The organism is Massilia pinisoli, from assembly GCF_024753285.1.
Classification (GTDB): Bacteria; Pseudomonadota; Gammaproteobacteria; order Burkholderiales; family Burkholderiaceae_D; genus Telluria; species Telluria pinisoli.
This window is the reverse complement of the sequence record NZ_JANUGW010000009.1, coordinates 171,974-229,644: the sequence shown is the minus strand read 5'-3', so window position 1 is coordinate 229,644 and position 57,671 is coordinate 171,974. Positions and strand designations below refer to the sequence as shown.

Genomic DNA, 57,671 nt, shown 5'->3' with positions numbered 1-57,671 from the left:
GCATACTGTCGGCATTTCCGAACAGATCACCATTGCGATGCTTTTTCGTCATTCTTCCTGGGTCTGCCTGCTGGCCGGCATCCTGTCCTTTCCGGCCGCGCGTGCGGACGACGACACCATCAACCCCGACCGGCCGAATGTCGCGAATTCGAGCCAGGTGGTCGGCCCGTACCGCGTGCAGCTCGAACTCGGCGTCGAATGGGACCGCCAGCGCGACGCCGACCTACACGTGCGCACGCTGACGACGCCCGCGCTGCTGCGTGTGGGCCTGTCCGACGCGTTGGAGCTGCGCCTGGAAACGGCTGGCCGCACGATCGCGCATGCGAGCGACCCGGCGACGGGCATCCACACGGTGAGCGCAGGCTGGGCCGACAGCGCGGCCGGTATCAAATGGCATCTGGGCGACCAGGACGGCATGCGGCCGTCGTGGGGCGTGATCGCGGAAGCGGCGCTGCCGACGGGGAGCAGCACGCTGCGCGGCACGGGCTTCCGGCCGTCGCTGAACGTGCCGCTCGAATGGGATCTCGGCCATGACTGGTCGCTGGGCGTGATGCCGGGCGTGGGTCGCGACGGCGACGACAACGGCGCGCGCTACACGTACGGCGTGTTCGCCGCGTCGTTGGGCAAGGCGTTCAGCGAGCGCCTGCACGGCTTCGCGGAACTGGCCGCGCCGCAGATCGCGCGCGCGGCGCACGGGGGCTCGCAGACGGTGGTCGACGCGGGCGTCTCGTGGCTCGTGAGCCGCGATTGCCAGCTCGATGCGATGGTCGTGCATGGCTTGAACCGGAACACGCCGGACTTGAGTCTCGCGTTCGGCATCTCTGTGCGGCGATGAGGAAAAACGTCGCCCCCGCCGAGGCAGGGGCGACGAGGCCGGATCAACCGGTGTTGCGCAGGCCGGCGGCGACGCCGTTGATCGACAGGTGGATGCCGCGGTGCACGCGCTCGTCGACCTTCTGCTCGGCCGACAGCGCGCGGTGGCGCTGGATCAGCTCGACCTGCAGGTGGTTCAGCGGGTCGAGGTACGCGAAGCGGTTCTGGATCGAGCGCGCCAGCAGCGGATTGTTCACGAGGCGTTCTTCCGTGCCCGTGACGAGTGCGAGGCACTGCAGCGTCTCCGCATACTCGGCCGCGATGCGCTTGAAGATGCGTTCGCGCAGTTCGGCGTCCGGCACGAGTTCCGCGTAGCGCGACGCGATGGCGAGGTCGGACTTTGCCAGCACCATGTCCATGTTCGATAGGAGTGTCGCGAAGAACGGCCAGTGCTGCGCCATCTCGCGCAGCAGCGCCAGGCGTTGCTCTCCGTCGCCATCGGCCAGCCAGCCGGAGACGGCCGCGCCGAATCCGAACCAGCCCGGCAGCAGCAGCCGGCACTGGCCCCACGAAAAGCCCCAGGGAATCGCGCGTAGGTCTTCGATGCGGCGCGTCGACTTGCGCGACGCGGGACGCGAACCGAGGTTCAGTTCCGCGATCTCGGCGATCGGCGTGGCCGCGAAGAAGTAGTCGGTGAAGCCCGGCGTTTCGTACACGAGGTTGCGGTACGCCTTGTACGCGCGCTGCGACAGTTCCGCCATCACGGGTTCGAAGCGGGACAGGCGCTCGATCTGTTCGCGGTCGGCGCCATGCGGCATCAGGCCCGCTTCCAACGTGGCGGCGACGAGCAGCTCGAGGTTGCGACGGCCGATTTCCGGATTGCTGAACTTCGACGAGATGATCTCGCCCTGTTCCGTCAGGCGGATCTGGCCGTTGACGGTGCCGGGTGGCTGCGCGAGGATCGCGTCGTAGCTCGGGCCGCCGCCGCGGCCCACGGTGCCGCCGCGGCCGTGGAACAGCCGGAGCTTGACGTTCGCATCCGCGAACACTTTGACGAGCTTCAGCTCGGCCTGGTACAGCTCCCAGTTCGACGTGAGGAAGCCGCCGTCCTTGTTCGAGTCCGAATAGCCGAGCATGACTTCCTGCAGGCGGCCCTGGTGCTCGATCACGTCGGCGACGACGGGCAGCGCCATCCACTCGCCCATGATCTCGCTCGCGCGCTGCAAGTCGGGGATCGTCTCGAACAGCGGGATGACCATCACGTCGCTCTTCTTCTCGCTGGGGCGGTACAAGCCCGTTTCCTTTTGCAGCAGCAGGACTTCGAGCAGGTCGGATACCGTCTCCGTGTGCGAGATGATGTAGTTGCGGATCGCGCGGCGGCCGTAGCGCTTGCGGATCTCGCGCGCCGTGCGCAGGATCTGCAGCTCGGCATTCGTCGTGTCCGAATAGCTTTCGTACGGTGTGTACAGCAGGCGCGGCTGGGCCAGTTCGTCCAGCAGCAGTTTGACTTTCGCGTCTTCGTCGAGTGCCGCATAGTCGGCCTGCACGCCCGCGCGCGCGAACAGCTCGGCCAGCACTTTCTCGTGCACGTCGGAGCTCTGGCGCATGTCGAGCGAGGCGAGGTGGAAGCCGAAGATGCGGGCGGCGCGCACGAGGCCGTTCAAACGCGGCACGGCGAGGATGGCGCCGTGGTTCTCGTTCAGCGAATCGACGAGCACCTGCAGCTCGGCGCGAAACTCCGCCGCGTCGCGGTAGGCGTCCGCATGACCCACTTCCTTGCGCAGGATGTTCGTCGCGCCCAGCTCGCGCGCCGTCGACGCGAGGCGGGCGTAGATGCCGATCAGCGCGCGGCGGTACGGTTCGTCGCTGCGGTGCGGCGAGTGGTCGGGCGAGGCGTCCGCCAGCGCCAGCAGCGCGGGGCTCGCGGGCACGAGCAACGTGGACGGCGACAACTCGGCGCCCAGCGCGTGCACTTCGTCGAGGTAGAAATCGAAGATCGTCGTGGAGTGGCGGACGAGCGCGCGCTGCATCGTCGCGGCGTTGACGTTCGGGTTGCCGTCGCGGTCGCCGCCGATCCAGCTACCCATCTGCATGTAGGCGGCGTCGTCGAGGCCGGCGGCCGCCGCGCCGTACTGCGCCGCGATCTCTTCCTCGACGTCGTCGTACACTGCGGGCAGCTCGCGCAGGAACGTCGTGCGGTAGTACGACAGCGCGTTCTCGATCTCGTCGGCGACCGTCAGTTTTTCATAGCGCAGCATCCGGGTCTGCCACAGCGTGGCGATGCGGGCTTGCAGCAGTTGCAGGTTGTGCGCGCGTTCCTTCGGCGTCAGCGGCAGGTCGCGCTCGGCCAGCAGGCGCGCGATGTCGTGCTCGGCGTCGAGCGTCGACTTGCGCTGGACTTCGGTCGGGTGCGCCGTCAGCACGGGCGCGATCAGCGCCTCGCGCAAGAAGCCCTCGACCGTGTCCTGCGCGACGCCGGCGTCCTTCAGGCGACATAGCGCGTAGGCGACGCTGGACGGCTGCGGCTTCGAGCCCGCGAGCAGGTGGGCGCGGCGGCGGCGGATGTGGTGCTGGTCTTCGGCGATGTTCGCCAGGTGCGAGAAGTAGGAAAACGCGCGCACGACGGAGTTCGTCTCTTCGCGCGACAGTTTCGCGAGCAGGGCCTTCAGTTCGGCATCCGCTTCCTGGTCGTCTTCGCGGCGGAAGCGCACGGCGGTCTGGCGGATCGTCTCGACGAGGTCGAACACGGCTTCGCCTTCCTGGTCGCGCAGCACGTCGCCGAGGAGGCGGCCGAGCAGGCGGATGTCTTCTTTCAGCGGCGCGTCCTTGTCGACAGTGCCGGGCGGTTGGGGGGAGAGTGCAGCAGGATTGTCCATATCGACCATGGTTGAATTGTTGAAACGACAGATACAACGAATCGGTATTGCGAAATGTTCCTGCGCGGCACGGTGGCGGTTGGCCATGGCCTGCGGGTAGGCCCATGCTAGAATTTATGGACTCAGGTATGGGTTTAACCGGCGCTGCCCGATCCGGGCGCAACGACAGTGAAAGAAACCGTTTTGAATTCCAACGACACGACGCAGCACGTTCCCGCGCAACTGATTATCGCATCGCGCGAAAGCCGCCTGGCCATGTGGCAGGCCACGCACGTGCGCGACCGGCTCGCGGCATTATATCCGCAGTGCCAGATCGAGATTCTCGGCATGACGACGCGCGGCGACCAGATCCTCGACAAGACCTTGTCCAAGGTCGGCGGCAAAGGCTTGTTCGTGAAGGAACTCGAGGTGGCGATGGCCGACGGCCGCGCGCACCTGGCCGTCCACTCCCTCAAGGACGTCCCGATGGAGTTGCCGGAAGGCTTTGAACTCGCAGCCATCCTCGAGCGCGAAGACCCGCGCGACGCCTTCGTCTCGAACGACTTCGACACCTTGGCCGCGCTGCCTGCGGGCAGCATCGTCGGCACGAGCAGCCTGCGCCGCCAGGCCCTCATCGCCTCGCGCTATCCGCAGCTCGTGATCAAGCCGCTGCGCGGCAACCTCGACACGCGGCTGTCGAAGCTCGACCGGGGTGACTACGCCGCCATCATCCTCGCCGCCGCCGGCCTCAAGCGCCTCGGTCTCACGCGCCGGATCCGCGCCTACCTGGAACCGGAAGACAGCCTGCCGGCCGCCGGCCAGGGCGCGATGGCGATCGAGATCCTGTCGGGCAATGCCGCAGGCTTCGACGTCCGGGCCATGCTGGCGCCGCTGAACCACATACACACGGCGCAGGCCGTGCAGGCGGAGCGAAAGGTGTCGCAAGTGTTCGGCGCCAGCTGCCAGATTCCGCTCGCGGCGCACGCCACCGTTGACGGCGACACGTTGCACCTGCGCGCGATGGTCGGCACGCCGGACGGCCGCCGCAGCGCCTACGCCGAAGCGAGCGGTCCGGCCGCGCTGCCGGAAGCCGTCGGCGAGCTGGCCGCGCAAAAGCTGGCCGCGCAAGATGCGGAAGGCATCCTTGCCGAGTGCAGGGCGGCAGCCGCCGGCGATGTCTGACACGGTCGTCATTACCCGACCGCGCCAGCAGGCCGAGCCGCTGGCGCGCGCGGTGGCGGCGCTCGGCCGCACGCCGCTGATCCTGCCGCTGCTCGACATCTCCCCACTGCCCGACGAGACGCGGCTGCGCGCCGTGCTCGCCCATGTGCGCGACTATGCGCTCGTCGCGTTCGTGTCGCCGAACGCCGTCGACGCCGCTTTCGCCCACATCGACGCTTGGCCGCCCGAAGTGGCGCTGGCCGTCGTGGGCGAGGGCAGCCGCGCGGCGCTCGCGCGCCACGGCGTGGACGAGCCGCGCTATCGCATCCACGCCCCGCAGGATGCGTCGCGCAGCGATTCCGAACACCTGCTGCAGGCGCTCGACACGGCCGCGCTGCAGGGCCGCAAGGTGCTCGTCGTGCGCGGCGAGACGGGCCGCGAACTGCTGCCGGACGCGTTGCGCGCGGCCGGTATCGACGTCGAGACGGTGGCCGCCTACCGCCGCGCCGTGCCCGGCCTGACGCCGGACCTGGCGGCGTCGCTGCGCACCTTGCTGGCGCGCCCGAACGATTGGATCATCACGAGCTCCGAAGCGTTGCGCGGCCTCGCGGGTCTCGTCGAACAGCTTGATGGCGCAACAAGTGTGGCAAAATTGCAACAGCAGCGCCTGATCGTGCCGCACGCGCGCATCGCGGAAACGGCGGGCGCGCTCGGTTTCACGTTGGTCACCCTCACCGGGTCCGGCGACGAGAGGCTGCTTGCCGCGTTACAATCACGAGCATGAATGAATTGCCCAACAATCCAGAAAAACCAAACGTGGGCGGTCAGGTCGTGCCGCCGGAAAGCTATGTGACGCCGCTGCCGCCCGGGCCGCCGCCCAGCGGCACCGGCCTCGGTGGGCTGCTGCAGAAACCGCAGAACGTGGCCATCCTCGCGCTGGCCGTGCTGCTGGCCCTGCAGACCTGGTCCACGCACGCGCGCTTCAACCGGCTGCGCGAGGACGTCGCGCGCACCCTGCAAAAAGACAACGCCTCGAACGCCGAGACGGCGCAAACCGTGCGCGAAGTGCAGGAAGCCGCGAAGGAGTTGCAAGTGAAGGTCGGCGTGCTGGAAAATCGTCAGACCGAGGCGCAGAGCCAGCAGGCGGCGCTCGAGCAGATGTACCAGGACATCTCGAAGAACCGCGACGAGTGGGCGCTGTCCGAGATCGAACAGGTGCTGTCGACGGCGAGCCAGCAGCTGCAACTGGCCGGCAACGTGCAGGGCGCGCTGATCGCGCTGCAGAACGCGGACCGTTCGCTGTCGCGTTCCGACAAGCCGCAATTCATCACGATCCGCCGCGCCATCGCGCGCGACATCGAAAAGCTGAAGGCGCTGCCGGCCGTCGACCAGCCCGGCATGGCGCTGCGCATCGACAACGTCATTTCGCAGATCGACGACCTGCCGCTGCTGTCCGACGAAAAGCCGGCCGAGCCGATCGCGCCCACCCGCGTGAATGCGTCCGGCGCGAAAGGCGCGGCCAAGGCGGCGCCTGCGGCCGAGCGCACCTTGGGCCAGCGTGTGACGGACACGTGGCGCGACTGGAGCCACGAGATGTGGGACGACATGCGCCAGCTGATCCGCGTGCGCACGGTCGACAATCCGGACGCGCTGATGCTGTCGCCGACGGAATCGTATTTCGTGCGCGAGAACCTCAAGCTGCGGCTGCTGAACGCGCGCCTCGCGCTGCTGTCGCGCAACGAAGGGACGTTCCGCGACGACTTGAGCACGGCGCAGCAGATGCTCGTGAAGTACTTCGACACGAAGGCACGCTCGACGCAGGCGGCGCAGGCATTGCTGCGCCAGGTGCAGGCCAATAACGTCACGATCGACGTGCCCGACCTGTCGGAGAGCCTGAACGCCGTGCGCAATTACAAATCGAAGTCTTAACCAGCGGGACCTGCACCATGCGTTTACTCCTCTGGTTAGTCGCCCTGATGGCCGCCGCCATCGGCATTGCCGTGACCGCGCGTTTCAATCCCGGCAACGTCGTCTTCTTTTACCCGCCGCACCGGATCGACCTGTCGCTGAACCTGTTCGTCGTCCTCGCGTGCCTGCTGTTCCTCGTGCTGTACGGCCTCGCGCGGGCCGTGCGCGCCACCCTCGGCATGCCCGAGCGCGTGGCCGAGTACCGCTACCGCAAGCGCGAGCGCGAAGCGAATCGCGGTCTGCGCGAGGCGCTCAAAGCCCTGTTCGAAGGCCGCTTCGGCCACGCCGAGAAAGCCGCCATGCGCGCCGCCGACCTGCCGGACAACGCGGGCCTCGCCGCGTTGATCGGCGCCCGTGCCGCGCACCGCATGCGCGAGCCCGCACGGCGCGACGCCTGGCTCGCCGGCATCGTGCAAGACCAGTCGCTGAAGACGGCCCGGCTGATGACGGTCACGGAACTGCTCGTCGACGACCACAAGCCGGAAGGCGCGCTGGAAGCCGTCGCGGAACTCAACGCGAGCGGCCAGCGCCACATCCATGCGCTGCAATGGGCCATGAAGGCCAACCAGCAGGCGCGCAACTGGCCCGAGGTGCTGCGCCTCGTGCGCATCCTCGACAAGCGCAACGCGCTGCATCCGGCGCTGTCGGGCCGGCTGCGCGAGATGGCGTACGACGCGATGCTGTCGGAAGGCGGGCATGACGCCGAATCGATCCGCCGCGTATGGAACACGGTGCCAAGCGCCGACCGCGTGAAGCCGTACATCGCGGCGCGCGCGGCGGCGGCGTTCAACGCGCGCGGCCTGCATGACGAAGCCCGCGGCATCGTCGAGGATGCGCTGAAGGCGGAGTGGGACGAGCGCGTCGTGCGCGCGTACCGCGAAGCGGCCGGCGCGGAAGGCTCGCCTGCCTTGCTCGCGCAGATCGAGAATTGCGAAGGCTGGCTGCGCGCCCATCCGAACGATCCGGAACTGGAGCTGACCCTGGGCTCGCTGTGCCTGCGCCAGAAACTGTGGGGCAAGGCGCAGCGCTACCTGGAACAGGCGCTGTCCGACGCGACGGAGCCCGCCATGGTGCGTGACGCCCACCTGAAGCTGGCCCAGTTGCACGAGGCGCTGGGCCAGCGCGAGGACGCCGACAATCACTACCGGCAGTGCGCGCTGGCCACGGTGCTCTGAGGGGCATCACGCACCACGCGCCGGACGGTGGCCGTGTACGATGATCACGGCCATGTGACCCGGCGTGCCGATGTTGTTCTCGACGGGCAGCGGTGCGGCTGCCGGCCGGGCCTGGGCGTCCGGCAGGCGGTCGATGACGAGCGACCCCGCGCTGACGACGGCAAGCGTGGTGATGAAGATGGCTTCCATATGCTTCTGGATGTTCATGTTGTTCCCCTCGATGGTGGTTGAGAATTCGCGGAGCGGCTGCTCACGACGTCAATACAGCAGAAGGCGTGCCAGCCTCGATAAGGGCGTGTTTGGCGGGGTTTGAGGCCGTTTTACGGCTGCCGAGTGGGGCGTGGAGCAACACGAGGCGCGGGACCTGTCGGCGCCGGACCAACACGAGCGCCGTTGCGGCGTCTCTTCCATGCCTTGGCGACCTTGTGCGACGCACAAGGCCAGGGTGATTCGTTATAATCTCTGTTTTATTGTTTCCCCAGCAACCAAGGACAACCCATGAGCCTGAACAACGTCAACGCCGGCCGCGATGTGCCGAACGACTTCAACGTCGTGATCGAAATCCCGATGAACGCCGACCCGATCAAGTACGAAGTGGACAAGGAATCCGGCGCGATCTTCGTCGACCGCTTCATGGGCACCGCGATGCACTACCCGTGCAACTACGGCTACGTGCCGGACACGATCGCCGACGACGGCGACCCGTGCGACGTGCTGGTGATCACGCCGTACGCGCTGATCCCGGGCGTCGTCGTGCGTTGCCGCGCGCTGGGCGTGCTGAAGATGACGGACGAAGCCGGTGGCGATTCGAAGATCCTCGCCGTGCCGGTCGAGAAGATCCTGCCGGTCTACGCGAACCTGCAGAAAGTGGAAGACGTGCCGGAACTGACCTTGCGCCAGATCCAGCACTTCTTCGAGCATTACAAGGACCTGGAAAAGGGCAAGTGGGTCAAGGTCGAAGGCTGGGAAGGCCCGGACGCGGCCAAGGCCGAGATCCTCGCCGGCGTGAAGACGTACAATTCGTCGAAGGCGTAAGACGCCGACGCGGCGTGCGCGCCGCGCGGATGAACAGGGCCGTCACCTGCGGGTGGACGGCCCTTTGTTTTTGGATCAGCCGCGCGCGCGGCGCAGTCGCAGCTTGCCGACGATCCCTATCGGGAAGAAGTAGATCGACAGGATGAACAGCACGCCCAGCCACAGCATCCACCGGTCCGGGTGCAGCGCGGCCGCCAGCAGCGGCACGCCGGACGCCAGCTCGGACGCCTGGCCCATCAGCGTTTTCAGGTAGTTCTGCGCGAGGATGAACAAGGTGGCCCCGACGACGGCGCCGTACATCGTCCCCATGCCGCCGATGACGACGATGAGCAGGATGTCCGTCATGACTTCGAAGTCGAGGCTCGTCTTGGGCCCCACATAGCGCAGCCACAAGGCCATCAGCGCACCCGCCAGCGCCGCCACGACGGCCGCCAGCACGTTCGCCCAGATGCGGTAGACGACCGTGCGGTAGCCCAGCGCCTCGGCGCGGAATTCGTTTTCGCGGATCGCTTGCAGTACGCGGCCGAACGGCGAATTCACCAGGCGCAGCAGGAACAGGAACAGCAGCAGGCAGCCCGCGAACACGATGTAGTACGTGATGAGCCGGCCGTCGACGGCGCGACCGAACACGTCGTGGTCGACGAGGGTAAAGCCCGGGGACAGCAGCTCCGGCACGCTGAACGTGCGTCCGTCCTCGCCGCCGGTAAAGTCCGACAGCTGCGACGCGAGCACGGCGAACGACGACGCGACGGCCAGGGTGATCATCGCGTAGAAGATGGCGCGCACGCGCAGCGCGAACAGCCCGATGACGAAGGCGAGGGCGACGGTCAGCAGCAGCGCGGCCGCGACGCCCCACGCGATCGCGCTCCATGTGGGCTCGTCCACGCTCGCCAGCGCGATGCCGACGCCGTAGGCGCCGATGCCATAGAACATCGTATGCGCGAACGACACGATGCCCGTATAGCCCAGCAGCAGGTCGTACGACGCGACGAGCACGATGTAGACGCAGATCGTCGCGGCCGTGTTCAGCGGCCGGGCGCCGGAAAAGAGGAACGGCGCGGACAAGAGGCCCAGCACGATGGCGATGAGGAGGGCCGTCAGCGCGCGGCTGCGCGGCAAGTCGCCGGAAAGCAGCTTGATCAGCATGTCAGAGGCGTCCTTTCGCATACAGGCCGGCCGGGCGCCACAGCAGCACGGCCACCATCAGCACGATGTTCGACACGAGCGCCACCTTCGGCGCGAGGAATCCGGCGTAGTTCGCGACGAGGGCGATCAAGAGCGAGCCGATGAAGCAGCCGCCGACGGAGCCGAGGCCGCCGATGATGATGACGATGAAGATCAGCACGATGATCTCGCTCCCCATATGCGCCACCAGCGTTTCCTTGTACAGCCCCCACATCACGCCGCCGAGCCCTGCCAGCGCGGATCCGGCTGCGAACACGCCGACGAACACGCGGCGGATGCGGTAGCCCATGGCCTCGACCATCTCGGCGTTTTCCACGCCGGCGCGGATCAACAGGCCGATCTTCGTGCGGTTCAAGGTGAGCAGCATGGCGGCGAACACGACGAGCCCGACGACGACCGCGAGCAGCCGGTATTTCTCGATCGCGGCATCGCCCACGAAGACGGCGCCCCGCAGCGCGGCCGGCAGCGGCACGGCGATCTGTTCCGGGCCCCAGATCACGTTGATCAATTGTTCGGAGACGATCATGCCGGCCACGGTGATGAGGATCTGCTTCAGGTGCTGGCCATACACGGGCTGGATGATGATGCGTTCGAACGCCCAGCCGAGCAGGGCCGTCACGGTCATCGCCAGCAGCACGGCCAGGCCCAGCACGCCGAGGTTGGCGAGCAGCGAATCCATTTCGAGCCAGCCGCGCATCGGCAGCAGCACGAACGTGGCGGTGAACGCGCCGACGGACACGAACGCGCCGTGGCCGAAGTTCAGCACGCTCATCAGGCCGAACACGAGCGTGAGGCCGCTGGCCATGATGAACAGCATCATGCCCATCGCGAGCCCCGCCACGGTCAACGTGACCCATGTGGGCAAGCTCATGAACGGAAGCGCGGCCAGCACGACGGCCGGCACGAGCAGCAGCGGGGTGATGTCGCGCCGCGCGGCCGGCAGCGGCGCGTCGGCCTGGGTGATCGGTAGAGTTGCACTCATGTCGGTTCCGTTCATTGGTGCGAGTCGAGCGACAGGCCCAGCAGGCGTTGCTGCAGGGGCTCGTCGTACGCAAGGTCGTGCATCAGGCCCGCGTGTACGGCACGGCCGTCGTCCATCACGCTGACGGTGTCGCCCAGGCTGCGCACGAAGTTGAAATTCTGTTCGACGAGCAGGATCGTCGTGCTCGTGTCCTTCAAGTCGCGGAACGCGGCCATCAGGCTTTGCACGATGGCTGGTGCCAGGCCCTTCGTCGGCTCGTCGACGAGCAGCAGCTTCTTTGGCTCGACGATCGCGCGCGCGATGGCGACCATCTGTTTCTGGCCGCCCGACAGGTTGCCGGCCGGGTAGTGCCAGAATTTCTTCAGCGCGGGGAAGAAGCCGCAGATCCAGTCCACGCGGGCCGCGTCCAGCGGGCCGCTCTGCGCGGCGAGGAGCAGGTTCTCGCGCACGGTGAGCTCGGAAAACACGGCCATGCTTTCCGGGACGTAGGCGATGCCGGCACGGGCGATGTCGGGTGTGGACATTGTCGTGATGTCGCGGCCGTCGAACGTGATCGTCCCGCGGCTGGCCTTCCACAGCCCCATGATCGTGCGCAGCGTCGTCGTCTTGCCGGCGCCGTTGCGGCCCAGCAGCACGGCCAGGCCGCCGCGCGGCACGACGAGGTCGACGCCCTGCAGGATGTGGTACTGGCCGATGTGCGTGTGGACGCCGGCCAGGGTCAGGATGGGTTCGCTCATGGGCAGCTTCGTCGTCAGGTCGTCACGCGGGTTCGGGGGTGCCAAGATAGGCCTCCTGCACGATTTTCGATTGCATCACCTCGGCTGGCTGCCCGTCCGCCACCAGGGTGCCGTTGTGCAGTACGATGATGCGGTCGGCCAGCGCGCGCACGACGTCCATCTTGTGCTCGACGAGCAGCACGGTCTTGTTGCGCTCCGCCTTCACCTGCTGGATCAGGTCGAGCACGACGGGGACCTCGTCCACGCTCATGCCGGCCGTCGGTTCGTCGAACATCAGGATCTCGGGTTCCAGCGCGAGCAGGATCGCGACTTCGAGCTTGCGCTGATCGCCGTGCGACAGCGTGCCGACGAGGGCGCCGCGCTTAGTCGTCAATGCGACACGTTCCAGGTAGTGCTCGGCGCGCTCGATGACGTCGCGATGGCCGAACCACAGCGACAGCATGCTCATGCCGATGCCGGCGCGGCTCTGCACCGCGAGCCTCACATTTTCCAGCACAGTCAGATGCGGGAACAGATTCGTCAGCTGGAACGCGCGCCCGACGCCCAGCCGCGTGCGGCGCGCGGGACCGAGCCGGGTGACGTCCTGCCCGCGCACGATCACGGTGCCGGACGTCGCCGGCAGCTGGCCCGACACGAGGTTGAAGTACGTCGTCTTGCCGGCCCCGTTCGGACCCACGATCACGGTCAGCGTGCCCGGATAAAACTCGGCCGTCACCGCGTTGACGGCCACGTGGCCGCCGAAGCGGATGGTTAGGTCGCGCGTGGCGAGCGAAGGTGCGGTCATGTCAGCGCTTATTGCGGACCGGCAGAGGCAGCTCGCTGGCCGGGATCTCGCGCACCAGTTCCAGCAAGTCCCACTCGTTCTTCTGGTCCTTCTTGATGCGGAAGTGGTACATCGGCTGCAGCGCCTGGTGGTCTTCCTTGCGGAACGTCATCGTACCTTTCGGCGTCTCGAACGACATGCCTTCCATCGCCGTCACGAGTTGGTCGCCGTTCCCCGACGGGACCTTTTGCAGCGCCGCGACGACGGCCGCCGCGGCCGCCATGCCGCCGGCCGTAAACATGTCGGGCGGGACTTTATAACGCTTCGTGTGCTCGGCCACGAGCCAGTCGTTCATCTTGTTCTTCGGGAAGCCGTAGTAGTAATTGATCGTGCCTTCCGTGCCCGCGTATGCCTTCCACGTCTTCATCACGGGCAGGATGTTGCCGCCCGGCGCGAGCGAGATGCCATAGCGTTCCGGCTTCATGTCGGCGATCTTGTTCATCGGGTTCGGGCCGGCCCACACGATGGCCAGCACGCGCGGTTGCGGCTTGTCCTTCAGGGCGTCGAACAGGCGCTGCGTGGGTGCCGTGAAGTCCGTCGCGGCGGCCGGGGCGTATTCCTCGTGCACGACGGTGGCCTTGCTGCCCGTCGCGGCCAGCGCTTCCTTGCCGGCCTTGATGGCGTCGCGGCCGAACGCGTAGTCCTGCGCGAGGAAGCCGATGCTGCCGCTCTTCAACGTGGATGCGGCCGCCAGTGCATCCTGCATCGAGTTGCGCGCCGTGCGGAAGATGTACTTGTTCCACTTGGCGCCCGTGATCTCGTCGGCGACGGCCGGCTCGACGACCAGCACCTTCTTGTATTCCTTCGCGACGGGCAGCATCGCGAGCGCGGCACCGGACGACGTGGTGCCGACGGCGATGTCGGCCTTGTCGTCGCCATAGGCCTCGGCCAGCAGGGTGCGCGCGAGGTCGGGCTTGCCCTGGTCGTCCTTGACGATCACCTTCAGCTTGCGGCCGTTGATTTCCATCTTGCCGCCCGTGAGGTATTCGAGGCCCAGCATGAAGCCGGTCTCCGTCTCCTTCGCATACGATTCCAGCTGGCCCGTCTTGCCGGCGATGAGGGCCACCTTCAGGTCGGGGGCGGCGAGGGCGGTGCCCGTTGCCGTCAGGGCGAAGGCGGCGAACAGGGCGGCGGGCAGGGATTTCATGTGGTTCATCTCGTCTCCTAGTGGTTCTTTTCAGGGTACTCGTGACAGGAACTGGACGATGGCGTCGAGCGCCGCCGGTTCCGTCAGCATCGGTGCGTGACCCACGTTCGGCACCTCGACATAGGCCATCGCCGGTGCCGCGCGCCGCATCCACGCCGTCTGCCGTTCTTCCATCAGGTCGGACAGCGCGCCGCGCACGAGCAGCAGCGGGCGCTCGCGCGCGAGCTTGCGGAACGCCATCCGCAGCGCCAGCGACGTCGGCCTGAGTTTACCGGTTTGCAGGGCGATCGCGACGTTCGGATCGTAACGGGGCGCGAGCCCGCCCGCCGCGGCCGGAGCGAAGGCACGGCGGGCCCACTTGTCCCACTCGGCCGCGTCGTTGTCGGGGAACGCGCAGGCGTTGATGTGGCGGATACACGCGGCGGCCGCTTCCCACGAGTGTACGGTGGCCGCGCGGCCCGCGTAGCCGGCGATGCGCCCGAGGCCTTTTTCCGAGAGCACGGGGCCGATGTCGTTCAGCACGGCGGCGGCGACGAGGTCGATGCGCCGCGCCGCCAGGGTCATCGTGATCAGCCCGCCCATCGATGTGCCGATGAAGACGGCGCGCCCGATGCCGAGGTCCCACGCGAGGCGGGCGATGTCGGCCGCGTAGACGCCGGGTGCGTAGTTGTCGGGATTCGGATCGCGCTGCGACTCGCCCCGGCCACGCACGTCGACGGCGAGCACGCGGCGGCCGAGGGCGGCGATGCGCGGCGCAAGCTCGTCGAAGTCGGCCGCGTTGCGCGTGAGCCCGTGGATGCAGATCACGGGCAGGCGCGCCGGACCGCCCGCGCCCGCGTAGTCGCGCGCGTGCAGCGACAAGCCATCGTCACTGCTGAAGGTGATGTCGGTGTAGGTGGACATGTGACCGTTAATGGGTTGAGCGGCACCCGGTGGAGAGCCCCGTCCGGGACTCTCCTCGCGGCCGGACGGACGATCAGAACTTCACGTCCAGCGTCGCGCGGTAAGTGCGCGGGTCGCCGTAGAACGCGGTGACGGAGTTGAAGAAACCGGAGAAGTTGTAACCGGCCACCTTGTAGCGCTTGTCCGTCAGGTTGCGGCCGTGCAGGCCGACCTGGTACTTGCGGTCGGCGCTCGTCCACACGAGGCCCGCATCCCACAGGCTGAAGCCGCCTTGCGACAGCGCCAGGTTGCCGGGGATGGTGGCGTCGAGGCTGGCGACGCCGGTCGGGCGCGCGATCTCGGTCTGGTACACCTTGCTCTTGTACGCGAGGCTGTTCGTCAGGCTCAGCGTGCCGGCGCGGCCCGCCACGGCGAGCGGCCAGTCGTAGTTCACGGACAGGTTGGCGGCGTTCTTCGGCGTGTTCTGGAACTCCGTGCTGCTCGCGATGTTCACGAGGCTGGCGCCGTTGGCGACGAACCACTCCTTGTACTTGGCGTCGATGTGGCTGTACATGGCGCTCACGCTCAGCGCGTTCGTCAGGTAGGCGATCATTTCCAGCTCGAGGCCGTCGATCTTCGCCTTGCCCGCGTTCGTCAAGGTGCCGGCGAAGCCGTTCACGTTGCCGTTCGCGTCGTAGGTCGGGATCGAGCCGGGGATCTGCACGTTCTTGTAGTCCGTGTAGAACACGGCCGCATTCGTCTGCAGGCGGCCGCCGTTCATCGACGACTTCAGGCCTACCTCGATGGTACTGACTTCTTCCGGCGCGACGCCGCGGCGCTTCGCGAGCGACGCTGCGGAGTTCGGGCCACCCGATGCCGTCAAGTCCATGCGCGGGTCGAACATGCCGCCCTTGAAGCCTTTCGAGAACGTGCTGTACAGATTGTGTTCCGGCGCGAGCTTCCAACCGATGCCGACCTTCGGCGTGAATTTCTTGTCGGTGCGGTCGAGGTCGTCCTTGCCGAGGTCCGTGTTCGGCTTGCCGAACGCGACGGCATTCGGATTGCCCAGCAGCGCCGAGCCGCCCAGGCCGAGATAGGTCTGCTTGAAGATGCGCGCGCGCCGCTGGTCGTCCGTATAACGGCCGCCGAGCGTGACGTTGAAGGTGTCCGTGACGCTGTAGCTGGCGTCGGCGAAGGCGGCCCACGTCCTCGTGTCGATGTCGTCGTAGGTCAGCAGCGACAGGCCGCCGGCCGCGTTGTACAGCACGTCGAACTTGTTGAATGCATTGGCCTTCATGTAGAACACGCCGGCCACGCCCTGCAGCCGCGAGCCCGTGTACGTGAGCTGGAATTCCTGGCTCGTCTGGTGGTCGCTGTAGATGGCGGGGGCCTCGAACAGCGGGGTCTCGAGCGAATCGAAGTCGATCGGGGCATACGATTCCGACTTGCGGTTCGCCGTGATCGACTTGAACGACAAGGTGGGATCGATCGTGTAGTCGAGCAGCAGCGACGTGCCCTGGTTGATCACCTGCTGCTTGTGGCCGACGACCGAGTACAGGTCGGCGCGCGTGTCGTACAGGCCGGGCAGCGGCTGCACGCTGGCCGGCGCCGGGCCGGGCGTCAGGCGGTAGCCCTGGCGCGGCTGCGAGTCGTCGACGGTGCGGTCGTAGGCGAAGCGGATGAACAGGTCGCTGCTCGGCAGCAGTTCCGCGCTGACGCGGCCGGCCCACAGGTCCTTGTTGTAGTTCTGCTGGCCGGTGAGGACGTTGTGGCCGTAGCCATGGCGGTTGAACGTGGCGAGCGTGCCGCCCACGCGCAGGATGTCGGAGACGGGCGTGCTGCCCTTGACGACGAGGTCGCGCTCGTCGTAGTTGCCGAGCGTGGCCTTGGCGTCGAGCATGGGCTTCGGTGCCAGCTTGCGCGTGACGTACTTGACGGCGCCGCCGATCGTGTTGCGGCCGTACAGCGTGCCTTGCGGGCCGCGCAGCACCTCGATGCGCTCGAGGTCGTAGATGTCGGTGAGGGCGCCTTGCGGACGCGCGAGGTAGACGTCGTCGAGGTAGATGCCGACGCCTTGCTCGTAGCCGGCGACGGGGTCTTGCTGGCCGATGCCGCGGATGAACGCGGTCAAGGTCGTGTTGGTGCCGCGCGACGTCTTCAACGTGGTGTTCGGTACTTTGTCGGTGAGGGCCGTGAGGTCGGGGATCGCCTGCTTTTCGAGCTCGGCGCCGGACAGCGCGGTCACGGCACCCGGCACGTCCTGGATCAATTCGGCGCGGCGGCGGGCGGTGACGACGACCTTGCCGATGTCGTCCTGCGGCGCCGCGGCAGGGGCGCCATTCGCGTCTTCCTGGGCATGGGCGATGCCGATCGCGCTGCCGTACATCGCGATCAGCACGGCGATGGAAATGGCGGAGCGGATCGGCCCCTTCGGGTTCTGCTTGCTAACACGCATTGAATGTCTCCTGATTTTGTTTGGTGTTATGCGTTCAGGTACGTTTCGCATGATGGAAGTGTGCCTCGGATAAATTTGGCTGAAAAGACAACGCCGCGCCCACTGGTTGTGCAATTATGCACAGCAGAGTGAAGCGCCCTTTAAAGGGGGCGCCAGGGGCGTGGCAACGATGCGACGTCTGGAAATCCCGTTTGCTGTGCATACGCAAGGGCTGATTCGAAAACGTTGCAGCGGCAATGTGCACTGGTGCACAATATGTCATCTTGATATCAAACAACGGGTTCTCGAAAAAGCCGCGTCGAACGGCGAAGGAGACGACATGCACAGCCTGCCGGAGTGGACGGACATGCGGTTTTTCCTCGAGCTGGCGCGCGCCGGCACGTTGTCGGGGGCCTCGCGCCGCCTCGACGTCGAGCACACGACGGTGGCGCGCCGCATCGACCGCCTCGAGCAGCAGCTCGGCACCACGTTGTTCGACCGCTCGCGCGAAGGCTACGAGCTGACCGAGATGGGGCTCGCGCTGCTGCCGCATGCGGAGGCGATGGAAGGCGCGGCGCTCGCGGCCACCGAGCAGCTGAGCGGCGCGGAGATCGCGGCGCAGGGCGTCGTGCGCCTCGGGCTGCCGGAAGTGTTCGGCGTGCGCGTGGTGGCGCCGCTGCTCGTGACACTGCTCGAAGCGCACCCGGACCTGTCGATCGAGATGCTGTCGCTGGCCCGCTTCGCCAACCTTGCCAACCGCGAGGCCGACCTCGGCGTCATGCTCGACCCGCCGTCGACGGGCCGCTACGTGGTCGCGCGCCTGGCCACGTTCCGCTTCTACCTGTACGGGGCGCCCGCCTACCTGGCGAAGCATCCGCCGATCCGGACGCACGCGGACCTGGAGCGCCACGACTTCGTCGACTACGTGCAGGACCGGCTGGCCAGCCGCGAGCTGTCGTACCTGAACGAACTGGGTTTCACGCCGCGGCGCCGCCTGTGCGCGCTGGGGATGGGCGCGCAAGTCGAGGCCGCGTCGCTCGGGATGGGCCTCATGATGGCGCCGCCGTACGCGGTGCCGGACGACGGAAGGCTCGTGCAGGTGCTGCCGGGCTTTTATGCGGAGCGCTCGTTCTGGCTCGCCGCGCCGACCGACCTGTACCGGCTGCGCCGCGTGAAAGTCGTGTGGGATTTGCTGCGCGACGTGGCCGACAACAATCCGGCGCTGTGGCTGGGCAGGGGCGACCTGGGACGGGCCGCATGAGCGGCGTCGCCATCCGCACGTACGCCGACACGGACCGCGCCGCCGTCAACGCTGTCGCGCTGGCGGCGTTCGCCCAGTACGCGGACGACTACGACGACTGGCCATCGTTCGGCACGGGCATTGGCCGCATGGCCGACCTCGCGGCCGTTGGCGACCTGCTCGTGGCCGAGCGGGAAGGTGCCGTCATCGGCGCCATCGTGCACGTGGGGCCAGGGCGGCCGCGCAGCGCGATCTTTCCCGGCGACTGGTCCGTGATCCGCATGCTGGTCGTGGACCCGGCGGCACGCGGCGCCGGCGTCGGGCGTGCCCTGGTTGCTGCCACGCTCGAACGGGCCGCGCGCGCGGGCGCGCCGGCGGTGGGCCTGCACACGAGCCCCATCATGGCGACGGCCTTGCGGCTGTATGAAGGCATCGGCTTCCGGCGCGAGCACGATCTGCCACCCATCCGCGGCGTGCCATATGCGCGCTACATGCTGCCGGCCGGGGCGATCGATGCAGCCCTCGCTCGCCTCGCGACCTAGTGCCGCGGCGCCGTCGTGTCGAGCACCACGTAGTTGTGCCACGTCGCGCGGCGCCGGAACATGGTGAGCTTGTCCAGCCAGCGCGCGTCCGGCAGACAGAGGTAAATCAGGATGACCCTGCGCGGGTGGGCTTGCAGGGAGGCGATCAGGTTGTCGAGCACGCTGCTCAGCACGGGCGCGCTGAACGGGTTGAAGAAGTACAGGACGAGGTCGTCCTGGGGCAGCGGGAACTCGGTCGCGTCCGCATGGACGGAGACGACGGCGTCCGCCTGTCGTTTGCCATAGCGCTCGATATTGTCCTGCGCCCGTCGATGCAGGTCGGCGCTGAACTCGACGCCGACGACCTGCTTGAACGGCAGTTCGCTGGCGATGAGCAGCGTGCGTCCCTTGCCCGAGCCAAAATCGACGAAGGAAAAGTCGGCGTAGCGAATGTCCAGCCGCTTGAGCACGCGCCGCAGCGAGTACACGGGCGATGGCTGGTAGCGTTCGCCGTGCCGTTTGTTCGCCCCGCCGATGTCCAGTGTCTTCAGGTCGGCGAATGTGCGCGTTTCCGTGCCATGGACGCTGTCGAAGGTGCGGTCGGCGTACTTTTCCAGGAGCTGGGTGGGCGCAAAGCGCCACCAGTGAGCGACTGCAGGGAGCGACATTGACTCTCCTCCGGCTGAGGTTATCTCCTCATCATTGTACGCGCGGATCGCTCATCCATATCACGTCCGGAACGGATTCCGGTCATTGAGCTCGTCGATGTAATCGTCGATACCGCCAGCCTCGCGTTCCAGGAACCGCTCGACGGCATTCGCGAACGACGGGTGCGCGAGCCAGTGCGCGGACCACGTGCGCGTCGGCAGGAAGCCGCGCGCCATCTTGTGCTCGCCCTGCGCACCGCCCTCGAATACCTGGATCCCTTGCTCGATGCAGAATTCCAGCGGCTGGTAGTACGCCGCCTCGAAGTGCAGACACGGCACGTGTTCGAGCGCGCCCCAGTAGCGGCCGTACAGCGTCGTCGCGTCGTGCACGACGAGCGACGCGGCAATCGGGCGGCCGTCCCGTTCCGCGATCACGAGCATCAGGTTGGCAGGCATCGTCTTGCCGATGCGGCGGAAGAAGTCCAGGTTCAGGTAAGGTTTCGAAAAATGTTCCGCGTACGTGTTGCGGTAGCAGCGCGTGAAGAAGCGCCAGTCTTCGTCGAGGATGTCCGGCCCGCGCACCCGGCGTAACGTGACGCCCGCGTCGCGCACCTTGCGCCGCTCGGCGCGGATGTTCTTGCGCTTCTTGTGTTCCAGTGTCGCGAGGAAGTCGTCGAACGTGGCATAGCCGGCGTTCATCCAATGGAATTGCACGCCGCTGCGCAGCAGGAAGCCCGCGGCCGCAAGTTGCTGCGCCTGGTCGTCCGGCGGGAACAGCACGTGCGTGGACGATACGTCCGTCGCCTTCTGCGTCGCGACCAGCACGTCGACGAGCGCCGCGCGCGCGCGGGCGTCGCGCGCGAGCAGGCGCGGGCCCGTGACGGGCGTGAACGGGATCGCGCACAGCAGCTTCGGATAATAGTCGAGCCCATGCTCCTGGTAGGCATTGGCCCACGCCCAGTCGAACACGTACTCGCCGTACGAATGGCCTTTCACGTACAGGGGGAGGGCGGCGGCCAGCGCATCGTCGGCGTCGTACAGGGCGATGTATTGTGGCTGCCAGCCCGTTTCCGGTGTCGCGCTGCCGGATTCGTGCAGCGCGTGCAGGAACGCGAACGACAGGAACGGGTTCGGTTCCGGCTGCAGCGCGACGAGGGCATCCCAGGCCGGCTGGCCGATCTCGGACAGAGAAGAAACGATATGCGTGCGATAATTCAAGATGACTTCCGTTCGCGATGACTCAGCTGTGACGACTTATGGATAAGCGATTCCTCAACCTGTATTCCCACGATTTCGCGCGCGTGGCCGTCGCCAGCCCGCGTTGCAAGGTGGCCGACCCCAAGTTCAACGCGCAGGAAACGATCCGCCTCGCGCGCGACGCTGCCGACGCGGGCGCCGTGCTCGTCGCCTTCCCCGAACTGGGCCTCTCGGCCTACACCTGCGACGACCTGTTCCACCAGCGCGCGCTGCTCGACGCCGTGCTGGCCGCGCTGGCCGACGTCGTCGCCGCATCGGCGTCCCTGCCGCTGGCACTCGTCGTCGGCGCGCCGCTGCGCGTGAACCACGTGCTGTTCAACTGTGCCGTCGTCGTCGCGGGTGGGCGCATCCTGGGTGTGGTCCCGAAAAGCTACCTGCCCAATTATGGCGAATTTTATGAAAGTCGGCAGTTCAGTGCGGCGGACAACGCGGCCGTCGACCGGATTTCGCTGCTCGGCCAGGACGTGGCGTTCGGCCCCGAGCAGATCTTCGAGCTGGAGAACCAGCCGCTGTTCCGCTTCCACGTCGAGATCTGCGAAGACGTGTGGGTCCCGATTCCGCCGTCGTCGTATGCCGCGCTGGCCGGCGCGACGGTCCTGGTGAACTTGTCGGCGTCGAACGTCGTCGTGGGCAAGAGCGGCTACCGCCACCAGCTCGTCGCGCAGCAGTCGGCGCGCTGCCTCGCCGCGTACCTGTACACGTCCGCGGGGCGAGGCGAATCGACGACGGACATGGCGTGGGACGGCCAGTCGCTGATCTACGAAAAGGGCGATTTGCTGGCGGAGTCCGAGCGGTTCCTGGATGAATCGCACATCATCTTCGGCGACGTCGACCTGGAGCGCCTGTCGGTCGACCGCATGCACACGACGACGTTCGCGCAGTCCGTGCGCCGCCACGCGCACGAGGTGGAGAAATTCCGCGTGCAACCGTTCAGCGTGGCGCTGCCGCTCGACCGCGACCTGCCGCTGGCGCGCCTCGTCGAGCGCTTCCCGTACGTCCCCGCGGACGGCCGCCGTCGCGACGCGCGCTGCACGGAGGTCTACAACATCCAGGTGCAGGCGCTCGTGCAGCGGCTGCAGTCGTCGGGGCACAAGAAGGTCGTGATCGGCATCTCGGGCGGCCTCGATTCCACGCACGCGCTGCTCGTCTGCGCGAAGGCGATGGACAAGCTGGACCTGCCCCGCACGAACATTCTCGCGTATACGATGCCGGGCTTCGCGACGAGCGAGAGGACGCTGCGCCAGGCGCGCGAACTGATGCGCGTCGTCGGCTGCACGGCGCACGAGATCGACATCCGCCCCAGCTGCATCCAGATGCTGAAGGACCTCGGCCACCCGTACGCGGAAGGCGCCGAGCAGTACGACGTCACGTTCGAGAACGTGCAGGCGGGCGAGCGCACCAGTCATTTGTTCCGCCTCGCGAACCACCATCATGCGATCGTGATCGGCACCGGCGACCTGTCCGAGCTGGCGCTGGGCTGGTGCACGTACGGCGTGGGCGACCACATGTCCCACTACAACGTCAACGCGAGCGTGCCGAAGACGCTGATCTCGCACCTCGTACGCTGGGTCGCCGACACGAAGCAGATCGGCGAGACGGGTTCCGACGTCTTGATCAACGTGCTGGAGACGGAGATCAGCCCGGAACTGGTCCCCGGCAAACAGGGCGAGGCGGGCAAGCCGGCGCAGGTGACGGAAGACTTCATCGGTCCGTACGAGCTGCAGGATTTTAATTTGTACTACACGATCCGCTACGGCTTCGGCCCGGCCAAGGTCGCGTTCCTGTCGTGGAGCGCGTGGCACGATCGCGCGGCCGGCCCGTGGCCCGAAGGCGGCAACCCGGCGCGCAACCAGTACGACCTCGCGGCGATCAAGAAAAACCTGGGCATCTTCCTGTGGCGCTTCTTCAAGACGAGCCAGTTCAAGCGCTCGTGCGTGCCGAACGGACCGAAGGTCGGCAACGGCGGCTCGCTGTCGCCGCGCGGCGACTGGCGCGCGCCCAGCGATTCGGAAGCGACCGTGTGGATGGACGAGCTGGCGAGGATTCCGGACTGACCGGACGCCGTGCGATAATCCGGCAAACTGGACTAGGAGATAAACGATGAAACAGATTACCTGCGTGATCAAGCCGTTCAAGCTGGACGAAGTGCGCGAGGCGCTGGCCGAAGTGAACGTCACGGGCCTGACCGTCACGGAAGTGAAGGGCTTCGGCCGCCAGAAGGGCCACACGGAACTGTACCGCGGCGCCGAATACGTGGTCGACTTCCTGCCCAAGGTGAAGATCGAAGTGGTGGTCGACGACTCTCTGACCGAGCAGGTCGTGGACGCCATCATCAAGGCGGCGCGCACGGGCAAGATCGGCGACGGCAAGATCTTCGTGCAGGAAGTGGAGCAGGTGATCCGCATCCGCACGGGCGAGACGGGACCGGACGCTGTCTGACCGCGCCGGGGCGACGCCTTATCGCCCCACTCGGAAATCGAACTTCCAGGTCACGAGCCGGAACGCGACGATGAACATCGCGCTGGACCACAGCGCGAAATCGTGCGGGAAGCCGTTCATCCCGAGCAGCAGGAACATCCAGTTGCCGAGGAACGCGCAGATGGCGTAGGGCTTGCCGTCCCTGAACACCATCGGGACCTCGTTGCACACGATGTCGCGCATCACGCCGCCGAAGATCCCCGTGATCACGCCCATCATCGACGCGATGAACAGCGGCATGTGGGCGTCCAGCGCGGACGACACGCCGGCGACGGAAAACAGCCCGAGGCCGACGGCGTCGGCGATGACGATCAGCCGTTCCGACACGATCTGGCGCAAGGTGCGAATCAGGGGCGTCGCGACGAGGGCCAGCACGAAGATCAGGATCGCGTACTCCTCGTGGATCACCCAGAACAGCGGGCGCTTGTCCAGCAGGATGTCGCGCAAGGTGCCGCCGCCGAACGCCGCGATGAAGGCCACCGTGAACACGCCCACCACGTCCATGCGCTTGCGCCGCGCCTCGATGAAGCCCGAGAACGCGCCGACGAGGATCGCGATGATTTCGATGACGGTGATGAGGTGCATGCGGCGGCGGGTTGTGTCGACACCGCTAGGCTAACATGCCCACGCGGACGCCGGCATCATGCATGCGTCACGCGTCGGCGGAGGGCCGCCCACCCTACGGATTCGGAACCAGCGGCAGCCGCACGGAAAACACCACCTTGCCGTCCTCGTGGCGGTACGCGATCTCGCCCTCGTGCTCGCGCACGATCTGCTGGGCGATGTACAGCCCGAGACCCATGCCCGTGCGGTTGCGCGGGTTGTTCAGCGAGCTGCGCTTGAACGGGTTGAACAGCGCGCTTTCCGTCTCCGCCGGGATCGGTGCACCCGCGTTCGCGATGTCCAGCACGGCGAGGCCGTCGTGCGGCGCGAGACGGATCGTGATCGGCTGGTTCGGCTCGCCGTGGTGGCGTGCGTTGGACAGCAGGTTCGAGATCACCTGGCCCAGGCGACCGGCGTCCGCCAGCACGAACGCGGGGCCTGTCGTCTGCAGGTCGTAGACGATGGTCGGGTAGGCGAGGCGCGCTTCCTCGACGAGGTCGCCGGCGAGGGCCGCGAGGTCGACCGGTTGCAGTTCGACGCCGAGCGACATGCCGCGGTCGATGCGGCTCATGTCCAGCACCTGGCCGATCATGCGCTGCATGCGGTTGCTCGAGGACTGGATGCGCTTGCCCAGCGTGCCCTTGTTGCTGCCGCCGTCCGTCCGTTCCAGCACCATGCCCGCCATGTTGATCGAGTTGAGCGGGTCGCGCAGGTCGTGGCCCAGCATCGCGAGCAGCTGGGCGCGCGTCGCTTCCGTCTGCGCGCGGCGCGCGTTCGACACGCGCGCGAGCTCGCCCAGCAGCATGCGCGCATGCTGGAGGACGCCGTCTTCCCATGGCCGGGCGCAGCCGCGCACCGTTTCGTGCCAGGCGTCGAACGAACCGCGCGGGGTCAGGCGCTCGCCCAGCGGGCCGGCCTGGCTCTTGTCCGGCTTGCCGCCCCAGGCCACTTCCTCGATCTGTTCCGCGCGCAGCAGCACGCACCAGCCGCCCGTATGCGGGTCGAACGGCAGGGCCAGCATGCCGGCCCATTTGCCGAGCAGGGGCTGCAGGGCCGCGGGCCATTCCGTCACGCAGGTGCGCACGACGATGTGGTGCGGCTCGGCCGGCAGCGACGCGACGATGGCGTCGCCCAGCGCCTGGTCCACGCCGCGGCACACGACCCGCCCGTACTGGCTGACGAGGAGCGCCTGCGCGTGAGTGGATTCCAGCAGGCCGTCGCCGTGGTGGACGAGGGCTTCGAGCGGGTCGTCTTCCAGCAGCAGCGATTCGACGAGGCTCGTGCGCACGCGGGCGGCGCATTCGACGAGGCCCGCTTCCTCGCGCGCCTCGATGCCTTGCACGGTCGATGCGATCACCTGGGCCAGCACGTCCGCCGCCATCCGCACCGAGTAGGGCACGCGCTTCGGGCCCATGTGGTGGCAGGCGATCAGGCCCCACAGGCGGCCGCCCACGACGATGGACACGCTCATCGACGCGCCCACGCCCATGTTCTGCAGGTATTCCACGTGGATCGGCGAGACGCTGCGCAGCACGGCGAAGCTCATGTCCAGCGGCGTCGCATCGGGCGCGCCCACCAGGGGCACCGGCGTGTAGCCGACGTCGGCGATCATGCGCAAGGTGTTCAGCACGTACAGGCGGCGCGCCTGCGGCGGGATGTCGCCGGCCGGATAGCGCTGGCCGAGATAGGGCACGAGGTCGTCGCGGCGCGCCTCGGCCACCACGTCGCCGGAATCGTCGGCGCGGAAACGGTACGCCATCACGCGGTCGAACCCCGTGACGTCGCGCACCTGGCGCACGGCCGTTTGCAGCAGGTCGTCGATCGTGCGCTGGCGGCGCAGGCGGTCGATCGTCGAATGGGCCTTGATCGCGAAGTGCGCGACTTCGCCCATGCCCACGTCGCGCGCCTCGAATTCGACGAGCACGCGGCCGAGGTGGGCGTGCACGATACAATCGTATTCGCGGCCGTCGACGTCGAGTGCCGTCACGGTGGCCGGCGATTCGCCCTCGGCCATCGTGTCGTAGCATTCCTGGATGAGTGCCGTCACCGGCTGCGGCAGGCCGAGCGCGCCGAACGGCTGTCCCAGCGCAGGTGCGCTGCCGATGACCGTGGCGATGTTCGCGCTCCAGCCTTCGACGAGGCCGGCGCTCGAGAGGAAAATCAGTGCGCCATGCGGCTGGATCGTGCCCGGGATGTGGATCGGCTCATCCGCACAATTGTGCAGGTCGACCCGCTGCGGCGCTGCCATCGGCACTGGCGTACTGGACTTCACTCATGCATCCTCAAAACTGGCGGCGCCCGGGTGGCGCGGCGGCGGAGGAATATTACAGCTTTCATCAAATCGTTGCGGATTCTTGACAATGAATCGTGCCCGAACGAATGTATTTGGACACATTCATTCTGTGACTTGACAAAAGAGGAAGCTGATCAGTCCAGCAAGGCGGGGCGGAGGAGGACGATCAACGCGCCGTTGCCCCCATCGGCGCGATTCGCCACGCAGAAGGCGACGACGTCGCCCGTCTGCACGAGCCAGCTGTGGACCATGCCGCGCAAGACCGGTTCGCCGCCGGCCGAGCCATAGCCCACGCCGTGGATGATGCGTACGCAGCGGATGCCGCGCCTGGTCGATTTGCGCAGATAGGCGTCGACGTGGCGCCGCGCCTCGTCGCGCGTGAGGCCATGCAGGTCGAGTTCGTCCTCGACGGGCCAGTGGCGCTTGCGCAGTTTTTTCACGACGTCGGGGCCGACGCCCGGTGCGGACCAGCTGAGGGACGGGTCTTCATCGAGCAGGCCGTCCACGTCGAACTGGTCGGACAGCATCGACTCGCGCAGCACGGCGGCCGTCTCTTCTTCCTGCGTACGGGGACGCGTCGGCAGCGGTTGGCCGCGCGTTTCGAATTCGTGCATGGGCCGCCACACGTAGCGGTCCGATTCGGGCATCTTGACGACGTCCTTGACGGCCGAGCGGAATTCGACGGCGCGCTCGCGCGCGATGCGCTCGCGCTTTTCCCGCTCGGCCTTCTCGATGGCGCGCAGCCGCTCTTCTTCCTTGAGCTTGTCGCGCAAGGCTTTTAAATCAGCGAAGTCTTTCATGCCCGCCATCGAACAACCTGCAAAGATTTACTCCAGGGCTTCCAGGTAGCGCTGGGCATCCAGCGCGGCCATACAGCCCGAGCCCGACGACGTGATCGCCTGGCGGTACACGTGGTCCTGCACGTCGCCGGCCGCGAACACGCCCGGGACGTTGGTCGCGGTGGCCATGCCTTCGCTGCCGCCGCGGGTCTTGATGTAGCCGTTGTGCATGTCGATCTGGCCGTCGAAGATGCCGGTGTTCGGCTTGTGGCCGATCGCCACGAACAGGCCGTGCACCTTGATCTCTTTCGTCGCGCCGCCGTCCGTCGACTTCAGGCGCAGGCCCGTGACGCCGCTCTGGTCGCCCTGGACCTCGTCCAACGTCTGGTTCAGTTCCAGCACGATCTTGCCTTCCGCGACCTTGCCCATCAGGCGGTCGACGAGGATCGGCTCGGCGCGGAACTTGTCGCGGCGGTGGATCAGCGTGACTTTCGTTGCGATGTTCGACAGGTACAGCGCTTCCTCGACGGCCGTGTTGCCGCCGCCGATCACGGCGACTTCCTGGTTGCGGTAGAAGAAGCCGTCGCACGTTGCGCAGGCCGAGACACCTTTGCCCATGAATTCCTGCTCGCTGGGCAGGCCCAGGTATTGCGCGGAGGCGCCCGTCGCGATGATCAGCGCGTCGCATGTGAATTCGTGCGAATCGCCCACGAGGCGGATCGGCTTCTCGTTCAGGAACGTCGTGTGGATGTGGTCGAACACGATCTCGGTGTTGAAGCGCTCGGCATGCTGCAGCAGGCGCTGCATCAGTTCCGGACCCTGGACGCCCAGCGGGTCGCCCGGCCAGTTCTCGACGTCGGTCGTCGTCATCAGTTGACCACCCTGCTCGACACCCGTCACCAGCATCGGACTGAGGTTGGCGCGTGCGGCATAGACGGCGGCACTGTAACCGGCGGGGCCGGAACCGAGGATCAGGACTTTGGCGTGTTTGCGAGTGGTCATGTTGAACTTCTTCTATTGGATGATGCCCGGAAAGTGGGGGCCGGGCCGTGCGGAATCAAGAGGCGTTGGAGCCGGGATTATAGTCGATGATGCAGACAAGCATGAATCGTGGGGCCAGGGCGGCAATATATCGCTTAGAATGGTCATCTTTGGGGCATTGTGACCCGGCAGTACCGTTTCAAACCGCAATGAGCAAGAATAGTCCACCGACGAGCACGACCTATACTCACAAGCCGAGGCCACCGCGGCAGCCGTTGCCGAACCGGCTCGTGCGCCTGTTGTCCGAGGCCCGCTGGCTGGCCACGGCCGTCGCACTGTTGTATTTCGTCCTCATTTTGCTCAGTTATAACCGGGCCGATCCAGGCTTCTCGCACGAGAACGTCGTCCCCCGCATCGCCAACCTGGGCGGCCGCGCCGGCGCGTGGCTGGCCGACCTGTTGCTGTTCATCTTCGGCTTTTCCGCATGGTGGTTGTGCGTCTGCTTTACGCGCGCCGTATGGAGCGGCTACCGCCGTCTGCACACGCGGTTCATCGTGCAGGAAGCGGACCAGGAGCCTGAGCACCAGGGCGAGACGCTCGTGCGCTGGATCGGCTTCGTGCTGATGTTCGCCGGCAGCGTCGGGCTCGAATACCTGCGCATGTGGTCGCTGAAAGTGGAATTGCCGCGCGCGGCCGGCGGCGTGCTGGGCCAGCTGATCGGCCATGCCGCCCATAACGCGTTCGGCTTCACGGGCGCCACATTGCTGCTGTTGCTGATGTTCGGCCTCGGCTTTTCCTGGTACTTCCACGTGTCGTGGCTCGCGGTGGCCGAGCGCATCGGCGAATCCGTCGAGGCGACGTGGGACTGGTTCCGCCTGCGCTACGAAGACCGCGAAGACCGTCGCTACGGCGAGGTCGCGGCGCACAAGCGCGACGAGGTCGTCGTGCACGAGCGCGCCAAGTACGTGGAAAAACATGCGGGTTCGCCCGTGCGGATCGGCACCCCGTCCGACGACGACGCGGACGACGCGGGGCAGGATGCGCCACCGGCGCCGGGCTTCCTCGCCAAGATGAAGGCGAAGGTCAAGGCACGCGGCGAGGCGAAACTGGCGCGCGCGAAGGCGGAACCGCAGATCGCCGGCGACGGGCCGGCGCCCGCACCGTTCGCGATGGAGCCGTCGTTCGACGACGCGGACGACGTACCGCCGGCGCCGCGCGCACCCGCGCTGGTACCCGCGTCCGCGAAGGCGGCACCCGCGACCTCGCTGCCGCCCGCATCCGCGCCGAACCCGAACCCGATCAAGATCGAGCCGGCGATGACGAGCGTGCCCCGCTCAGAGCGCGCCGAGAAGGAACGCCAGTCGCACCTGTTCGAGGTGACCGGCGACGGCTCGTTGCCGCCGCTGGCGCTGCTGGACGACGCGCCGCCCACGCAGGAATCCGTCGCCATCGAGACCCTGGAATTCACGAGCCGCCTGATCGAGAAGAAGCTGTCGGACTTCGGCGTCGAGGCGAAGGTCGTCGCGGCGTATCCGGGCCCCGTCGTCACGCGCTACGAGATCGAGCCCGCGACGGGCGTGAAGGGCAGCCAGATCGTCAACCTGGCGCGCGACCTCGCGCGTTCGCTGTCGCTGACGTCGATCCGCGTCGTGGAGACGATCCCCGGCAAGAACTACATGGCGCTGGAACTGCCGAACCCGAAGCGCCAGATCGTGCGCCTGACCGAGATCCTCGGCTCGAAGGTGTACGGCGACAGCGCGTCCAGCCTGACGGTCGCACTCGGCAAGGACATCGCCGGCAAGCCCGTGGTCGCCGACCTCGCGAAGATGCCGCACCTGCTGGTCGCGGGTACGACCGGTTCCGGTAAATCCGTCGGCATCAACGCGACGATCCTGTCGCTCCTGTACAAGGCCGATCCGGCCGACGTGCGCCTGATCCTGATCGACCCGAAGATGCTGGAGATGTCGGTGTACGAAGGGATCCCGCACCTGCTGGCGCCCGTCGTCACGGACATGCGCCAGGCCGGCCACGCGCTGAACTGGGCCGTGAACGAGATGGAGCGGCGCTACAAGCTCATGTCGAAGCTGGGCGTGCGTAACCTGGCCGGCTACAACAGCAAGATCGCGGAAGCCGCCAAGCGCGAAGAGCACATCCCGAACCCGTTCTCGCTGACGCCGGACGCGCCGGAGCCGCTGGACAAGCTGCCGACGATCGTCATCATCATCGACGAGCTGGCCGACCTGATGATGGTGGTCGGCAAGAAGGTCGAGGAGCTGATCGCCCGTATCGCGCAGAAGGCGCGCGCGGCCGGCATCCACCTGATCCTCGCGACGCAGCGTCCGTCCGTGGACGTCATCACGGGCCTGATCAAGGCGAACATCCCGACGCGTATCGCGTTCCAGGTGTCGTCCAAGATCGACTCGCGCACGATTCTCGACCAGATGGGCGCCGAGACGCTGCTGGGCATGGGCGACATGCTGTACATGCCGCCGGGGACCGGTCTGCCGATCCGCGTGCACGGCGCGTTCGTGTCGGACGACGAAGTGCATCGAGTTGTAAAACATCTCCAGTCCACCGGCGAACCGAATTACATTGAGGGCATTCTCGAAGGCGGCGTGGCCGAAGAGGGCGGCGGCGCCGACGGCGTACCTGCCGGCGAAGGCGGCGGCGAGTCCGACGCGATGTACGACCAGGCCGTGGCCGTCGTGCTGAAGAACCGCCGGGCGTCGATCTCGCTCGTGCAGCGCCACCTGCGCATCGGCTACAACCGCGCCGCGCGCCTGCTCGAGCAGATGGAGCAAAGCGGCATCGTGTCGCCGATGCAGTCGAACGGCAACCGGGACATCCTGGTGCCGGCAACGAACGCGGAATGAGTATGTTGAAACTGAAAACCACACTGATCGCCACCACTTTCCTGATAGCGGGCGCCGCCCACGCCACGGCTCTCGACCAATTCAAATCCTTCGTGGCCGGGACCAAGTCCGCCCGCGGCGAATTCACGCAGACGCAGGTCATGAAGACGAAGACGGGCAAGACGTCGAGCGGCACGTTCGTGTTCGCGCGTCCCGGCAAATTCATCTGGACGTACCAGAAGCCGTACGAGCAATTGCTGCAGGCCGACGGCGAGACGCTGTACCTGTACGACAAGGACTTGAACCAGGTCACGACGCGCAAGCTGGGCGGCGCGCTGGGCAGTTCGCCCGCCGCGATCCTGTTCGGCAGCAACGACCTGGAAAAGAATTTCACGCTGGCCGAGGCGGGCACGCACGACGGCCTGGAATGGCTGAACGCGACGCCGAAATCGAAGGACACGACCTTCGAACAGATCGGCATCGGCCTGAAGGACGGCATCCCGCAGGCGATGGAGCTGAAGGACAACTTCGGCCAGACCGTGCTGCTGAAATTCACGAGCTTCCAGCGCAATCCGGCGCTGGGCGCGCAGACGTTCAAGTTCGCGATCCCGAAGGGCGCGGAAGTCGTCAACCAGTAAGCCCGCCGTGCGGCCGCCGGCCATCCGTTACACTTGCGCTTTCGACGGACCGGCCATACATAGGCAGAATGAACAATAACAACGCCGCGCGCACCATGGGAGCCGCCCATGGATGACCTTTTCAAGACCGAGCCTGCCGCCCCGCTGGCGGAAAGCCTGCGGCCGAAGACGATCGCCGAGGTGATCGGCCAGAGCCACCTGCTGGGCGAGGGCAAGCCGCTGAACCTCGTGTTCAAATCCGGCCGTCCTCATTCGATGATCCTGTGGGGCCCGCCCGGCGTGGGCAAAACGACGTTGGCCCGCCTGACGGCGAATGCCTTCGACTGCGAATTCATCGCGCTGTCGGCCGTGTTGTCGGGCGTGAAGGACATCCGCGCCGCCATCGAGCAGGCCGAGCACTACCTGGCCGGCGGCCACCACACGATCCTCTTCATCGACGAGATCCACCGCTTCAACAAGTCGCAGCAGGACGCGCTGCTGCCGTTCGTGGAGTCGGGCCTCGTCACCTTGATCGGCGCGACGACGGAAAACCCGTCGTTCGAAGTCAATTCGGCGCTGCTGTCGCGCTCGCAGGTGTACGTGCTGAAGGCGCTGAACGACGACGAGATGCGCCAGCTGCTGGAACGTGCGCGCCAGCAGGGCGGCCTGTCGCACCTGCAGTTCGACGATATCGCCGTGCAGACGCTGATCGGCTATGCGGACGGCGACGCGCGCCGCTTCCTGAACCTGCTGGAACAGACGAAGACGTCGGCCGACACGTCGAAGACGGCGCACATCACACGCGAATTCGTCGAGAACGCGCTCACGCTGAACGCGCGCCGCTTCGACAAGGGCGGCGACAATTTTTACGACCAGATCTCGGCGCTGCACAAATCGGTGCGCGGCTCGCATCCGGATGCCGCCCTGTACTGGCTGTGTCGCATGCTGGACGGCGGCGCCGACCCGAAATACCTGGGACGCCGCATCGTGCGGATGGCGTGGGAAGACATCGGCATCGCCGACCCGCGCGCGATCCAGCTCGCCAACGACGCGGTCGAGACGTACGAGCGCCTCGGCTCGCCCGAGGGCGAACTGGCGCTGGGCCAGGCCGTCGTCTATCTCGCCATCGCCGCCAAGAGCAATGCCGGCTACAACGCGTTCAACGCCGCGATGGCCTTCGTGCGCAAGGATAAATCGCGGGAGGTGCCCGTCCACCTGCGCAACGCGCCCACGAAACTGATGAAGGAACTGGGCTACGGCCACGAATACCGCTATGCCCACGACGAGCCGCACGCGTACGCGGCCGGCGAGACGTATCTGCCGGACGGCATGCCGGAGCCGGGCTGGTACCAGCCGGTGCCGCGCGGGATCGAAGCCAAGATCGCGGAAAAGCTGGCCTGGCTGCGCAGCCTGGACGACGACGCGCGCGGCGGTGAGCCGCCGGGCGGCGCTCCGCCGGGCGGCGCTCCGCCGGGCGGTGCCCCGCCGGGCTGATCCGCGCGGGTCGATAACAAGCGAAAAGGCCGCGGATCCGCGGCCTTTTTCGTTGCGTTGACCCGGCACGACATGGCGCCGGGGCGGCGGGACGATTACTGCGCCACGCTCGAGTAGTAGCAGTACTTCGCGTGGCCTGGCGCCGGGTCGCCGAACACGGTGGTGGTGCAGGCGACCGGACCGGTCACGACCTTCGTCGCGTAGACCGTCGTGGTGCCGAAGCGGACTTCACGCTGGCCGCTGAAGGAGCAGGTGCCGCCTTGCGTTGCGCAGTAGGCCCAGGTCGCCGAGGTCGTGTCCGTCGTGCCCGTCGTGCCCGTCGTGGACGCGCCCATTTCGTAGGCGCCGATGTCGAACGCGCCGCCGCTCGGACGTGCAGCGCCGAGGAAGTCGGTCGTCGGGGCCCAGGTCGACGTGCCCTTGTTGATCGCCGGCGAGGTGGTCTGCAGGCGATAGTCGCCGGTGCCCGTCGGGTTGTAGCTGACGAACTGCGGATTCGCGCTGACGGTGTTCGTGGGGCTGCCCACCTTCATGCTGATACCCTGGCCGTTACCGTAGACGAGGTTGTTCGCCACGACGTTGCCCGAACCGATACACGACACGCCCGAATAGCAGTACTGCATGATGCTGGCGCGCGGGTTGTTGTAGACGATGTTGTTGACGACCTTCGTATTGACCAGCTGGACGCCGCCCGGCGAGTCGCCCACACCGGTCACGATGCCGCCGCCCATGCCGGTCGAGCCGTTCGCGAACACGGTGTTGTTCGCGATGATCGTGCCGCTCGCGGCGTGCCACAGGTGGATGCCGTAGGCGGAGACGCGGTACACGATGTTGTTCATGATCTTGCCGCCCGCGTTGGACGAGTAGATGCCTTGCACGCCGTTGCAGCCGCCCGGCGTGCCGATGTCGTGCACGACGTTGCCGATCACGTCGCCATTCGAACCCGAGTAGGTCGCGTTGACGACACCCGCGCCGCCGCTGCCCGTGCAGCCGCCCGACAGCGTCAGGTTGTGGATGTGGTTGCCTGCGACGAGCGTGTTCGATGCATAGTTCAGGATGCCGAGGCGGCCGGGGCCGGTGATGTCGAAGCCGACGATCTGGACGTAGTTACCGTTATTCGTCCACATCGCTTCGGTACCGCTGCCGACGACCTTGGCGCCCCAGTTCGTGGTCGACAGGAAGATGATGGGGTTGGTCGACGTGCCGCTCGTCTTCGTGGCGACGTTGCCGTAGTAGGTGCCGGGCGCCATGTGCACGGTCGTGCCGGGCTTGGCGACCGCGGCCGCCTTGGAGATGGTCTTGAACGGGCTGCTCGAGCTGCCGGTGTTGTAATCCGAACCGGTCGGCGACACGTACAGGTGATAAATGCTGGTGCTCGTGGTCTGCGCGCCCGCGTCGGCGCCGACGGCGGCCAGGAGGACGGCTGCGCTGCAGGCCAGCAGGGCGTTGGTACGGCGGGAGAACATCGTGGAGACTGCTTTTTTCATGAGAGGAAGTTCCTTACATCAACAAGTGAATGAGTTACTTTTGAGCGCCGGAAACTTCCTAAGTTCAATCTTTTTTAAAAAAAATTTTCCCCAGGTATCAAAACGAAAACGGATGTGTTTGCATGCCAAGTTTCCGGGATCGCGCGGTGCGCTTGCCGTGCGCGCTGACGGTCGGCGGGTTTCGCGACGAGGAGGGGCCGGTCGCGTGAAGGCGCCAGTGGGGGTGTCGATGCGGATTGCGCACGTGGCCTGCGCCGCGACGGCGCCGGGCAGGGTCAGGACGATTGGCGCCGGTTCATGGCCTGCGACCTGCAAGTGCGCCGGCTTGGCCGTGCTGTCCGCTTCAGCGCTGCGGGCGTGCGCCGATGTCCGGTGCTGTTGCGCTCGCGCCGCGCGCATCGCGCGCGGTGGACTGCTCCGGCGCGATGCCGCGGCGCCTTGCCGGCGAGCCGCGCCGCAGCGCGAAATCGCCGGTGCCGTCGAGGCGGAAGCGGACAAACATGGGGTCCTGGGCGATCGTCCCGGTGGCTGTGCCGACGAGCATCTCGATGTCGCTGCCGTTGCCGTACACGACGTTGTTGGCGACGACGTTGCCGGCGCCGACGCACGCCTTGCCCCGATCGCAGTACTGGCGGATCGACGCGCCGGGGTTGCGGACCACGATGTTGTTGACGATGTAGGTGTCGCTCAGGACGACCCCGCCCGGATTGTCGCCCGTGCCGGCCACGATGCCGCCGCCGACCTGCGCCGATCCGTTCGCGAACACCGTGTTGTGCGCGACGAGGACGCGGTCGGCCGCGTGCCACAGGTGGATGCCCCAGGCCGACGCGCGGTAGACGATATTGTCGTGGATGTTGCCGCGCAGGTTCGAGTAATAAATGCCGTGGACGCCGGCGCACGCGCCGGGCGCGCCGATGTCATGCACGAGGTTGCCTGAAATCTCGGCATCGGACGCCCTGTAGTTCGCGTTGACGATGCCCCCACCGCCGTTTCCCGTGCAGCCGCCCGACAGCGCCAGGTTGTGGACGTGGTTGCCGGTGATGCGCACGTCGGATGCGTAGTTGACGATGCCGATGCGCCCGCTGCCGCTGATGTCGAAGCCGGCGATCTCGACGTGGCCGCCGCGGTTGTCCCAGACGGCCTCGGTGCCGCCGCCGACGATCTTCGCCTTGCGGGGCCGGCTCGACACATAGCGTATCCAGGCGGCCGCGTCGCCCTGCGCGACGGACCGGATGTTTTCGCGGTACGTGCCGGGCGCAACCAGGACCGTCGTGCCCGCCGTCGCGGCCGCGGCGGCGGCCTGGATCGTGCGCAGCGGCGCGCCCCGCGTGCCGGGATTGTGGTCGTCGCCGTCGGGAGCCACGTACAGCGTGCGGGCCGATTGCGCACCGGCTCGCCCCGCGACGGCGGCGCAGGCGAGCAGCGCGAACAGCACGAACAGACTGGGCAGGGAAGGCATGCTCATCCTTTCTGCGATGTCGGCCCCGTGGCGACATGCGAGGCCGCGCATCCGCGACTGTACACGCCAACGCCGACGGTCACTTTGCGTCAGGTCGAACGTGCTGACGTCCGCATTCTCATTTATTTTCAGCAACTGATTTCTCTCCGATGCACGCTTGATGCGGCTCAGTTCCGCGCGATTCCCCCATCCGATAATGGCTCGACATGGCAGCCCTTCGGCCGGTGCCGGAAACTCAACGGATATGCTGACGCGAATGAAATACCTGCTGGCATCGTTCTCTTTCGGCCGCACGCCGGACGCGCGGTTCGATCTCTCGGCGGCCATCGGCTCGACCTTGTTGCGCCAGGTCGTGTCGAGCGGCTTGTACTTCGTCGCCTTGTGGATCACGACGCGCCAACTCGGCCCGCACGACAATGGCCTGCTCGTCACGGCGCTGCTTCTCCCGCAGACGCTGTACGCGTTCCTGAACCTGGGCGTCGGGCCGAGTCACGTGTTCCACCTGAGCAGCGGGAGCGGTAGCCCCCGCGCCATGCGCCGCATGAACTGGACCTTGGCGTTCGCGCTGTGGGGAAGTGTCGCGCTGGCGCTGGCGCTCGCGAGCGAACGGTTCGTCGCACACTACCTGCCCGGCACGGCCAAGTCCACGGCGCTGTACGCCAGCCTGCTGTTCCCGATGATGCTGCTGGCCGCGTGGACATCGGCGCTGCTCCAGGGCGCGCGCGACTATGCCGCGTACAACAGGACGGCGCTCGTCCAGCCGTCCGTCTTCTTCCTGGGCGTGCTCGTGCTGGGCGGGCTGCACGCCGTCACCGTGCCGGCCGTGCTGGCCTGCCACATCCTGAGCCAGGGCGCGCTCTGGCTGGCCGGCGAGGCGAGGGTGCGGCGCCACGACGCGCCGCCCGCGCGGCCGGGGCCGGCGTTCGGCGCGGCGATCGCGTTCGGGCTGCGTGCCCACCTCAGCAACGTGATCACGTTTCTCAACTACCGGATCGCGTTGTATCTGGTGAGCTTCCTGCTCGACCCGACCGCGGCCGGCCAATATGCGCTGGCTATCCAGCTGGCCGAAGTGTTGTGGCTCATCGCCGGCGCCGCCTCCGTGATCGTGTTTCCCGAGTCGGCCGCGCACACGAGCACGCCGGCGGCGCTGCGGGCGATGGTCCGCCGGGTCGCGCTGTCGGTCTTCAAGTTCACGGCGGTGGGGGCATTGCTGGCGGGCGCGCTGGCACCTGTCGTCATCCCGTGGGTGTTCGGCCGGGCTTACGGAGGCGCCGTGCTGCCGTTCGTGATCCTACTGCCGGGTGTCGTCACCTGGAGCTATATGAGTGTCGTCGCCAACTCGCTCGCCGGCATGGGCTGCCAGCGCGTGAACATCCTCGGCGCACTGCTGTCGCTGACGCTCAACAGTGCCGGGTGCCTGCTGGCGATTCCCGTATGGGGCATGCGCGGCGCGGCGCTCGCGTCCACCGTTGCGTTCGCCGCGACTGCGTCGTATACGGCCATCATGTACCACCGCATCATGGCCGACCGTGTCGCGCGGACGGCGGCCGGTGCCCACGTCAGCCCGGTTGAGGCAGAGCCATGGCACCCAGAACAATGATGGTGGTCACGTCGCTGTACCCGTACGGGCAGGGTGAAGCGTTCGTGGCGGCCGAGCTCGAGTCTCTCGCGTGCCGGTTCGACCGCATCGAACTGGTGCCGATCTTCCACGATCCCGACGACGTTGCGCGCGCCGTCGCCCAGCCGGTCGACCTCGGTTATTCGGAACAGCGTTGGGGCGTCTTGCGGCCATGGCACGTGGCGGGAGCGCTGCTGAGCGGACTCGTCCGGTACCGCTGGGGTGCCGACCTCGGCTTCATCCTGCGCCATCGCAGCAAGCTGGCGAACTTGAAGGAACTCGTTCGGGCGATCTACCGCGCCCGCTTGTTCGAGCGCTTCCTGGCCAGCCGTGCGCGCCGCGGCGAGCGCGTCGACGTCATCTATTTCTATTGGCTGCTGCCCGAGATCGTGGGCGCGCTGCAGTATCGCGCGTCCAGCGGCGGCGACGTGCGCATCGTCAGCCGCGCGCATGGCGGCGATCTCTACGAAGACCGCAAGCCGGGCAGGTATGCGGGGTTGCGGCACGCCATCCTTGCCGGCATCGACGACGTGTACTGCGTGTCCGGCCACGGCCGGCGCTATCTCGCCGACGGCTTTCCCGAGCTGGCCGCAAAATTCCACGTCGCCCGGCTCGGCGTCCACGATCCAGGCCGGCTGAACCGCGGGTCGTCCGGCGGACCGTTGGAAATCGTCTCCTGTTCTTTCGTCGTTCCCGGCAAGCGCCTGCATCTCGTCGTCGATGCGATCGCGTGCCTGCTCGCGGCCGATCCGGCGCTGGCCGTGCGCTGGACGCACGTCGGCGACGGCCCGCTGTTCGACGACCTGCGCGCGTACGCGCGCGCGCGGCTGGGGGCGCGGGCGCAGGCTGTGTTCAAGGGGTATTTGACACCGGCAGAACTGCGGACGCTGTATCGCGAGGAACCGTTCGACGTCATCGTCAACGTGAGCGACAACGAAGGCATCCCCGTCAGCCTGATGGAAGCCAGTGCGGCGGGCATCCCGATGGTCGCCACGGACGTCGGCGCCAGCGCCGAGATCGTCAACACGTCCAATGGCGTCCTGATTCCGGCAGATGCCGACGTGCCGACGATTGCTGCCGCGCTGCACCGCTTCGCGGACCGCCGCGCAGCGCGTGCCTGGCGCCACGCGGCGCGCGCGTGGTGGGAAGTCCGCTACGACGCGGCCGTCAATTACGCGCTGTTCGGTCGTGCGCTGGCCGAGTGTGCTCATGCCGCCGCGTGCGCGGAGGCGTCGGATGCGGCGGCGTGCGGCATCGGGCCGGGCGCGCCCGCGTCGACCAGGAGGGCAGACCCATGCACCCGGCTGCACGACGGCGAGTGAAAGGCAGGGTGGCCTTCGTCGCCTTGTTCGGCGCGCTATTCCTGCTGTTCACGCCGTTCGAGCAGGGCGGCCAGAACCCGTCGATGTTCCCGAAATATTTTTCCGCGGGCGTGTCGTTCGTGGCGCTCGTCCCATTGTTCGCGATCACGAAGGTGCGCTTTCGGGTCGAAACGCGTCTGGTCCTCGTCGTGTTGGCCATGGTGGCGTTTCACTCGCTGGCCGTCAGTCCCGTGCCTTTCCATTTCACGCTGTTGATCGTCTTGAACACGCTGCTGGCCGTATTCATCTACGAGGCCAGTTTCGCGTGGCGGTCGGAATTCGTGGCGGCGGTTACCTGGCTGTTGCTCGTCAATGCCGCCATGATCACCGTCCAGGCCATGCTGTTCTATGTGGCGGGCGGACCGATCGTCGATTTCCACAAGATGATCTTCGGTTCGGACAGCCGCTTCGTCGAGGACTTCCTGCACATCGCACGCTTTTCGGGGTTGCAGGTCGAACCCGGTACCTACGCGAACTATATGGGGTGCCTCACGGCGATTCTCATTCTGTCGTCGGCGTTCACCACACGGTTCGTCGTGACGTCGTTCATGGCCGTGCTGTCCGTCTTCGTGACGAATTCGGGCTCGTCGATCTATTTCGTTCCCGTGCTCGTCGTACTGTTCGGCTACGTGTGGCGGTCGAAGGTGCGCGTCGTGCACCTCGTCGTGCTCGTCGGCGCCGTGCTCGCGTACATGGCGGTGTCCGGCGTCGTGGCGCACCTGGAGACGCGCTTCCTGGAGCACGACGACGGGAGCCTGCTGCACCGCGTCGAGGGCGTGCACGCGTGGACGGCGCTGAGCCTGGACGAGAAATTCATCGGCGTCGGCTTCGGCGCCGACCCGTGCGTGCGCTGTTACTACCAGGACATCGGCATGGTCTTCAATCTGCTGACCCGTGGCGGCGTCATCGTCACGCTGGCGTTCGCGTTGATGCTCGGCCGCATACTCGTGGCCAACGGGATCGTGCTCGGCGTCATCCTGATCCTCATCCCCATCAATGAAAAGATGTTCTTTTACGATGCCGCGATCTGGCTGTTTTTCCTGTTCGCGATGACGCGTCGGGTCGAGGCGTCGCCGCAGCCCCGGACGGTATCCGCTGGCGAGCGGGCACGCCCGGCGTGAGGAACGCGCCGTGCGGCGAACGTGGCATTTCTTGCGGACACCGGGCGCCGGCGATGTTGCGCGGCCAAAAGTTCGGTGCACGGCCATGGTTTGCGGCTTGCGACTTGGTACAATTGCGCTTTCGATATCCCACCCTGCAACAATCCGACAATGATAGACATCCAACTGCTTCGCAAAGACATCGACAACGTCGCCGCCCGCCTCGCGAGCCGCAAGTACCAGCTCGACGTCGCCGGATTCAACGCTCTCGAAGCCGAGCGCAAGGCGATCCAGACGCGCACCGAGGAATTGCAGGGCAAGCGCAACTCGCTGTCCAAGCAGATCGGCATGCTGAAAGGCAAGGGCGAGGACACGAGTGCCGTGATGGCCGAGGTCGCCGGCATCGGCGACGAGCTGAAGGCGAACGAGACCGCGCTGGCCCAGGTCCAGGACAAGTTGGCGCACTTCATGGCCGCGATCCCGAACGTGCCGCATCCGTCCACGCCGGTCGGTCAGGACGAGTCGGGCAACGTCGAGGTGCGCAAGGTCGGCACGCCGCGCCAGTTCGATTTCGAAGTCAAGGACCACGTCGACGTCGGCGCCCCGCTGGGCCTGGATTTCGACACGGCCACCAAGCTGACGGGCTCGCGCTTCGCCGTCATGAAAGGCGGCATCGCGCGCCTTCACCGCGCGCTGGCGCAATACATGCTGGACACGCACACGGGCCAGCACGGCTATACGGAATGCTACACCCCGTACATGGTGAATGCCGATTCGCTGCGCGGCACGGGCCAGCTGCCGAAGTTCGAGGAAGACCTGTTCGCGGTCAAAAAAGGCGGCGCGGAAGGCGAGGGCGAGAATTTTTATCTGATCCCGACGTCGGAAGTGTCGCTGACGAACATGGTGCGCGACGAGATCGTGGCGGCGGAAACGCTGCCGATCAAGATCACGGCGCACACCCCGTGCTTCCGTTCGGAGGCGGGCAGCTACGGCCGCGACACGCGCGGCATGATCCGCCAGCACCAGTTCGACAAGGTCGAGCTCGTGCAGATCGCCCATCCGGACCAGTCGTACGATGCGCTGGAAGAGATGGTGGGCCAGGCCGAGACGATCCTGAAGAACCTTGGGCTGCCGTACCGCGTGATGCAGCTGTGCACGGGCGATATGGGGTTTTCTGCCGCAAAGACGTACGACCTCGAAGTCTGGCTGCCGGCGCAGAACACGTACCGCGAGATCTCGTCGCTGTCGAACTGCGAAGATTTCCAGGCGCGCCGGATGCAGGCCCGCTTCCGCAATGCGAAGGGCAAGCCGGAACTGCTGCACACGCTGAACGGCTCGGGCCTCGCCGTCGGCCGCACGTTGGTGGCCGTGCTGGAAAACTATCAGCAGGCGGATGGCAGCGTGGTGATTCCGGAGGTGCTGCGTCCGTACATGGGCGGCATCGAGCGCCTGACGGCCTGAAGCGCGGTTGCGTAATTAGCCCTTCCGTTTTTGCCGAAGGCCGTCTATAATGCGGCCTCACGCGAAACGACCGCGACACGGAGAGGTGGCAGAGTGGTCGAATGTACCTGACTCGAAATCAGGCGTACGGGTGACCGTACCGTGGGTTCGAATCCCACCCTCTCCGCCAAAACAAAACAGGCTCCCTTGGGAGCCTTTTTTGTTTGCCGGAGAGAGCAGGGCGCCTGCGCGCCCTGCGCGGTGGGATTCGAAGGGCCGGGCTTGCAAGCCCGGCCCTCTTCGAATCGCCCATATGCCGTCCGCAAGGCGGACGGCGTCGCGCGCCGAGGGCGCGCGCTGCAAAGCGGAGAGGCACGCACCAGAAGCAGGATCGCCTTTGCGACGCCGTTCCAATTCGAAGGCCGGCGAAGCTCGGCCTTCGAATCTCCGACTGCTGTCCGCCCCGCGGACAGCCCCGCGCGCCGAGGGCGCGCGCTGCAAAGCCAAAACGACACGCACCAGAAGCAGCACCACCTTTGCGCCGCCATTCCGATCCGCATGATGGCATCACCCATCTAGTGTCCGCGCCGCGCCGCAAGTCAAAATATACAAACAAGAAACAGCACCGCTGCGCGCCCGTCCCGACCCGCGAAACCGCCACCACCCACCCAGCCCCATGCGCATCCCCATCAACCCACGAACCCTCGTCGTTACCGCACCCGCCCCAAATAACACAGACGCCAACAATCCTTCAACAATCCGCACACCAACAGCAATCCTCATCATTCGCACTATCTCCCAGGCACCGAATCTTTCTAACCTGCACACCTACCCATAACAACAACGAGGAGATCCCGTGAGAGTTTCATCCCTGCTTTGCGCCCCGATGCTTGCCCTGCTGCTGACAGCCTGCGCTGGCGGCGGCGGTTCCGCACCGTCCGCTGCAACACCCACCGGCACCACGACGCCAGCGCCGACGCCGACGCCGACGCCGGCTCCCACGCCGACGCCCACGACGACCGCCGCCCTGTACCCCAGCTACAACCCGAACCCCGCACCGGCCGACACGACAGGCATGTCACACAACGCCCAACAAATCGCGTCATCGATCCGCATCGGCTTCAACATCGGCAATACGATGGAAGCGATCGGCGGCGAAACGGCATGGGGCAATCCCCTGGTGTCGAACGCGCTGATCCAGGCCGTCAAGCAGGCCGGGTTCAACGCGATCCGCCTGCCTGTGTCGTGGGACCAGTACGCGGACCAGAAGACGGGCCAGATCAGCGCCACGTGGCTCGCCCGCGTGAAGCAGGTCGTCCAGTATTGCGTCGACAACGACATGTATGTTCTCGTCAACATTCACTGGGACGGCGGCTGGCTGGAAAAGAACATCACGGCCGACAAGAAGGACGCCGTGAACGCGAAGCAGAAGGCGTACTGGGAGCAAATTGCCACGACCTTGCGCGAGTTCGACGAGCACGTGATGTTCGCCAGCGCCAACGAGCCGGACACGAAGGATGCGACGGGGATGGCGGTCCTGATGAGCTACCACCAGACGTTCGTCGACGCCGTGCGCGCGACCGGTGGCAGGAACGCCTACCGGGTGCTGGTCGTGCAGGGCCCGCAGACCAACATCGACCTGTCGGTGAAGCTGATGCCCACGCTGCCGGCCGACAAGGTGACGGGCCGGCTGATGGCCGAGATCCATTTCTACGATCCGTTCAACTTCGCCTTGATGACGAAGGATGAAACCTGGGGCAACCAGGCGTATTACTGGGGCGCACCGAATCACTCCACGACGGACACGAAGCGCAACTCGACCTGGGGCGAGGAAGATTATGTCGATGCACAATTCGCCAGTCTGAAGTCAGCCTTCATCGACAAGGGTATCCCGGTCGTGCTGGGCGAATTCGCCGCCCAGCGGCGCACGAACCTGACAGGCGACGCGCTCGCGCTGCACCTCCAGTCGCGCAACTACTACCATACCTACGTCGTGAAGAAGGCGGTCGCTAACGGCGTGCTGCCATTCTTCTGGGACGTCGGCGCACCGGACGACCAGTCGGGCAGCATTTTCGACCGCAGGACGACCCAGGTGCGGGGCCAGCAGACGCTGGATGCGCTGATGGCGGGCCTGCCGCCGAAATGATGGATTGGTGGGGAGGCCTTGCGATTCTCTTACCCACCGTCTATAATGCGGCCTTCACGCGAAACGACCGCGACACGGAGAGGTGGCAGAGTGGTCGAATGTACCTGACTCGAAATCAGGCGTACGGGTGACCGTACCGTGGGTTCGAATCCCACCCTCTCCGCCAAAACAAAACAGGCTCCCATCGGGAGCCTTTTTTGTTTTGCCGGAGAGAGCAGGGCGCCTGCGCGCCCTGCGTGGTGGGATTCGAAGGGCTGGGCTTGCAAGCCCAGCCCTCTTCGAATCGCCCAATTGCCGTCCGCAAGGCGGACGGCGTCGCGCGCCGAGGGCGCGCGCTGCAAAGCGGAGAGACACGCACCAGAAGCAGCATCGCCTTTGCTACGCAGTTCCAATTCGAAGGCCGGCGAAGCTCGGCCTTCGAATCTCCGACTGCTGTCCGCCCCGCGGACAGCCCCGCGCGCCGCGGGCGCGCGCTGCAAAGCCAAAAAACACGCACCAGCAATCCCGGCCAAAATTAGCTCAACTCCCGCAACTTCCCCGCCAGAATCCCCCTGACGGTCTGCACCCCAAACATCCCAATCACCAGCGTCGCAACCCCAAGCACGACCAACGCAATCGCATCCATCACCGCGCTCCCCGCAACACTCGCATACCGCAAACTAGCCACCGCCGCCGCCGCCAACGGAAAACTCCCCGCCCACCAAGCCAGCCGAAACGGCGCCCTCGCAGGCAGATGCGCCAACCGCCCAAGCAGCACCGGCAACAAAAACAGCATGACCATCACCAGCCCCTGCGCAAACGCATCCACGTGCCCGAACGTGGCGACATAAGCCGAAAACCCCACCGCGAACGGCGCCACCAGTATCAGCAGCGACGGCTGCAACGCCACGGGCAACGGCTCCTCCGTGACGAGCCGGTGCAGCACCATCGCGAGCAACGGCAGCGCAAAGAACAAACCGACCGCAAGCCCGAACACCATCACGCCATGCAGCCCGTCCCAGCGCAACACGGGCACGGCGAGCGGAATGTCGAGCATGCCGACGACGGGCACAATCCACGCCGGCGCCACCTGGGTGGGTGCGTGGCGCACCGACAGCCAGCGCATCACGATGGTCCACGCAAATACCGTCATGCCGGCGGCCCCAAGCACCCAGGCAAGGCGGGCGAGGGCCAGGCTGACGTCGGCCAGCAGGAACGGCAACAGCAGCAGGCTGATCAGGGGCGTGCCGAACAGGTTGCCAGCCACGGGATGCGCGAATTCGGCACGCACGGCGTAAAAGCCGGCCGCGGCCTTGATCCCGTACGCGACGGCCAGCACGACGAAGGAGACGAGCGCGAGAACGCCGATGGCCTGCCCGACCGCGGCCGGCGCACCGAACGCCTGGTGCGCGAGGCGCCATGCGAGCGACAAGCCCGTCAAGCCCATGACGGCGCCGAACGTGCCGACAGGCAGGTACGCGAGCGTGGTCGATACGGCTGGGGCTGCGGCGGGCGCGGTAACGCCGGCGGGGTGTGCGGCTTGCATATGTCCTCCTCGTGAGCAGCGGCGGTATGCGCTGCGTGGAGGCTATTCTCGTGCGGCAGCGCGCGCCCGGCCATGCTCGGGCGCGCCAGTGTTTTGCCCGATCGTCTCAATCAAGCCGCTCAGCCCCGCTTGACGGCGTGCAGCCACACGGCCGCGATGCGTTCCACCTGCTCGTAGCCGGGACAGTCCAGTTGCCCGCCGAAGATGTCCGGATCGAGTTCCTCGTACGACCAGCAATCCGTATCGGCATCGAGGCGGTCGCGGATGCCGGCCAGGAAGGGATCGGCGCCGTCGACCATCGCCACGCCCGTGTACAGCAGCAGGCTGCCGCCGGGATGCAGGCGGTCGAGCGCTGCGTGCACGATGCGCGTCGACAGCTCGGCGCCGTGGTCGCCGCCGCCGTGCCGGTACGTGAGCGCGTCGGGGTCGAGGATGTACGGTGGATTCGACATGACGAGGTCGAAGCCGCCGTCGACGCCGTCCAGCAGGTCGCTGCGGCAGGGCATGACGTTGTGCGCGCCGTTCAGGCCCGCGTTGACGTCGGCCAGGGCCAGCGCCGCCGGGTTGATGTCGGTGGCGTAGACGGTCGCGTCGCGGCAGCGCAGCGCCAGTTCGATCGCGGCCGGTCCGGCGCCCGCGCCGATGTCGACGGCGCGCCGCACGGGACGGCGCAGGCTGCCATGCTGGCCGAGCACGCGGCGCAGCGCGCACGTGTAGCGGTAGGTGTCCGGGCCGAAGAACACGGCGTCGTCGTCGGACGTGGGCCAGGCCGAGTGGAAATACAGGCGGTCGCCGATGGTCGACGCGCGGAGGCGCGCGCGCCAGCCGGCGGGCGCGCTACCGTCCGGCGCGTCGCTGCCGTCCGCGGCGACGGGAATGACCAGGTTTGCCGCGCGCAGCGGGACGTCGATCGCGTCCGGCAGCAGGCCCCGGGGCAAATGGCCGGCTCCAGCCGAACACGCCCCGCAGGTCATGCGCCCAGGCGTTCTCCGGGCGATTGTTCACGCGCCGGTGCGTGGCCGGTGTGACGGTCACGAAACGGTAGCCGGAGGCCTGTAGACTGCGGCCGAGCGCGGCCAGCGCGTCGTGGTTCGCAAAGGAGGGAGCGGTCATGGGCCGAGCATGCGCCACGCCCGCGCGCGCTTCCGTACGCGGGCGCACAAAGATGTGGACACGCTGTCATGCAGCACCGCCGGCCGCTATGGCATTATTTGATTTATGTGAAAGTTCGAACAGATGCGGCCGCTTACGGCACGCACAATTGACCCGGGTTAACGCAAGAAGCGTGGCCCACGGACGAGGACGACCATGAAGACGACGACGCCGGACGTATCCCTGAACGAGCGCCTGGAACGTGAGGTCGAGCGCGAGCGCCGCGAGCGCGTGCTGCATGACGAGCAGCGCAGCGGCCTGGCGCGCGACGACGAGTTCCGCCTGAAGGATGCGCGCGAACACATGGGATCGGTGAACATCAGGCGTTCCGGCGGACGCTGACGGCGTCCGCCACGACAATGACGACGACGGCACCGGCGACGGTGCCGCAAGGAGAGCGATATGCGTTGGGAAGGTGATCGGCAGAGCGACAACATCGAGGACCGCCGCGGCGACGGCGGCGGGGGCGGCGGCTTCAGTTTCGGCGGGGGCACGGTCGGCATCGGCACGATCGTCATCGCGCTGGTCGGTTCGTGGTTCTTCGGGGTGTCGCCGTCGACGATCCTGAACCTGCTGTCGGGCGGCGGGTCGCCGGCGCAAGTCCAGCAGGCGCCCGCGCATCCGCCCGCGAACGACCGCGAGACGCAATTCGTGCGCACGGTGCTCGGCTATACGGAAGACACGTGGACGCAAATCTTCCGTGCCAACGGCGGCACCTATTCGCCGCCGCATCTCGTGCTGTACTCGGGCCGCACGCCGACGCAGGGCTGCGGCATGGGGCAAGCGGCCGTCGGGCCGTTCTATTGCCCGGCCGACCGGAAGGTCTATCTCGACCTGGACTTCTTCCGCATGATGCAGCAGCGCTTCAAGGTCGGCGGCGAATTCACGCAGGCGTACGTGATCGCCCACGAGGTCGGACACCACGTGCAGAACCTGCTGGGCATCTCGGGCAAGGTCGACAGCGCGCGCCAGCACTTGTCCGAGACGCAGGCCAACGCGGCATCCGTCCGCCTGGAACTGCAGGCCGATTGCTTCGCCGGCGTGTGGGCCTATCACACGAACCAGGCCAAGCAGATCATCGAACAGGGCGACGTCGAGTCCGCGCTGAATGCCGCGAGCGCCATCGGCGACGACGCGCTGCAGCGCCAGTCGCGCGGCGTCGTCGTGCCCGATTCATTCACGCATGGCACGTCGGCCCAGCGCGTGCGCTGGTTCACGCGCGGCCTGCAGACGGGCTCCGTCGAGCAGTGCAACACGTTCGAGGCGCGCCAGCTCTGACCCCGCTTCCTCTTCGACGACAACGGCCGCCGTGTTGCGGCCGTTTTGTTTCGACCACCCTGGCCACCGCAGAAAATACCGGGCCCCGTTCAGATTGAAAAGGAAACTGCTCGAGTCTCGGGGCAATACGGCATTTCCGTAGTTGCCGTATCCATACACTTGTGTTCATCCACTGCCACCCACGTAGGAGATGAACCACATGACATACCAACCCAAATACATCAGCTTCGATTGCTACGGCACGCTGATCAATTTTGAAATGGGGCCGACGGCGAGGGCGATCTTCACGGATCGTGTTCCGAGCGACCGGATGCCGGCGTTCCTGGACAGTTTCCGTTTCTACCGTCTCGACGAAGTGCTGGGCGACTGGAAGCCGTTCTTCGACGTCGTGGCCAATGCCATCCAGCGGGCCTGCGCGGCGCACGGCGTCGACTACCGGCCGTCCGACGCGGTCGCGTTGTACGAGGCCGTGCCGACGTGGCAGCCGCACCCGAACGTCGTCGAGACGCTGCAGGCCATCGCTCCGCACGTCCCGCTGGTGCTCCTGTCGAACTCCATGGTCGACCTGATTCCGCACAGCGTCGCCCACCTCGAGGCGCCGTTCCACGCCGTGGTCACGGCGGAGGAGGCGCGCGCCTACAAGCCACGCGCACAGATGTTCGAGTACATGTGCGACCGGCTCGGTTGCGGACCGGAGCAGATGATGCACGTCTCGTCGAGTTTCCGCTACGACCTCATGACAGCGTCCGATCTGGGATTCATGGCCCGGGCGTTCATCGATCGCGGTCACGAGCCCGTCTGCGACGGCTATGGCGTCAACAGACTGACCGATATCCGCCAGCTTCCCGGCTTGCTCGGGCTGGATTTCCAGCCTCGGGTCGACACGCCGAAGCGAGCCGCATGATGCCGGACGACTGCCCAACCGCAGCCGCGGCATTGAGCACCGCCGCCCCCTGCCTGGCCCAGGACGACGTCGCGGCCCTGGTGCGTCGCATCTACGGCATCGAAGGCGCCGTCACGCCGCTGGCGGGCGAGCGCGACCAGAACTGCCGTATCGAGACCGGGGACGGCACACGTTACGTCGTCAAGATCAGCAATCCGTCCGAGCCGGTTGGCGTCGTCGATTTCCAGATCGCCGCGCTCGACCATATTGCGCGCGCGGCGCCAAGCCAGCCGGTGCACCGCGTCGTGCGGACGCTCCGCGGGCGCACGCGTGACAGCGTCGTGTTGCCCGACGGCCGCAGGAGCGCCGTGCGGATGCTGACCTATCTCGACGGTGTCCAGATCCGGGAAACGCCCCGGACGGCCGCACAGCGCCGGGCGATGGGGACGGTGCTGGCGGGCTTGAACCTTGCGCTGCGGGGCTTTGTGCATCCGGCCGCAGCGCATCCTCTGCTCTGGAACGTGTCGGCGGCGCACCGTTTGACGGACAAGCTCGACGGCATCGTGGACGCCCCGCGGCGCGCGCTCGCCAGGGCGTTCATGCGCCGTTTCGTCGACCACGTGCTGCCGCGCCTCGCCTCGGTGCGCTCGCAAGTCATCCACAACGACTACCACCTCTACAACGTGCTGGTCGCGCCCGACGACCACGACCGCATCGTCGGGATCATCGACTTCGGCGACATGCTGCATGCGCCGCTGGTGGGCGAGGTCGCGACCGCCGCGGCGTTCCACATGGCAGGCAGCGCCGATCCGTTCGCGGGGCCCGCGCAGTTCGTGGGTGCGTATCACGCCACGTTGCCGCTCGTGGACGTCGAGCAGGACATCGTGGCCGACCTCATGGCGACGCGCCACCTCATCACGGCACTGATTTCGGAGTGGCGTGCCGCGCGCTACCCCGAGAACCGGGCCTACATCATGCGCCACAACCCGGCGGCATGGGAAGCGCTGTCGCAGATGGCCGATCTGTCCCGCAACGAGGCGCGCGACCGCCTACTGACCGAACTACGAAAAGGAACCGACAATGACAACCACTGACCTCAACATGGTGAACGCCTATATTCCCGGACGCGCCGACGTGGGACCGCTCACCGCGGCGATGATCGAGCGGCGCGATGCGCTGCTCGGTCCGGCATACCGGCTGATGTACGAACATCCGCTCCACATCGTGCGCGGCGAAGGCGCGTGGCTGATCGATCCGGACGGGCGCCGCTACCTCGACGTCTACAACAACGTGGCGTCGCTCGGGCATTGCCACCCGGCGGTGACCGAGGCGATCTGCGCGCAGGCGCGCACGCTCGCGACCAACACCCGCTATCTGCACGACACGATCCTCGAATTGGCCGAGCGCCTGCTCGCGACCGTGCCCGGGACAGCGCTCGCGCACCTCATGCTCACCTGCTCCGGCAGTGAGGCGAACGACCTGGCGTACCGCATTGCCCAGGTCCGCACGGGCGGCACCGGCGTGATCGTCACCGACACCGCATATCACGGCTTTACCGACGCCGTGTCGAAATTCTCGCCGTCGCTCGGCGCATCGGTCGATCTCGGCGCGCACGTGCGCCTGGTCCCGGCGCCGCGCCTGTATCACGCGGGAGGTGCGGACCTCGCCGAACGCTTCACGCGCGACGTCGAGGCCGCGATCGCCGACCTGCGCCGCCACGGCATCCGCCCGGCCGCGCTGATCGTCGATTCCGTGTTCACCAGCGACGGCATCCTGCCCGAACCGGCCGGCTTCCTGAAGGGCGCGGTCGACGCGATCCAGCGAGCGGGCGGCCTATTCATCGCCGACGAAGTCCAGCCCGGCTTCGGTCGGACGGGCGCGCATATGTGGGGCTTCCAGCGTCATGGCGTCACCCCCGACATCGTCACGCTCGGCAAGCCGATGGGTAACGGACAACCCGTCGCGGGGCTGCTGGCCACCACCGATGCGCTGGCGGAATTCGGCAAGAACTCGCGCTACTTCAACACGTTCGCCGGCAATACGGTCTCGTGCGCCGCCGCGCTGGCCGTGCTGGACACGATCGAACGCGAAGGCCTGGTGCGGCACGCGGCCAAAGTCGGGAAGATCCTGCGCGATGGCGTCGCCGACCTCGCGAGCCGGCACGAGGCCATCGGTGACGTGCGCGGCGTGGGCATGTTCGTCGGCGTCGAGCTGGTGTCCGACCGCGCGTCGCGCACGCCCGACCGCGAATTCACCACGCGGGTGGTCAATCGCATGCGCGACAACGGCGTCTTGCTCAGCGCTTGCGCGATGGGGCACAATGTCCTCAAGATCCGGCCGCCGCTGATCTTGTCCGCGGACCAGGCCGGCATGGTGATCGAGGTCCTCGACGAGGCGCTCACCGCGGCACGATCGGGGCACCGCAACCGGCATTGATTCGGTCCATGCATTCCACAGCGTCCCTCGACAAGTTCGACATCAAGATCCTCGTGCACCTGCAGCGCGAGGGACGCTGTTCGAACGTCGAGCTGGCGGCGGCCGTCGGCCTCAGCGAAAGCCCGTGCCTGCTCCGGACGAAACGGCTGCAGGACATGGGCGTCATCCGGGGTTATGGCGCGGACGTGGCACTGGAAAAGCTGGGCAGCCACGTCATCGTGTTTTCCGAAGTGACCCTGGGCAGCCACCGGTCCCAGGATTTTCGGAAATTCGAAGCGGGTGCCGCGACATATCGCGAAATCGTCGAGTGCTACAACATCAGCGGCGGCTACGATTACCTGCTGAAGATCGTCGTGCCCGGGGTCGCCTATTTTCAGGCACTCATGGAGCGGCTGCTGGACGCCGATATCGGCATCGAGAAATTTGCCAGCCGGATCGTATTGCGTCAGCCATTCGGTCCGCGCGACCATCCGTTGACAATCCTCCTCACACGGGAACCGGAATGGGAGTGAACACGGCCGCCGCGTGCGGCCGTTTTTCATTCAGATTTTCAACAAATTTCTCTTTAAAAACAAAGATCTCCGACTCGGCAAAAAAGTGTTCAGGAACCCTCGTACGTTTCCGTGCGCGTATCGCCTTCCTTAGCGATTTGACATACCGTGTTGTCGAGGGCTCGTCCTTGAAGGCGGGCCGACACATGATATGGAGGAGTTATGCTGGCAATGAATTACCGGGGACCTTATCGCGTCCGTGCCGATTACAAGCCCGATCCCGTCATCGAACACCCGGGCGACGCCATCGTGCGCGTGCTGCGTTCCTGCATCTGCGGATCCGACCTGCACCTGTATCACGGCATGGTGCCCGACACGCGCGTGGGCCACACGTTCGGCCACGAATTCGTCGGCGAAGTCGTGGACGTCGGCCGCGACGTGCAGACCTTGAAGGCGGGCGACCGCGTCCTCGTGCCGTTCAACCTGTTCTGCGGGTCGTGCTTCTTCTGCCAGCGCGAGTTGTTCGGCAATTGCCACAACACGAATCCGGAAGCGACGGCCGTCGGCGGCGTCTACGGTTACTCGCACACGGCGGGCGGCTACGACGGCGGCCAGGCCGAGTACGTGCGCGTGCCGATGGCCGACGTGGGCCCGTACCCGATCCCCGACGACCTGCACCTCGACGATGCCGTCCTGTTGACGGATGCCCTGCCGACGGGCTACCAGGCCGCCGAGATGGGCGACATCCACGAAGGCGACACGGTCGTGATCTTCGGCGCGGGTCCCATCGGCATCTTCGCCGCGAAGTCCGCGTGGCTGATGGGGGCGGGCAGGGTGATCGTCGTCGACGAGGTCGAGTACCGGCTGGAATTCGTCAAGCGCTACGCCCAATGCGAGGTCGTGAACTTCCGTGAAGTGAACGACATGGCGGAGCACATCAAGAAGATGACGGACTGGATGGGCGCCGACGTCTGCATCGACGCCGTGGGCGGCGATGCAGCGGGCTCCATCGCGCAGACCTTGACGGGCCGGCTGATGAAGATGCAGGCCGGCGCCGCGACCGTGCTGCACTGGTGTATCAACTCGGTGCGCAAGGGCGGCAACGTGTCGATCGTCGGGGTGTATGGCCCCACGTTCAACGCCGTCCCCATCGGCAATGTCGTGAACAAGGGGCTGACGATCCGCGCCAACCAGGCCAGCGTCAAGCGCCACCTGCCGCGGCTCATCGAGCACATCCGCGAAGGGCGGCTGAATCCGAAGGAAATCATCACGCACCGGGTGCCGCTGGAGGAAGTGGCGGACGCGTACCACATCTTCTCGAGCAAGCTCGACAACTGCATCAAGACCGTCCTGATCCCGCCGTCCGCGCGCGAGGTCCAGGCCGTGAACGCCAGCGCACTGCATTGAGGAGACGTCATGGAAGCGAAAACCGATATCGGTGCGCAGCACCACCACCATCATCACGACCATGGCGACGGCCACGTGCACACCCACCCGCTGCAGGGCGACATGGCCGAGGGCCCGCGCCGGCCCGGCCGTGACGAACTGAAGCACATCGAAGGCTGGGGTGCGGACCTCGATCACAAGGACCGCCCGGCCATCCCGATGGAGCGCACGCCCGCGCGCTTCATCCACCCGCACGAGGGCAAGCTGCGGCAGCAGCCGGAAAACGTCGAGATCCTCGTGTCGACGGAGCGCCCCGGCATCACGCCGATCTTCGGTACGGCGCAGCCGCCGACAGGCGTGTCCGGCATGATGCGGCGCCTCGCTTTCAAATGGTCGGAAAACGACTTCCGCCGCTGGCTGCTGCTGCTCGCCGCCGATCGCGTGAACGTCGTCGAAGGCATCGGCGAGGACCTCGCGCACGGCAAGGTCCCGAACGTGCTGGCGGAGATGGGCATCAAGGCCGAATGGGAGCACAACCGGGCGGGCCTCGTGAAGAAGGCCGTGATTGCCGGCGCCGTCCTCGGCACGGCCGTCTACCTGATGCGCCGGCGCGAGCGTTGACGACCCGGTAGACGCACCCCGGCGCACCGTCTTCCGCTGCTTTACCGCGCGTCCCGCGGCAGCTTCCAGTTGCTGCGGGCTTTTTGTGCTTGAGCAAATTCCTTTGAGCGAGGTCGGCCACACTGCGCGTGTGTCCGCTCACTGAAAGGAAAAACCATGAACAAGCGCAAGATGTGGCTGGCGTCGCTCGGCGCCGTCTCCCTGGCCGTCGCCATGCCTGCCCGTGCGGCCGGCCCCGGCGTCATGAGCGCGCCGGCCGCCGTCACGCCGCAGGCGCAGGCGGCGCTGCTGGCCCAGTTGGATGCGCGTCGCGCCGCCCGCGGCCAGGATGCGCGCCACGGCTACGCGATCCTGCGCCAGCATCCCGGCACGGCGGGCACGCAGGTGGCGCGCGTCGCGCACACGTTCGAGGGCGTGCCCATCTTCGGCGTCGACGCCGTGCTCGTGCTGGACGCGAACGGGAAGATCGTGTCCGAGTCCGACGCCGCGCGTCGCGCCAACGTCGTCGGGCTGGACGTGGGGCCGGGCACGGACTTCAGCGTCGTGCCGGCGATCTCGGCCAAGGCGGCGATCGACGCGGCGCTGGCCGTGCTCGCGGCGCCGCCCTCGGCGTCTCGGCACGAAGCGCCGCCCAGCGCGGAGCTCGTCATCTGGCCCGCCATGCGCACGGAACGCGTGCCCGCCGCGCGCGACAAGGCGGAGGACGACCTCAACGCGCTCGACGTGCAGGACGTCGTCGACCGCTACGAACTCGCCTACCTCGTGCGCACGCGCATGGTCGTCGGCGCGAAGCCGGCCTACCACGACACCATCGTCAGCGCGCGCGACGGCACGATCCTCGCGCGCTGGACGATGCTGCAGACGGTCGTGGGCGTCGGCCACAGCCAGTACAACGGCGACGTCCCAATCGGCACGACGTTCGCCGACGGCAAGTACCGGATGGTGGACGCGACCCGCGGCACGGGCGGCACGTTCGGCGCGATGGCGATCACGAACGCGGACCACGGCACGAGCGCGGGCAGCGTCTACGTCAACGACACGAACACATGGGGCGACGGCAAGCAGTACGTGGCCGGCGGGTCGACGATGAACGCGAACGGGCAGACGGCCGCCGTGAACGCGATGTGGGGCCTGATGAACACGTACGACACCTTGAAGAACGTGTTCAACTGGCTGTCGCTGGACGGCCACGACACGGCGACGTACATTGCCGCGCACGTCAACACGGCGTACGACAACGCGTACTACAGCGACACGTGCCGCTGCATGTTCATCGGCGACGGGTCCAGTTTCTACAGCCTGGGTTCGATCGACGTGATCGGCCACGAGATGGGACACGGCGTGACGGCCGCCACGTCGAACCTGACATATGCTGGCGAATCGGGCGGCCTGAACGAATCGTCGTCGGACATCAACGGCGAGGCCGTGGAAGCCTACGCGCGCGCGGGCGGGCACGGCGACCACGTTCCGCCGACGGGCAACGACTGGGTGCTAGGCAAGGAGATCAGCCGGACCGGCACGCCGCTGCGCTGGATGTACCGTCCGAGCAAGGACGGCAACAGCCCGGACGCGTGGAGCAGTGCGTTGAAGCGGCTGGACGTCCATTACAGCAGCGGCCCGAACAACCGCATGTTCTATTTCCTCGCGCAAGGGTCGAGCGCGGACAAGACGAGCGACCACTACAGCAAATACCTCGTGCGAACGCCGGCCGCGATGACGGGCATCGGCATCGACAAGGCCTACCGGATCTGGTTCAAGGCGAACACGACCAAGTTCACGTCGAGCACGAACTACGCGGACGCGCGCGCCAAGATGATCGAGGCGGCCGCCGAACTGTACGGGCCGGGCAGCCGCGAGGCGGTTGCCGTGCAGCACGCGTATGCGGCCGTGAACGTGGGCGCCGATGAGGATGAGCCGGCGCAGTAGAACCTCATCGACGGATCACGGCTGCAGCAGCGGATACGGATCCACCGGCGTCCCTTTCCACCACTGCTTCTCGGGCGTCAGCTCGAACACGGCGAAGTGCAGATGCGGCGCGTTCGGGTCGGCGTTGCCCGAGGACCCCACGTACCCGATCAGGTCGCCGCGCTTGACGTCCATACCTTCCTTCAGGCCGTCGGCGTAGCGATCGAGGTGGGCATAGTAATACGCGTATTTTTCCGTCGGATCGAACTGGTACACGGTCAGCCCGCCCGGCTTGCTCGTGAAGAGTTTCACGATCTTCCCGTCGGCCGTGGCGATGACCTTCGTGCCTTTCGGCGCCATGATGTCCAGTGCCTCATGGTGGCGCTCGGTGCCGCGCGGCTGGTCGAACGTGTCCGTGATCTTGGCCAGCGGCATGCCTTCGACCGGCACCATCAGCTTGCCTTGCGCGGCGGCCGGTGCCGGGGCCGAGGTCGATGCCGATGCCGAGGCTGGTGCGGCGGCGGTCGCCGGCGCGTCCGTGCCGCCGGGGCGCAGCGGCAGGTCGAGTTCCGTCAGGTCGGGCATCACTTGCGGCGCGGGCGGCAGCTTGCCGTCCAGGCCGGGGCCGGGCGCCGCCGGCGCGGGCAGCGAGCCCGTGTTCACCGCCACGGCCGGTGCCGTGGGCGCGTGCGGCATCTGGCGCAGCCAGACGAACAGGCCGCCGGCGCCCACCAGCACGCCGAGCACGAAGGTCAGCAACCATCTCATCGTCGTCTCCTATCGCTTGGTCCTGTCACTTGATTATTACTCCTGCAGCACGACCTCGGTGCCCTTTTGCACGAGGCCCGCCACTTCCGACGCGCTCCAGTTCGTCAGGCGGATGCAGCCGTGCGACTCGCTCTTGCCCACCGAACCCGGCACCGGCGTACCGTGGATGCCGTAGTGCGGCTTGGACAGGTCGATCCACACGACGCCCACCGGGTTGTTGGGGCCGGCAGCTATCGTCGTGTTCTTGTCGCCGGGCTTCGCGTCCCAGAACAGCTTCGGGTTGTAGTGGTACGTCGGGTTGCGGTGCACGCCGTCGATCTTCCAGTTCCCGATCGGCAGCGGATCGTGTTCGCTGCCGCTCGACACGGGATACTGCGCCAGCACCGTACCGCCGGCGTCCTGCAACTGCAGCGTGCGGGTGTTCTTCGACACGACGACGCGCGCGGCCGACGCCAACGCCGGTGTGCCGACGACGTTGGGCACGGCGATCTGTTCGCCCGCGCGGCCCAGGTCCTTGCCTGGATTCAGTTTTTCCAGCAGCGCCGGGCTCGCGTGGAATTTCTCGCCGAGTCCTTCGGCCGGCGAGCTGTAGCCGAGCGTGGGCAGCTTCGCTTTTTCCATCATGTCGTCCGGCACGGGACGGAATGGGCCGGCGACGTCCTCGTCGGCCAGCGTGTACGTGAGTAGGGTTGGCGTCGCGTCGGCGTTCAGCGCGTTCCACGTGGCGTCGTCGAGCTTGCCGGTGACGGTCAGGTCATGGGCCTTCTGGAAGCCGGCCAGTGCTTGCCGCATATTGGAGCCGTAAGCGCCGTCGATCTCGCCGGGCGAGAAGTGCGCGCGATCCAGCAGTACCTGTGCGCGCAGCACGTGGTCGGATTCGGCGGCGGGTGCAGCCGCGGGTGCAGCGGCGGGTGCGGCCGTGGCTACACCCGTGGCCGGTTGCACGTCGGCCGGCGCCGGCCGGACGGCCGGGTGATGCACGGCCCGGTGCGGTGGCTCGGCGCCCGCGGAGCCGCCGACGAGGCCGGCCACCAGGGCGATCAGAATGGGGAGACGGTGCGTTTTCAATGGATGTCCTGCCTGAAGATGCGATGGCTTCAGGGTAGTGCCGCGCACGGTCCCGCTCTGTGCGGGAACGAACCCAGCCACGGCTGAGCCGGTCCGGCGGCGCGGGCGGTACAATCGGCGCCATGACCACGTTGACCATCACCCTGCAGCCGTCCGGCTGGTCGTATTCAGCCGACGCGGACACGACGGTGCTGCATGCCGCCGAACGGGCCGGCATCGACTTGCCCAGCTCGTGCCGCAACGGCACGTGCCGCACGTGCATCTGCCGCCTGATCGGCGGCTCTGTGCGCTACCTCGTGGAATGGCCGGGCCTGTCCTTCGACGAAAAGCGCGAAGGCTATATCCTGCCGTGCGTTGCCGTCCCGCAGGAGGACCTCGTCATCGACCAGCGCCTCGCGAAACGGATCGTGTTCCCGAAGTAAAACGTCAGCGATTGTCCGCCATCCCCAGCGCCGCCTCGATCGCGCGCAGCACGCGCGGCCACGCGCCCGACGTCGCCGCCACTTCGTCGTAGTGGCTGGCGCCGGGCAGGATCACGACTTCGGCGGCGTCGCCGGCCGCACGGGCGCGCGCCGCGAAATCGTGCGC

Annotated in this window: 50 protein-coding genes and 2 tRNA genes (1 of these 52 cut by a window edge); 30 read left to right on the top strand and 22 right to left on the bottom strand. The window is 66.8% G+C overall.

Annotation, left to right across the window (positions count from 1 at the left end):
• Positions 1-37 precede the first annotated feature (37 nt).
• A complete protein-coding gene (locus tag NX784_RS14790) occupies positions 38-835 on the top strand; it encodes a transporter (RefSeq protein WP_258817446.1) in 798 nt (265 codons plus the stop codon).
• Positions 836-878: 43 nt separating this feature from the next.
• On the opposite strand, the gene ppc is transcribed toward NX784_RS14790, so the two are convergent.
• Positions 879-3,689: a phosphoenolpyruvate carboxylase gene (gene ppc, locus NX784_RS14785; RefSeq protein WP_258817464.1), complete on the bottom strand. Its 2,811-nt coding sequence runs from the start codon at positions 3,687-3,689 to the stop codon at positions 879-881.
• Positions 3,690-3,872: 183 nt separating this feature from the next.
• Between ppc and hemC the strand changes: the two genes are divergently transcribed.
• Genes hemC through NX784_RS14765 form a run of 4 tightly spaced genes read left to right on the top strand, consistent with a single transcriptional unit; the run spans position 3,873 to position 7,972 of the window.
• Positions 3,873-4,850, top strand: coding sequence for a hydroxymethylbilane synthase (hemC, locus tag NX784_RS14780; RefSeq protein WP_258817445.1), 978 nt, complete (start codon positions 3,873-3,875; stop codon positions 4,848-4,850).
• Entirely contained in the window at positions 4,843-5,613 is a 771-nt protein-coding gene (locus NX784_RS14775) for a uroporphyrinogen-III synthase (protein ID WP_258817444.1), read from the top strand. The genes hemC and NX784_RS14775 overlap by 8 nt, the downstream gene beginning before the upstream one ends.
• Complete coding sequence (locus NX784_RS14770) at positions 5,610-6,758, top strand: uroporphyrinogen-III C-methyltransferase (RefSeq protein ID WP_258817443.1); 1,149 nt, start codon at positions 5,610-5,612, stop codon at positions 6,756-6,758. The genes NX784_RS14775 and NX784_RS14770 overlap by 4 nt, the downstream gene beginning before the upstream one ends.
• A gap of 17 nt (positions 6,759-6,775) precedes the next feature.
• Entirely contained in the window at positions 6,776-7,972 is a 1,197-nt protein-coding gene (locus NX784_RS14765; RefSeq protein ID WP_258817442.1) for a heme biosynthesis protein HemY, read from the top strand.
• 6 nt (positions 7,973-7,978) lie between these two features.
• Here the strand turns inward: NX784_RS14765 and NX784_RS14760 are convergent, their stop codons facing one another.
• The gene (locus tag NX784_RS14760) at positions 7,979-8,179 is read right to left on the bottom strand and encodes a hypothetical protein (protein ID WP_258817441.1); all 201 of its coding nucleotides are present in this window, start codon (positions 8,177-8,179) and stop codon (positions 7,979-7,981) included.
• Positions 8,180-8,470: 291 nt separating this feature from the next.
• On the opposite strand from NX784_RS14760, the gene ppa reads away from it, so the two are divergent.
• Positions 8,471-9,007 (top strand): inorganic diphosphatase, encoded by a 537-nt coding sequence (gene ppa, locus NX784_RS14755; RefSeq protein WP_258817440.1) that lies wholly within the window; start codon positions 8,471-8,473, stop codon positions 9,005-9,007.
• Positions 9,008-9,082: 75 nt separating this feature from the next.
• Here the strand turns inward: ppa and NX784_RS14750 are convergent, their stop codons facing one another.
• From NX784_RS14750 to NX784_RS14720, 7 genes are all read right to left on the bottom strand, one after another.
• Positions 9,083-10,153 carry a branched-chain amino acid ABC transporter permease gene (locus NX784_RS14750; protein ID WP_258817439.1) on the bottom strand — a complete coding sequence of 357 codons (1,071 nt, stop codon included), beginning with the start codon at positions 10,151-10,153 and terminating at the stop codon, positions 9,083-9,085.
• A gap of 1 nt (position 10,154) precedes the next feature.
• On the bottom strand, positions 10,155-11,174 hold the full coding sequence (locus tag NX784_RS14745) for a branched-chain amino acid ABC transporter permease (RefSeq protein WP_258817438.1): 1,020 nt from the start codon (positions 11,172-11,174) through the stop codon (positions 10,155-10,157).
• An 11-nt stretch (positions 11,175-11,185) separates the two neighbouring features.
• A complete protein-coding gene (locus NX784_RS14740; protein WP_258817463.1) occupies positions 11,186-11,911 on the bottom strand; it encodes an ABC transporter ATP-binding protein in 726 nt (241 codons plus the stop codon).
• 22 nt (positions 11,912-11,933) lie between these two features.
• The gene (locus NX784_RS14735; RefSeq protein WP_258817437.1) at positions 11,934-12,695 is read right to left on the bottom strand and encodes an ABC transporter ATP-binding protein; all 762 of its coding nucleotides are present in this window, start codon (positions 12,693-12,695) and stop codon (positions 11,934-11,936) included.
• 1 nt (position 12,696) lies between these two features.
• Positions 12,697-13,890 (bottom strand): substrate-binding domain-containing protein, encoded by a 1,194-nt coding sequence (locus NX784_RS14730; RefSeq protein WP_258817436.1) that lies wholly within the window; start codon positions 13,888-13,890, stop codon positions 12,697-12,699.
• Positions 13,891-13,911: 21 nt separating this feature from the next.
• The gene (locus tag NX784_RS14725; protein WP_258817435.1) at positions 13,912-14,784 is read right to left on the bottom strand and encodes an alpha/beta fold hydrolase; all 873 of its coding nucleotides are present in this window, start codon (positions 14,782-14,784) and stop codon (positions 13,912-13,914) included.
• A gap of 73 nt (positions 14,785-14,857) precedes the next feature.
• Positions 14,858-17,218, bottom strand: coding sequence for a TonB-dependent receptor (locus NX784_RS14720; protein WP_258817434.1), 2,361 nt, complete (start codon positions 17,216-17,218; stop codon positions 14,858-14,860).
• A gap of 319 nt (positions 17,219-17,537) precedes the next feature.
• Here NX784_RS14720 and NX784_RS14715 point away from each other — a divergent pair, with 319 nt between their 5' ends.
• Both NX784_RS14715 and NX784_RS14710 read left to right on the top strand, forming a co-directional pair.
• Positions 17,538-18,458 carry a LysR family transcriptional regulator gene (locus tag NX784_RS14715; RefSeq protein ID WP_258817433.1) on the top strand — a complete coding sequence of 307 codons (921 nt, stop codon included), beginning with the start codon at positions 17,538-17,540 and terminating at the stop codon, positions 18,456-18,458.
• The gene (locus NX784_RS14710) at positions 18,455-18,979 is read left to right on the top strand and encodes a GNAT family N-acetyltransferase (protein ID WP_258817432.1); all 525 of its coding nucleotides are present in this window, start codon (positions 18,455-18,457) and stop codon (positions 18,977-18,979) included. The genes NX784_RS14715 and NX784_RS14710 overlap by 4 nt, the downstream gene beginning before the upstream one ends.
• Here the strand turns inward: NX784_RS14710 and NX784_RS14705 are convergent.
• Together NX784_RS14705 and NX784_RS14700 are read right to left on the bottom strand one after the other, a co-directional pair.
• Entirely contained in the window at positions 18,976-19,626 is a 651-nt protein-coding gene (locus NX784_RS14705) for a class I SAM-dependent methyltransferase (protein ID WP_258817431.1), read from the bottom strand. The two genes, NX784_RS14710 and NX784_RS14705, sit on opposite strands and share 4 nt — an antisense overlap.
• Positions 19,627-19,686: 60 nt before the next feature.
• On the bottom strand, positions 19,687-20,823 hold the full coding sequence (locus tag NX784_RS14700) for a GNAT family N-acetyltransferase (protein ID WP_258817430.1): 1,137 nt from the start codon (positions 20,821-20,823) through the stop codon (positions 19,687-19,689).
• Positions 20,824-20,861: 38 nt separating this feature from the next.
• On the opposite strand from NX784_RS14700, the gene NX784_RS14695 reads away from it, so the two are divergent.
• Both NX784_RS14695 and NX784_RS14690 read left to right on the top strand, forming a co-directional pair.
• The gene (locus NX784_RS14695) at positions 20,862-22,916 is read left to right on the top strand and encodes an NAD(+) synthase (protein ID WP_258817429.1); all 2,055 of its coding nucleotides are present in this window, start codon (positions 20,862-20,864) and stop codon (positions 22,914-22,916) included.
• A 46-nt stretch (positions 22,917-22,962) separates the two neighbouring features.
• Positions 22,963-23,301 (top strand): P-II family nitrogen regulator, encoded by a 339-nt coding sequence (locus tag NX784_RS14690; protein ID WP_091669274.1) that lies wholly within the window; start codon positions 22,963-22,965, stop codon positions 23,299-23,301.
• Between the two features lie 18 nt (positions 23,302-23,319).
• On the opposite strand, the gene NX784_RS14685 is transcribed toward NX784_RS14690, so the two are convergent.
• The 4 genes from NX784_RS14685 to trxB all read right to left on the bottom strand — a co-directional run bounded on the left by NX784_RS14685 (position 23,320) and on the right by trxB (position 28,017).
• The gene (locus NX784_RS14685; protein ID WP_258817428.1) at positions 23,320-23,925 is read right to left on the bottom strand and encodes a trimeric intracellular cation channel family protein; all 606 of its coding nucleotides are present in this window, start codon (positions 23,923-23,925) and stop codon (positions 23,320-23,322) included.
• A 94-nt stretch (positions 23,926-24,019) separates the two neighbouring features.
• Positions 24,020-26,215: an ATP-binding protein gene (locus NX784_RS14680; protein WP_258817427.1), complete on the bottom strand. Its 2,196-nt coding sequence runs from the start codon at positions 26,213-26,215 to the stop codon at positions 24,020-24,022.
• A 155-nt stretch (positions 26,216-26,370) separates the two neighbouring features.
• Positions 26,371-27,045, bottom strand: a complete 675-nt coding sequence (locus NX784_RS14675) for a Smr/MutS family protein (RefSeq protein ID WP_258817426.1) — start codon at positions 27,043-27,045, stop codon at positions 26,371-26,373.
• 18 nt (positions 27,046-27,063) lie between these two features.
• Positions 27,064-28,017 (bottom strand): thioredoxin-disulfide reductase, encoded by a 954-nt coding sequence (gene trxB / locus NX784_RS14670; RefSeq protein ID WP_258817425.1) that lies wholly within the window; start codon positions 28,015-28,017, stop codon positions 27,064-27,066.
• Between the two features lie 188 nt (positions 28,018-28,205).
• Here trxB and NX784_RS14665 point away from each other — a divergent pair, with 188 nt between their 5' ends.
• From NX784_RS14665 to NX784_RS14655, 3 genes are all read left to right on the top strand, one after another.
• Positions 28,206-30,869 (top strand): DNA translocase FtsK, encoded by a 2,664-nt coding sequence (locus tag NX784_RS14665; RefSeq protein WP_258817424.1) that lies wholly within the window; start codon positions 28,206-28,208, stop codon positions 30,867-30,869.
• Positions 30,866-31,486, top strand: coding sequence for an outer membrane lipoprotein chaperone LolA (gene lolA / locus NX784_RS14660; protein WP_258817423.1), 621 nt, complete (start codon positions 30,866-30,868; stop codon positions 31,484-31,486). The genes NX784_RS14665 and lolA overlap by 4 nt, the downstream gene beginning before the upstream one ends.
• 108 nt (positions 31,487-31,594) lie before the next feature.
• Complete coding sequence (locus tag NX784_RS14655; RefSeq protein WP_258817422.1) at positions 31,595-32,959, top strand: replication-associated recombination protein A; 1,365 nt, start codon at positions 31,595-31,597, stop codon at positions 32,957-32,959.
• A 95-nt stretch (positions 32,960-33,054) separates the two neighbouring features.
• On the opposite strand, the gene NX784_RS14650 is transcribed toward NX784_RS14655, so the two are convergent.
• Together NX784_RS14650 and NX784_RS14645 are read right to left on the bottom strand one after the other, a co-directional pair.
• The gene (locus tag NX784_RS14650) at positions 33,055-34,446 is read right to left on the bottom strand and encodes a choice-of-anchor Q domain-containing protein (protein ID WP_258817421.1); all 1,392 of its coding nucleotides are present in this window, start codon (positions 34,444-34,446) and stop codon (positions 33,055-33,057) included.
• A 343-nt stretch (positions 34,447-34,789) separates the two neighbouring features.
• Positions 34,790-35,905, bottom strand: coding sequence for a DUF1565 domain-containing protein (locus tag NX784_RS14645; protein WP_258817420.1), 1,116 nt, complete (start codon positions 35,903-35,905; stop codon positions 34,790-34,792).
• 256 nt (positions 35,906-36,161) lie between these two features.
• On the opposite strand from NX784_RS14645, the gene NX784_RS14640 reads away from it, so the two are divergent.
• From NX784_RS14640 to NX784_RS14610, 7 genes are all read left to right on the top strand, one after another.
• On the top strand, positions 36,162-37,505 hold the full coding sequence (locus tag NX784_RS14640) for a lipopolysaccharide biosynthesis protein (protein WP_258817419.1): 1,344 nt from the start codon (positions 36,162-36,164) through the stop codon (positions 37,503-37,505).
• Positions 37,487-38,845: a glycosyltransferase gene (locus NX784_RS14635; RefSeq protein ID WP_258817418.1), complete on the top strand. Its 1,359-nt coding sequence runs from the start codon at positions 37,487-37,489 to the stop codon at positions 38,843-38,845. Before NX784_RS14640 ends, NX784_RS14635 begins: the two co-directional genes overlap by 19 nt.
• Positions 38,842-40,005 carry a YfhO family protein gene (locus tag NX784_RS14630; protein ID WP_258817417.1) on the top strand — a complete coding sequence of 388 codons (1,164 nt, stop codon included), beginning with the start codon at positions 38,842-38,844 and terminating at the stop codon, positions 40,003-40,005. The genes NX784_RS14635 and NX784_RS14630 overlap by 4 nt, the downstream gene beginning before the upstream one ends.
• 150 nt (positions 40,006-40,155) lie before the next feature.
• Positions 40,156-41,445: a serine--tRNA ligase gene (serS, locus tag NX784_RS14625; RefSeq protein WP_258817416.1), complete on the top strand. Its 1,290-nt coding sequence runs from the start codon at positions 40,156-40,158 to the stop codon at positions 41,443-41,445.
• A gap of 79 nt (positions 41,446-41,524) precedes the next feature.
• Positions 41,525-41,614, top strand: a tRNA-Ser gene (locus tag NX784_RS14620).
• Positions 41,615-42,280: 666 nt separating this feature from the next.
• Positions 42,281-43,570, top strand: coding sequence for a glycoside hydrolase family 5 protein (locus NX784_RS14615; RefSeq protein ID WP_258817414.1), 1,290 nt, complete (start codon positions 42,281-42,283; stop codon positions 43,568-43,570).
• Between the two features lie 76 nt (positions 43,571-43,646).
• Positions 43,647-43,736: transfer RNA gene (locus tag NX784_RS14610), tRNA-Ser, on the top strand.
• Between the two features lie 348 nt (positions 43,737-44,084).
• Here the strand turns inward: NX784_RS14610 and NX784_RS14605 are convergent.
• Positions 44,085-45,095 carry an SLAC1 anion channel family protein gene (locus NX784_RS14605; RefSeq protein ID WP_258817413.1) on the bottom strand — a complete coding sequence of 337 codons (1,011 nt, stop codon included), beginning with the start codon at positions 45,093-45,095 and terminating at the stop codon, positions 44,085-44,087.
• Positions 45,096-45,214: 119 nt separating this feature from the next.
• Entirely contained in the window at positions 45,215-46,033 is an 819-nt protein-coding gene (locus tag NX784_RS14600) for a N5-glutamine methyltransferase family protein (protein ID WP_258817412.1), read from the bottom strand.
• 370 nt (positions 46,034-46,403) lie between these two features.
• Here NX784_RS14600 and NX784_RS14595 point away from each other — a divergent pair, with 370 nt between their 5' ends.
• The 9 genes from NX784_RS14595 (at position 46,404) to NX784_RS14555 (ending at position 55,268) form a co-directional block, all read left to right on the top strand.
• Positions 46,404-46,589, top strand: a complete 186-nt coding sequence (locus NX784_RS14595; protein ID WP_258817411.1) for a hypothetical protein — start codon at positions 46,404-46,406, stop codon at positions 46,587-46,589.
• Between the two features lie 60 nt (positions 46,590-46,649).
• On the top strand, positions 46,650-47,525 hold the full coding sequence (ypfJ, locus tag NX784_RS14590; RefSeq protein ID WP_258817410.1) for a KPN_02809 family neutral zinc metallopeptidase: 876 nt from the start codon (positions 46,650-46,652) through the stop codon (positions 47,523-47,525).
• 199 nt (positions 47,526-47,724) lie between these two features.
• Positions 47,725-48,429, top strand: a complete 705-nt coding sequence (locus NX784_RS14585) for a haloacid dehalogenase type II (RefSeq protein WP_258817408.1) — start codon at positions 47,725-47,727, stop codon at positions 48,427-48,429.
• Positions 48,426-49,502: a phosphotransferase gene (locus NX784_RS14580; protein WP_258817407.1), complete on the top strand. Its 1,077-nt coding sequence runs from the start codon at positions 48,426-48,428 to the stop codon at positions 49,500-49,502. Before NX784_RS14585 ends, NX784_RS14580 begins: the two co-directional genes overlap by 4 nt.
• Complete coding sequence (locus NX784_RS14575) at positions 49,489-50,844, top strand: aspartate aminotransferase family protein (RefSeq protein ID WP_258817406.1); 1,356 nt, start codon at positions 49,489-49,491, stop codon at positions 50,842-50,844. Before NX784_RS14580 ends, NX784_RS14575 begins: the two co-directional genes overlap by 14 nt.
• A gap of 8 nt (positions 50,845-50,852) precedes the next feature.
• Positions 50,853-51,356, top strand: a complete 504-nt coding sequence (locus NX784_RS14570) for an Lrp/AsnC family transcriptional regulator (RefSeq protein ID WP_258817405.1) — start codon at positions 50,853-50,855, stop codon at positions 51,354-51,356.
• Between the two features lie 201 nt (positions 51,357-51,557).
• Positions 51,558-52,742, top strand: coding sequence for a zinc-dependent alcohol dehydrogenase (locus tag NX784_RS14565; protein WP_258817404.1), 1,185 nt, complete (start codon positions 51,558-51,560; stop codon positions 52,740-52,742).
• Between the two features lie 9 nt (positions 52,743-52,751).
• Complete coding sequence (locus NX784_RS14560) at positions 52,752-53,342, top strand: hypothetical protein (RefSeq protein WP_258817403.1); 591 nt, start codon at positions 52,752-52,754, stop codon at positions 53,340-53,342.
• Between the two features lie 156 nt (positions 53,343-53,498).
• A complete protein-coding gene (locus NX784_RS14555) occupies positions 53,499-55,268 on the top strand; it encodes a M4 family metallopeptidase (protein ID WP_258817402.1) in 1,770 nt (589 codons plus the stop codon).
• Between the two features lie 15 nt (positions 55,269-55,283).
• Here NX784_RS14555 and NX784_RS14550 read toward each other — a convergent pair whose 3' ends face one another.
• Positions 55,284-56,015 (bottom strand): M23 family metallopeptidase, encoded by a 732-nt coding sequence (locus NX784_RS14550; protein ID WP_258817401.1) that lies wholly within the window; start codon positions 56,013-56,015, stop codon positions 55,284-55,286.
• A gap of 36 nt (positions 56,016-56,051) precedes the next feature.
• Positions 56,052-57,083 (bottom strand): L,D-transpeptidase family protein, encoded by a 1,032-nt coding sequence (locus NX784_RS14545; protein ID WP_258817400.1) that lies wholly within the window; start codon positions 57,081-57,083, stop codon positions 56,052-56,054.
• A 122-nt stretch (positions 57,084-57,205) separates the two neighbouring features.
• Between NX784_RS14545 and NX784_RS14540 the strand changes: the two genes are divergently transcribed.
• Positions 57,206-57,505, top strand: coding sequence for a 2Fe-2S iron-sulfur cluster-binding protein (locus NX784_RS14540; RefSeq protein ID WP_258817399.1), 300 nt, complete (start codon positions 57,206-57,208; stop codon positions 57,503-57,505).
• Positions 57,506-57,509: 4 nt separating this feature from the next.
• Here the strand turns inward: NX784_RS14540 and NX784_RS14535 are convergent, their stop codons facing one another.
• Positions 57,510-57,671: the 3' end of an alpha/beta hydrolase family protein gene (locus tag NX784_RS14535; protein WP_258817398.1), read on the bottom strand. Its footprint extends 744 nt past the window's final position; the window shows 162 of its 906 coding nt (coding positions 745-906); its start codon lies off the right edge, out of view; it ends in the stop codon at positions 57,510-57,512.

Coding starts and splice junctions, on each gene's coding strand:
- NX784_RS14645 (WP_258817420.1), bottom strand. CDS start 35,905: ATGCCTTCCCTGCCCAGTCTGTTCGTGCTGTTCGCGCTGCTCGCCTGC.
- NX784_RS14565 (WP_258817404.1), top strand. CDS start 51,558: ATGCTGGCAATGAATTACCGGGGACCTTATCGCGTCCGTGCCGATTAC.
- NX784_RS14760 (WP_258817441.1), bottom strand. CDS start 8,179: ATGAACATCCAGAAGCATATGGAAGCCATCTTCATCACCACGCTTGCC.
- NX784_RS14595 (WP_258817411.1), top strand. CDS start 46,404: ATGAAGACGACGACGCCGGACGTATCCCTGAACGAGCGCCTGGAACGT.
- NX784_RS14745 (WP_258817438.1), bottom strand. CDS start 11,174: ATGAGTGCAACTCTACCGATCACCCAGGCCGACGCGCCGCTGCCGGCC.
- NX784_RS14540 (WP_258817399.1), top strand. CDS start 57,206: ATGACCACGTTGACCATCACCCTGCAGCCGTCCGGCTGGTCGTATTCA.
- NX784_RS14605 (WP_258817413.1), bottom strand. CDS start 45,095: ATGCAAGCCGCACACCCCGCCGGCGTTACCGCGCCCGCCGCAGCCCCA.
- NX784_RS14775 (WP_258817444.1), top strand. CDS start 4,843: ATGTCTGACACGGTCGTCATTACCCGACCGCGCCAGCAGGCCGAGCCG.
- NX784_RS14560 (WP_258817403.1), top strand. CDS start 52,752: ATGGAAGCGAAAACCGATATCGGTGCGCAGCACCACCACCATCATCAC.
- NX784_RS14790 (WP_258817446.1), top strand. CDS start 38: ATGCTTTTTCGTCATTCTTCCTGGGTCTGCCTGCTGGCCGGCATCCTG.
- ypfJ (WP_258817410.1), top strand. CDS start 46,650: ATGCGTTGGGAAGGTGATCGGCAGAGCGACAACATCGAGGACCGCCGC.
- NX784_RS14715 (WP_258817433.1), top strand. CDS start 17,538: ATGCACAGCCTGCCGGAGTGGACGGACATGCGGTTTTTCCTCGAGCTG.
- NX784_RS14685 (WP_258817428.1), bottom strand. CDS start 23,925: ATGCACCTCATCACCGTCATCGAAATCATCGCGATCCTCGTCGGCGCG.
- NX784_RS14635 (WP_258817418.1), top strand. CDS start 37,487: ATGGCACCCAGAACAATGATGGTGGTCACGTCGCTGTACCCGTACGGG.
- NX784_RS14650 (WP_258817421.1), bottom strand. CDS start 34,446: ATGAAAAAAGCAGTCTCCACGATGTTCTCCCGCCGTACCAACGCCCTG.
- NX784_RS14570 (WP_258817405.1), top strand. CDS start 50,853: ATGCATTCCACAGCGTCCCTCGACAAGTTCGACATCAAGATCCTCGTG.
- serS (WP_258817416.1), top strand. CDS start 40,156: ATGATAGACATCCAACTGCTTCGCAAAGACATCGACAACGTCGCCGCC.
- ppc (WP_258817464.1), bottom strand. CDS start 3,689: ATGGACAATCCTGCTGCACTCTCCCCCCAACCGCCCGGCACTGTCGAC.
- NX784_RS14750 (WP_258817439.1), bottom strand. CDS start 10,153: ATGCTGATCAAGCTGCTTTCCGGCGACTTGCCGCGCAGCCGCGCGCTG.
- NX784_RS14690 (WP_091669274.1), top strand. CDS start 22,963: ATGAAACAGATTACCTGCGTGATCAAGCCGTTCAAGCTGGACGAAGTG.
- NX784_RS14555 (WP_258817402.1), top strand. CDS start 53,499: ATGAACAAGCGCAAGATGTGGCTGGCGTCGCTCGGCGCCGTCTCCCTG.
- NX784_RS14710 (WP_258817432.1), top strand. CDS start 18,455: ATGAGCGGCGTCGCCATCCGCACGTACGCCGACACGGACCGCGCCGCC.
- NX784_RS14550 (WP_258817401.1), bottom strand. CDS start 56,015: ATGAGATGGTTGCTGACCTTCGTGCTCGGCGTGCTGGTGGGCGCCGGC.
- NX784_RS14765 (WP_258817442.1), top strand. CDS start 6,776: ATGCGTTTACTCCTCTGGTTAGTCGCCCTGATGGCCGCCGCCATCGGC.
- trxB (WP_258817425.1), bottom strand. CDS start 28,017: ATGACCACTCGCAAACACGCCAAAGTCCTGATCCTCGGTTCCGGCCCC.
- NX784_RS14665 (WP_258817424.1), top strand. CDS start 28,206: ATGAGCAAGAATAGTCCACCGACGAGCACGACCTATACTCACAAGCCG.
- NX784_RS14675 (WP_258817426.1), bottom strand. CDS start 27,045: ATGGCGGGCATGAAAGACTTCGCTGATTTAAAAGCCTTGCGCGACAAG.
- ppa (WP_258817440.1), top strand. CDS start 8,471: ATGAGCCTGAACAACGTCAACGCCGGCCGCGATGTGCCGAACGACTTC.
- NX784_RS14640 (WP_258817419.1), top strand. CDS start 36,162: ATGAAATACCTGCTGGCATCGTTCTCTTTCGGCCGCACGCCGGACGCG.
- NX784_RS14735 (WP_258817437.1), bottom strand. CDS start 12,695: ATGACCGCACCTTCGCTCGCCACGCGCGACCTAACCATCCGCTTCGGC.
- NX784_RS14770 (WP_258817443.1), top strand. CDS start 5,610: ATGAATGAATTGCCCAACAATCCAGAAAAACCAAACGTGGGCGGTCAG.
- NX784_RS14720 (WP_258817434.1), bottom strand. CDS start 17,218: ATGCGTGTTAGCAAGCAGAACCCGAAGGGGCCGATCCGCTCCGCCATT.
- NX784_RS14740 (WP_258817463.1), bottom strand. CDS start 11,911: ATGAGCGAACCCATCCTGACCCTGGCCGGCGTCCACACGCACATCGGC.
- NX784_RS14655 (WP_258817422.1), top strand. CDS start 31,595: ATGGATGACCTTTTCAAGACCGAGCCTGCCGCCCCGCTGGCGGAAAGC.
- NX784_RS14575 (WP_258817406.1), top strand. CDS start 49,489: ATGACAACCACTGACCTCAACATGGTGAACGCCTATATTCCCGGACGC.
- NX784_RS14580 (WP_258817407.1), top strand. CDS start 48,426: ATGATGCCGGACGACTGCCCAACCGCAGCCGCGGCATTGAGCACCGCC.
- lolA (WP_258817423.1), top strand. CDS start 30,866: ATGAGTATGTTGAAACTGAAAACCACACTGATCGCCACCACTTTCCTG.
- NX784_RS14725 (WP_258817435.1), bottom strand. CDS start 14,784: ATGTCCACCTACACCGACATCACCTTCAGCAGTGACGATGGCTTGTCG.
- NX784_RS14705 (WP_258817431.1), bottom strand. CDS start 19,626: ATGTCGCTCCCTGCAGTCGCTCACTGGTGGCGCTTTGCGCCCACCCAG.
- NX784_RS14695 (WP_258817429.1), top strand. CDS start 20,862: ATGGATAAGCGATTCCTCAACCTGTATTCCCACGATTTCGCGCGCGTG.
- NX784_RS14585 (WP_258817408.1), top strand. CDS start 47,725: ATGACATACCAACCCAAATACATCAGCTTCGATTGCTACGGCACGCTG.
- NX784_RS14730 (WP_258817436.1), bottom strand. CDS start 13,890: ATGAACCACATGAAATCCCTGCCCGCCGCCCTGTTCGCCGCCTTCGCC.